The organism is Pseudomonas sp. DC3200b2, from assembly GCF_049895785.1.
In the GTDB taxonomy this organism is placed as follows: Bacteria; Pseudomonadota; Gammaproteobacteria; order Pseudomonadales; family Pseudomonadaceae; genus Aquipseudomonas; species Aquipseudomonas massiliensis.
This window is the reverse complement of sequence record NZ_JAFCTA010000004.1, coordinates 169,497-225,185: the sequence shown is the minus strand read 5'-3', so window position 1 is coordinate 225,185 and position 55,689 is coordinate 169,497. Positions and strand designations below refer to the sequence as shown.

55 protein-coding genes (2 of these 55 running past the window's edge) are annotated in these 55,689 nt (G+C 62.9%); 32 read left to right on the top strand and 23 right to left on the bottom strand.

What is annotated here, in order from left to right; translation table 11 throughout:
* Positions 1 to 266: the start of an NAD(P)/FAD-dependent oxidoreductase gene (locus tag ACP691_RS13695; protein WP_426150747.1), read on the bottom strand. Its footprint begins 1,027 nt before the window's first position; the window shows 266 of its 1,293 coding nt (coding positions 1–266); it begins with the start codon at positions 264 to 266; its stop codon lies beyond the left edge, outside the window.
* A 32-nt stretch (positions 267 to 298) separates the two neighbouring features.
* Positions 299 to 1,789 (bottom strand): aldehyde dehydrogenase family protein, encoded by a 1,491-nt coding sequence (locus ACP691_RS13690; RefSeq protein ID WP_426150749.1) that lies wholly within the window; start codon positions 1,787 to 1,789, stop codon positions 299 to 301.
* 244 nt (positions 1,790 to 2,033) lie between these two features.
* Between ACP691_RS13690 and hglS the strand changes: the two genes are divergently transcribed.
* A complete protein-coding gene (gene hglS, locus ACP691_RS13685) occupies positions 2,034 to 3,425 on the top strand; it encodes a 2-oxoadipate dioxygenase/decarboxylase HglS (RefSeq protein ID WP_426150751.1) in 1,392 nt (463 codons plus the stop codon).
* A gap of 212 nt (positions 3,426 to 3,637) precedes the next feature.
* On the opposite strand, the gene ACP691_RS13680 is transcribed toward hglS, so the two are convergent.
* The gene (locus ACP691_RS13680; RefSeq protein ID WP_426199716.1) at positions 3,638 to 5,623 is read right to left on the bottom strand and encodes a methyl-accepting chemotaxis protein; all 1,986 of its coding nucleotides are present in this window, start codon (positions 5,621 to 5,623) and stop codon (positions 3,638 to 3,640) included.
* Positions 5,624 to 5,778: 155 nt separating this feature from the next.
* Positions 5,779 to 6,699 (bottom strand): LysR substrate-binding domain-containing protein, encoded by a 921-nt coding sequence (locus ACP691_RS13675; RefSeq protein WP_426151121.1) that lies wholly within the window; start codon positions 6,697 to 6,699, stop codon positions 5,779 to 5,781.
* 129 nt (positions 6,700 to 6,828) lie between these two features.
* Here ACP691_RS13675 and ACP691_RS13670 point away from each other — a divergent pair, with 129 nt between their 5' ends.
* Entirely contained in the window at positions 6,829 to 8,211 is a 1,383-nt protein-coding gene (locus ACP691_RS13670; RefSeq protein ID WP_426151123.1) for a NorM family multidrug efflux MATE transporter, read from the top strand.
* Here the strand turns inward: ACP691_RS13670 and ACP691_RS13665 are convergent, their stop codons facing one another.
* Positions 8,212 to 9,888 (bottom strand): putative bifunctional diguanylate cyclase/phosphodiesterase, encoded by a 1,677-nt coding sequence (locus tag ACP691_RS13665; RefSeq protein ID WP_426150753.1) that lies wholly within the window; start codon positions 9,886 to 9,888, stop codon positions 8,212 to 8,214.
* Between the two features lie 243 nt (positions 9,889 to 10,131).
* Between ACP691_RS13665 and rep the strand changes: the two genes are divergently transcribed.
* Positions 10,132 to 12,141: a DNA helicase Rep gene (rep, locus tag ACP691_RS13660; RefSeq protein ID WP_426150755.1), complete on the top strand. Its 2,010-nt coding sequence runs from the start codon at positions 10,132 to 10,134 to the stop codon at positions 12,139 to 12,141.
* A 15-nt stretch (positions 12,142 to 12,156) separates the two neighbouring features.
* Complete coding sequence (locus ACP691_RS13655; protein ID WP_426150757.1) at positions 12,157 to 12,732, top strand: xanthine phosphoribosyltransferase; 576 nt, start codon at positions 12,157 to 12,159, stop codon at positions 12,730 to 12,732.
* Here the strand turns inward: ACP691_RS13655 and ACP691_RS13650 are convergent.
* The 5 genes from ACP691_RS13650 to dadA all read right to left on the bottom strand — a co-directional run bounded on the left by ACP691_RS13650 (position 12,713) and on the right by dadA (position 18,189).
* Positions 12,713 to 14,650 carry an acetyl-CoA hydrolase/transferase C-terminal domain-containing protein gene (locus ACP691_RS13650; protein WP_426150759.1) on the bottom strand — a complete coding sequence of 646 codons (1,938 nt, stop codon included), beginning with the start codon at positions 14,648 to 14,650 and terminating at the stop codon, positions 12,713 to 12,715. The two genes, ACP691_RS13655 and ACP691_RS13650, sit on opposite strands and share 20 nt — an antisense overlap.
* A 103-nt stretch (positions 14,651 to 14,753) precedes the next feature.
* Positions 14,754 to 15,302, bottom strand: a complete 549-nt coding sequence (locus ACP691_RS13645) for a cupin domain-containing protein (RefSeq protein ID WP_040260300.1) — start codon at positions 15,300 to 15,302, stop codon at positions 14,754 to 14,756.
* Between the two features lie 113 nt (positions 15,303 to 15,415).
* On the bottom strand, positions 15,416 to 16,486 hold the full coding sequence (gene alr / locus ACP691_RS13640; protein WP_426150761.1) for an alanine racemase: 1,071 nt from the start codon (positions 16,484 to 16,486) through the stop codon (positions 15,416 to 15,418).
* Between the two features lie 76 nt (positions 16,487 to 16,562).
* Positions 16,563 to 16,916 carry a RidA family protein gene (locus ACP691_RS13635; protein ID WP_040260302.1) on the bottom strand — a complete coding sequence of 118 codons (354 nt, stop codon included), beginning with the start codon at positions 16,914 to 16,916 and terminating at the stop codon, positions 16,563 to 16,565.
* On the bottom strand, positions 16,888 to 18,189 hold the full coding sequence (gene dadA, locus ACP691_RS13630; RefSeq protein WP_426150763.1) for a D-amino acid dehydrogenase: 1,302 nt from the start codon (positions 18,187 to 18,189) through the stop codon (positions 16,888 to 16,890). The genes ACP691_RS13635 and dadA overlap by 29 nt, the downstream gene beginning before the upstream one ends.
* A 154-nt stretch (positions 18,190 to 18,343) precedes the next feature.
* On the opposite strand from dadA, the gene ACP691_RS13625 reads away from it, so the two are divergent.
* Both ACP691_RS13625 and ACP691_RS13620 read left to right on the top strand, forming a co-directional pair.
* Positions 18,344 to 18,832, top strand: a complete 489-nt coding sequence (locus ACP691_RS13625; RefSeq protein ID WP_040260304.1) for an Lrp/AsnC ligand binding domain-containing protein — start codon at positions 18,344 to 18,346, stop codon at positions 18,830 to 18,832.
* A 48-nt stretch (positions 18,833 to 18,880) separates the two neighbouring features.
* Positions 18,881 to 20,188, top strand: coding sequence for an NAD(P)/FAD-dependent oxidoreductase (locus ACP691_RS13620; RefSeq protein ID WP_426150766.1), 1,308 nt, complete (start codon positions 18,881 to 18,883; stop codon positions 20,186 to 20,188).
* A 2-nt stretch (positions 20,189 to 20,190) separates the two neighbouring features.
* Here ACP691_RS13620 and ACP691_RS13615 read toward each other — a convergent pair whose 3' ends face one another.
* Positions 20,191 to 20,418 (bottom strand): DUF1127 domain-containing protein, encoded by a 228-nt coding sequence (locus ACP691_RS13615; RefSeq protein WP_426150768.1) that lies wholly within the window; start codon positions 20,416 to 20,418, stop codon positions 20,191 to 20,193.
* A 173-nt stretch (positions 20,419 to 20,591) separates the two neighbouring features.
* Between ACP691_RS13615 and ACP691_RS13610 the strand changes: the two genes are divergently transcribed.
* A complete protein-coding gene (locus ACP691_RS13610) occupies positions 20,592 to 22,022 on the top strand; it encodes a PLP-dependent aminotransferase family protein (protein WP_426150769.1) in 1,431 nt (476 codons plus the stop codon).
* Positions 22,023 to 22,077: 55 nt separating this feature from the next.
* Positions 22,078 to 23,643: a phospholipase D family protein gene (locus tag ACP691_RS13605; protein WP_426150771.1), complete on the top strand. Its 1,566-nt coding sequence runs from the start codon at positions 22,078 to 22,080 to the stop codon at positions 23,641 to 23,643.
* Here ACP691_RS13605 and ACP691_RS13600 read toward each other — a convergent pair.
* Positions 23,640 to 24,788 (bottom strand): MFS transporter, encoded by a 1,149-nt coding sequence (locus ACP691_RS13600; protein WP_426150773.1) that lies wholly within the window; start codon positions 24,786 to 24,788, stop codon positions 23,640 to 23,642. The two genes, ACP691_RS13605 and ACP691_RS13600, sit on opposite strands and share 4 nt — an antisense overlap.
* Positions 24,789 to 24,848: 60 nt before the next feature.
* Positions 24,849 to 26,342, bottom strand: coding sequence for an aldehyde dehydrogenase (locus tag ACP691_RS13595; RefSeq protein WP_426150775.1), 1,494 nt, complete (start codon positions 26,340 to 26,342; stop codon positions 24,849 to 24,851).
* Positions 26,343 to 26,523: 181 nt separating this feature from the next.
* Here ACP691_RS13595 and ACP691_RS13590 point away from each other — a divergent pair, with 181 nt between their 5' ends.
* Together ACP691_RS13590 and ACP691_RS13585 are read left to right on the top strand one after the other, a co-directional pair.
* Positions 26,524 to 26,886 carry a cupin domain-containing protein gene (locus tag ACP691_RS13590; RefSeq protein ID WP_426150777.1) on the top strand — a complete coding sequence of 121 codons (363 nt, stop codon included), beginning with the start codon at positions 26,524 to 26,526 and terminating at the stop codon, positions 26,884 to 26,886.
* 75 nt (positions 26,887 to 26,961) lie between these two features.
* On the top strand, positions 26,962 to 27,165 hold the full coding sequence (locus ACP691_RS13585; RefSeq protein WP_426150779.1) for an I78 family peptidase inhibitor: 204 nt from the start codon (positions 26,962 to 26,964) through the stop codon (positions 27,163 to 27,165).
* Between the two features lie 98 nt (positions 27,166 to 27,263).
* Here the strand turns inward: ACP691_RS13585 and rpmG are convergent, their stop codons facing one another.
* On the bottom strand, positions 27,264 to 27,419 hold the full coding sequence (gene rpmG / locus ACP691_RS13580; RefSeq protein WP_003457707.1) for a 50S ribosomal protein L33: 156 nt from the start codon (positions 27,417 to 27,419) through the stop codon (positions 27,264 to 27,266).
* A gap of 11 nt (positions 27,420 to 27,430) precedes the next feature.
* The gene (rpmB, locus tag ACP691_RS13575; RefSeq protein WP_040260312.1) at positions 27,431 to 27,667 is read right to left on the bottom strand and encodes a 50S ribosomal protein L28; all 237 of its coding nucleotides are present in this window, start codon (positions 27,665 to 27,667) and stop codon (positions 27,431 to 27,433) included.
* Positions 27,668 to 28,055: 388 nt separating this feature from the next.
* Here rpmB and ACP691_RS13570 point away from each other — a divergent pair, with 388 nt between their 5' ends.
* Positions 28,056 to 29,642 (top strand): ABC transporter substrate-binding protein, encoded by a 1,587-nt coding sequence (locus ACP691_RS13570; protein WP_426150782.1) that lies wholly within the window; start codon positions 28,056 to 28,058, stop codon positions 29,640 to 29,642.
* Positions 29,643 to 29,650: 8 nt separating this feature from the next.
* Here ACP691_RS13570 and radC read toward each other — a convergent pair whose 3' ends face one another.
* Positions 29,651 to 30,325: a RadC family protein gene (gene radC, locus ACP691_RS13565; protein ID WP_040260314.1), complete on the bottom strand. Its 675-nt coding sequence runs from the start codon at positions 30,323 to 30,325 to the stop codon at positions 29,651 to 29,653.
* Positions 30,326 to 30,475: 150 nt separating this feature from the next.
* On the opposite strand from radC, the gene coaBC reads away from it, so the two are divergent.
* From coaBC to argB, 4 genes are all read left to right on the top strand, one after another.
* A complete protein-coding gene (coaBC, locus tag ACP691_RS13560) occupies positions 30,476 to 31,687 on the top strand; it encodes a bifunctional phosphopantothenoylcysteine decarboxylase/phosphopantothenate--cysteine ligase CoaBC (protein WP_426150785.1) in 1,212 nt (403 codons plus the stop codon).
* A gap of 3 nt (positions 31,688 to 31,690) precedes the next feature.
* A complete protein-coding gene (dut, locus tag ACP691_RS13555; protein ID WP_426150787.1) occupies positions 31,691 to 32,146 on the top strand; it encodes a dUTP diphosphatase in 456 nt (151 codons plus the stop codon).
* A 1,234-nt stretch (positions 32,147 to 33,380) separates the two neighbouring features.
* The gene (locus ACP691_RS13550; RefSeq protein WP_426151125.1) at positions 33,381 to 34,778 is read left to right on the top strand and encodes a phosphomannomutase/phosphoglucomutase; all 1,398 of its coding nucleotides are present in this window, start codon (positions 33,381 to 33,383) and stop codon (positions 34,776 to 34,778) included.
* Positions 34,779 to 34,926: 148 nt separating this feature from the next.
* Positions 34,927 to 35,832, top strand: coding sequence for an acetylglutamate kinase (gene argB, locus ACP691_RS13545; RefSeq protein ID WP_426150789.1), 906 nt, complete (start codon positions 34,927 to 34,929; stop codon positions 35,830 to 35,832).
* An 8-nt stretch (positions 35,833 to 35,840) separates the two neighbouring features.
* On the opposite strand, the gene ACP691_RS13540 is transcribed toward argB, so the two are convergent.
* A complete protein-coding gene (locus ACP691_RS13540; protein ID WP_426150791.1) occupies positions 35,841 to 36,434 on the bottom strand; it encodes a DUF4124 domain-containing protein in 594 nt (197 codons plus the stop codon).
* Positions 36,435 to 36,436: 2 nt separating this feature from the next.
* A complete protein-coding gene (gene pyrE, locus ACP691_RS13535) occupies positions 36,437 to 37,078 on the bottom strand; it encodes an orotate phosphoribosyltransferase (protein WP_040260319.1) in 642 nt (213 codons plus the stop codon).
* Positions 37,079 to 37,159: 81 nt separating this feature from the next.
* Between pyrE and ACP691_RS13530 the strand changes: the two genes are divergently transcribed.
* On the top strand, positions 37,160 to 37,939 hold the full coding sequence (locus ACP691_RS13530) for an exodeoxyribonuclease III (RefSeq protein ID WP_040260320.1): 780 nt from the start codon (positions 37,160 to 37,162) through the stop codon (positions 37,937 to 37,939).
* 36 nt (positions 37,940 to 37,975) lie between these two features.
* Here ACP691_RS13530 and ACP691_RS13525 read toward each other — a convergent pair whose 3' ends face one another.
* On the bottom strand, positions 37,976 to 38,341 hold the full coding sequence (locus ACP691_RS13525; RefSeq protein WP_426150794.1) for a DUF4870 domain-containing protein: 366 nt from the start codon (positions 38,339 to 38,341) through the stop codon (positions 37,976 to 37,978).
* 24 nt (positions 38,342 to 38,365) lie between these two features.
* Positions 38,366 to 39,088, bottom strand: coding sequence for a ribonuclease PH (gene rph, locus ACP691_RS13520; protein ID WP_426150796.1), 723 nt, complete (start codon positions 39,086 to 39,088; stop codon positions 38,366 to 38,368).
* Between the two features lie 202 nt (positions 39,089 to 39,290).
* Here rph and ACP691_RS13515 point away from each other — a divergent pair, with 202 nt between their 5' ends.
* From ACP691_RS13515 to ACP691_RS13490, 6 genes are all read left to right on the top strand, one after another.
* Complete coding sequence (locus ACP691_RS13515) at positions 39,291 to 40,154, top strand: YicC/YloC family endoribonuclease (RefSeq protein ID WP_426150798.1); 864 nt, start codon at positions 39,291 to 39,293, stop codon at positions 40,152 to 40,154.
* Positions 40,155 to 40,164: 10 nt separating this feature from the next.
* Positions 40,165 to 40,785: a guanylate kinase gene (gene gmk, locus ACP691_RS13510; RefSeq protein WP_426150800.1), complete on the top strand. Its 621-nt coding sequence runs from the start codon at positions 40,165 to 40,167 to the stop codon at positions 40,783 to 40,785.
* A 147-nt stretch (positions 40,786 to 40,932) separates the two neighbouring features.
* Positions 40,933 to 41,196 carry a DNA-directed RNA polymerase subunit omega gene (rpoZ, locus tag ACP691_RS13505; RefSeq protein WP_040260325.1) on the top strand — a complete coding sequence of 88 codons (264 nt, stop codon included), beginning with the start codon at positions 40,933 to 40,935 and terminating at the stop codon, positions 41,194 to 41,196.
* Between the two features lie 57 nt (positions 41,197 to 41,253).
* Positions 41,254 to 43,362, top strand: coding sequence for a bifunctional GTP diphosphokinase/guanosine-3',5'-bis pyrophosphate 3'-pyrophosphohydrolase (gene spoT / locus ACP691_RS13500; protein WP_040260326.1), 2,109 nt, complete (start codon positions 41,254 to 41,256; stop codon positions 43,360 to 43,362).
* 38 nt (positions 43,363 to 43,400) lie between these two features.
* Positions 43,401 to 43,781 carry a RidA family protein gene (locus ACP691_RS13495; RefSeq protein WP_040260327.1) on the top strand — a complete coding sequence of 127 codons (381 nt, stop codon included), beginning with the start codon at positions 43,401 to 43,403 and terminating at the stop codon, positions 43,779 to 43,781.
* Positions 43,782 to 43,832: 51 nt separating this feature from the next.
* Positions 43,833 to 44,564, top strand: a complete 732-nt coding sequence (locus tag ACP691_RS13490) for a hypothetical protein (protein ID WP_426150803.1) — start codon at positions 43,833 to 43,835, stop codon at positions 44,562 to 44,564.
* 37 nt (positions 44,565 to 44,601) lie between these two features.
* Here ACP691_RS13490 and ACP691_RS13485 read toward each other — a convergent pair whose 3' ends face one another.
* The gene (locus ACP691_RS13485) at positions 44,602 to 45,462 is read right to left on the bottom strand and encodes an SDR family oxidoreductase (RefSeq protein WP_426150805.1); all 861 of its coding nucleotides are present in this window, start codon (positions 45,460 to 45,462) and stop codon (positions 44,602 to 44,604) included.
* 157 nt (positions 45,463 to 45,619) lie between these two features.
* Between ACP691_RS13485 and exbB the strand changes: the two genes are divergently transcribed.
* The 6 genes from exbB (at position 45,620) to ACP691_RS13455 (ending at position 52,303) form a co-directional block, all read left to right on the top strand.
* Entirely contained in the window at positions 45,620 to 46,567 is a 948-nt protein-coding gene (exbB, locus tag ACP691_RS13480) for a tonB-system energizer ExbB (protein WP_426150807.1), read from the top strand.
* A gap of 3 nt (positions 46,568 to 46,570) precedes the next feature.
* Positions 46,571 to 46,996, top strand: a complete 426-nt coding sequence (gene exbD / locus ACP691_RS13475) for a TonB system transport protein ExbD (RefSeq protein ID WP_040260329.1) — start codon at positions 46,571 to 46,573, stop codon at positions 46,994 to 46,996.
* Entirely contained in the window at positions 46,993 to 47,724 is a 732-nt protein-coding gene (locus ACP691_RS13470; protein ID WP_426150810.1) for an energy transducer TonB family protein, read from the top strand. The genes exbD and ACP691_RS13470 overlap by 4 nt, the downstream gene beginning before the upstream one ends.
* Positions 47,725 to 47,814: 90 nt before the next feature.
* A complete protein-coding gene (locus ACP691_RS13465; RefSeq protein WP_426150812.1) occupies positions 47,815 to 48,750 on the top strand; it encodes a LysR substrate-binding domain-containing protein in 936 nt (311 codons plus the stop codon).
* A complete protein-coding gene (gene recG / locus ACP691_RS13460; protein WP_426150814.1) occupies positions 48,747 to 50,822 on the top strand; it encodes an ATP-dependent DNA helicase RecG in 2,076 nt (691 codons plus the stop codon). Before ACP691_RS13465 ends, recG begins: the two co-directional genes overlap by 4 nt.
* Before the next feature lie 77 nt (positions 50,823 to 50,899).
* Positions 50,900 to 52,303, top strand: a complete 1,404-nt coding sequence (locus ACP691_RS13455; RefSeq protein ID WP_426150816.1) for an HDOD domain-containing protein — start codon at positions 50,900 to 50,902, stop codon at positions 52,301 to 52,303.
* 70 nt (positions 52,304 to 52,373) lie between these two features.
* Here the strand turns inward: ACP691_RS13455 and ACP691_RS13450 are convergent, their stop codons facing one another.
* Entirely contained in the window at positions 52,374 to 52,643 is a 270-nt protein-coding gene (locus tag ACP691_RS13450) for an HU family DNA-binding protein (RefSeq protein ID WP_040260335.1), read from the bottom strand.
* Between the two features lie 198 nt (positions 52,644 to 52,841).
* A complete protein-coding gene (locus ACP691_RS13445; RefSeq protein WP_040260336.1) occupies positions 52,842 to 53,009 on the bottom strand; it encodes a rubredoxin in 168 nt (55 codons plus the stop codon).
* A gap of 79 nt (positions 53,010 to 53,088) precedes the next feature.
* Here ACP691_RS13445 and ACP691_RS13440 point away from each other — a divergent pair, with 79 nt between their 5' ends.
* The 4 genes from ACP691_RS13440 to phoR form a co-directional block, all read left to right on the top strand.
* The gene (locus tag ACP691_RS13440) at positions 53,089 to 53,655 is read left to right on the top strand and encodes a chorismate--pyruvate lyase family protein (protein WP_426150819.1); all 567 of its coding nucleotides are present in this window, start codon (positions 53,089 to 53,091) and stop codon (positions 53,653 to 53,655) included.
* On the top strand, positions 53,655 to 54,545 hold the full coding sequence (gene ubiA / locus ACP691_RS13435) for a 4-hydroxybenzoate octaprenyltransferase (RefSeq protein WP_426150821.1): 891 nt from the start codon (positions 53,655 to 53,657) through the stop codon (positions 54,543 to 54,545). The genes ACP691_RS13440 and ubiA overlap by 1 nt, the downstream gene beginning before the upstream one ends.
* A 143-nt stretch (positions 54,546 to 54,688) precedes the next feature.
* Complete coding sequence (gene phoB, locus ACP691_RS13430; RefSeq protein ID WP_040260338.1) at positions 54,689 to 55,378, top strand: phosphate regulon transcriptional regulator PhoB; 690 nt, start codon at positions 54,689 to 54,691, stop codon at positions 55,376 to 55,378.
* A gap of 30 nt (positions 55,379 to 55,408) precedes the next feature.
* A protein-coding gene (phoR, locus tag ACP691_RS13425) for a phosphate regulon sensor histidine kinase PhoR (protein WP_426150823.1) crosses the window boundary here: on the top strand, positions 55,409 to 55,689 show its 5' portion. The gene runs 1,042 nt beyond the window's last position; only the first 281 of its 1,323 coding nucleotides appear in the window; its start codon is at positions 55,409 to 55,411; its stop codon lies off the right edge, out of view.

Sequence of the window (55,689 nt, the reverse complement as noted above, 5' to 3'; positions counted from 1 at the left end):
GCTTCCACATCGTCGGGCTTGATCCAGGTACCGGCGTTGACCAGCCCCACGTTTCGCCCCGAGCCGCCATGGCCCACCTGGTGGGCATCGAGCAACGCCACTTGGTAACCGCGCTCCAGCAAACGAAGGGCGGCGCAAAGACCGGTGATTCCACCGCCGATCACACAGACGTGGGCCCGTACTTCCCGATCCAGGGAGGCGGCGGTCAGCGCGGGCGGTGATACAGCTTCCCACAGACATTCCTGACGCAATTGGCGGGGCGACATCGCAGGTTCTCTATCCCTATACGCAGTGGTTGTCAGTCGAACACAATCCCCTGGGCCAGCGGCAACTCACGGGAATAATTCACCGTATTGGTCTGCCGGCGCATGTAGGCGCGCCATGCGTCCGAACCAGACTCGCGGCCACCACCGGTTTCTTTCTCGCCACCGAAGGCGCCGCCGATCTCTGCGCCGCTGGTGCCAATGTTCACGTTGGCGATGCCGCAATCGCTGCCCGAAGCGCTCTGGAAGCGCTCTGCCTCACGGATATCGGTGGTAAAGATGCAGGAGGACAGGCCTTGTGGCACTTCGTTGTTCATCTCCAGGGCCTGTTCGAAGTCGTCATAGGCAATCACATACAGGATAGGCGCGAAGGTTTCGTGGCGTACCACGGCGCTCTGCGAGGGCATTTCCACCAGCGCCGGTGACACGTAATAGGCGTTGGGGTATTGCGCCTGCAGCTGACGCTCGCCGCCGAACACTTGCCCGCCTTCATCCCGGGCCTGGACCAGGGCATCCTGCATGGCCTGGAAGGATTGCTGGTCGATCAGGGGGCCGACCAGGTTGTTTTCGCGGGGGTCGCCGATGCGTACCTTGCCATAGGCGGCCTTCACCCGGGCCACTACTTCATCCTTGATCGAGCGATGTACGATCAGCCGACGCAGGGTCGTGCAGCGCTGGCCAGCGGTGCCCACCGCGGCGAACAGGATCCCGCGCACGGCCAGATCCAGGTCGGCGCTGGGCGCGAGGATCATGGCGTTGTTACCGCCCAGTTCGAGCAGGCTGCGGCCGAAGCGGGCAGCTACCCGCGGGCCGACTTCGCGCCCCATGCGGGTACTGCCAGTGGCGCTGACAAGCGCGACGCGACGGTCGTCGACCATGGCCTCGCCGGCTTCGCGGTCGCCCAGCAGCAACTGCGCCAGGCCTTGTGGCGCATCGCCGAAGCGGGCCAGGGTGCGGTCCAGCAGGGCCTGGCAAGCCAGGGCAGTGAGCGGAGTTTTCTCGGATGGTTTCCACACCACAGCGTTGCCACACACCAAGGCCAGGGCTGTATTCCAGGCCCAGACGGCAACAGGGAAGTTGAACGCGCTGATAACCCCTACCACGCCCAGCGGATGCCAGGTTTCACGCATGTGGTGACCAGGGCGCTCGGACGCGATCGTCAGGCCGTAGAGTTGTCGCGACAGGCCTACGGCAAAATCGCAGATATCGATCATCTCCTGGACTTCACCCAGGCCCTCCTGGGTAATCTTGCCGGCCTCGACCGAGACCAGCTCGCCCAGGTCGGCCTTGTGCTCGCGCAGGACTTCCGCGAACTGGCGCACCAGCTCGCCACGACGTGGCGCCGGTACGTCGCGCCAACTGAGAAAGGCCTCATGAGCCTGGCTGATACGAGCCTCGACCTCGGCCTTGCCTTGCAGGGCCACCGCGCCGATCCGGCTACCGTCGATGGGGGTGAATACCCCATGGCTACCTTGACGGTAGGCAGTGGCGGGTATTCCGAGGCGTTCCATCAGGCCGTCGATCATGGGCATTCTCCGTGATGAAGATGAGCAGCGTTACGCTGATATTTACCGTGCCCACGGTTCGCCTCAAGCGATCATTTGGCAGCACATCATTCCGTGCTGGAATGAAAACCGGTCAATCCATTGGCCTATGCAGGGTCGAGGCGTTTGGGAAATTAAGGAATGAATGGAAGATTTTTTTTCGCTTGTCCCAAGCCTTGCCCAGCCGTTGAATAGCATGGCCGTCCATGCCCAGGGAGCCATGCCCATGACCACCACCGGTTTCGCCCATCCTGACGAGATCCGCGCTCGCTTCTCCCGCGCCATGTCCGCCATGTACCGGGCGGAGGTACCGCTCTATGGGGAACTGCTGACCTTGGTGGCCGATATCAACCGTCATGCCCTGGACAGCCAACCGGCCCTGGCCGAAGCCATGGACCAGGCAGGCGACCTGCAGCGCCTGGCCGATGAGCGCCATGGCGCTATCAGGGTAGGCACCGCCGAGGAACTGGCAACCCTGGCACGCCTGTTCGCCGTCATGGGCATGCAACCGGTAGGTTACTACGACCTCTCGCCCGCTGGCGTACCGGTCCACTCCACTGCTTTCCGGGCAGTGCACGAAGACAGCCTGCGCATCAGCCCTTTCCGGGTGTTCACCTCTCTGCTGCGCCTGGAGCTGATCGACGACGCGCCCTTGCGCGCCCTGGCCGCGCAGCTATTGGCCAGTCGGCAGATCTTCACCCCGCGCGCGCTGGCGCTGATCGAGCGGCACGAACAGGCCGGCCACCTCACTGACAGCGAGGCTGACGAATTCGTGAAGCAAGCCCTGGAAACCTTCCGCTGGCATCGCCAGGCCAGGGTCAGCCGGGCGCAATACGACCAGCTACATGCCCAGCATCGGCTCATTGCCGACGTAGTGGCCTTTCAAGGTCCCCATATCAACCACCTCACTCCCCGCACCCTGGATATCGACAGCGTGCAGGCCCAGATGCCCGCGCGCGGTATCGCGCCCAAGGCCGTGATCGAAGGCCCGCCCCGGCGGCAGCAACCCATCCTGTTGCGTCAAACCAGCTTCAAGGCATTGGAGGAAGCGGTTGTATTCACCGACCCGGCCGGCACGATATCGGGCTCTCATAGCGCGCGTTTCGGCGAGATCGAGCAGCGGGGCGTGGCGCTGACGCCCAAGGGCCGCGAGCTGTACGACCGCCTTTTGGGGCAGGCCCGGGCCGGCCTGAACGGTGTGCCGGCCGAGCGCGACCCACAGGGCTATGCCCGCCTGCTGGAAGCGGCATTCAGCGATTTTCCGGATGACCTTGCTCAGCTACGCAGCCAGGGCCTGGCCTGGTTCCGCTACCGGCCTACTGCGCAGGGGCTGGCCAAGGGAATCAAAGGCTCTGACCTGGAAGCCCTGGTACGCGACGGAGACATCGCCTTCGAACCGATCATTTATGAAGACTTTCTGCCGGTCAGCGCCGCCGGGATCTTTCAATCCAACCTGGGCGGCGAGCCTCGCATCGACTACGGCAGCAATGCCAACCGCGAGCAGTTCGAGCGGGCGCTTGGACGCAGCGTGATCGATGAAATGGCGCTATATGCCCAGATGCAACAACGTTCGTTGGAAGCCTGCCAGACACAATTGGGCGGGAGCTTCGCTAGCTGACGACTCGTGCTCGATCAGAAAGCCTTTTCGCTAGCTGGCGCTAGCGCCCACCGTGATCACCTCAGAGCCCCATGAATGGGTTCGGCTCATCCGGTGGGAGTCAGCGGCAGCTGAGGGATAACGCCCTCCCCAGGCTTTCGGTTGCGCCGCGCCGAGGCGTCATCCTTGACGCCTGTACGATCCGAGCAAGCACCACCAACGGGCGCCTACAGTCAGTTCCTGACGCGGAAGCGGTCTACCTCGCGGCTCAGCTCGGCCGCCAGGCTTTCCAGGTCACGCGCCGTGATCGCCAGGTTGGATACGACTTCCCGTTGCTCACTGTTGGCGTGGGCGATGCTTTGCAGATTGCTGCTCAGCAGGGTCGCGGTATCGCTCTGCTCCTGGGTCGCGGTGGCGATGGCAGCGAACTGTTGCCCGGCCATGCGGCTCTGCTCGTCGATTCGAGACAGGGCGTCCGCTACCTTGGCATTGCGGGACAAACCTTCTTCCATTAGTTGATTGCCCTGCTCCATGGTCTGGATCGCCTGGCCGGTCTGCTGCTGGATGCTGGCGATCATGGTGGAAATTTCGTCTGTCGCCTGACGGGTACGCGAGGCCAGGCTGCGTACCTCATCGGCGACCACGGCGAAGCCCCTGCCCTGCTCGCCAGCCCGGGCGGCCTCGATGGCGGCATTAAGTGCCAACAGATTGGTCTGCTCGGCGATGGAAGTGATCACGCCCACGATGCCACCGATTTCCTGTGAACGTTGACCCAGGGTATCTATCACCTTGGCGGTATCGTTCAGGGCACCGGCGATCTGCTCCAACGACGAGGAAGCCTGGTCCATGGAGCTGCGCCCGGTACGGGTATGCTCGGCGTTCTGCTGTGCGACACGCTCGGTTTCGCTCATGTTGTCAGCGATATTCAAGGAAGTAGCGCTGAACTCCTCGACCGCACCCGCCATGCTGGTGATTTCGCCGCTCTGTTGTTCCATGCCTTCATAGGCGCCTGCAGACAGGCTGGACAACGCCTTGGCGCGGTCACTCACCTGCTCGGACGCTGCGCGGATGTGCCGCACCATGGTCGACAGGGCATCACCCATATGGTTGAAGCTACGAGCCAACTGCGCGATTTCATCGTTGCCGGCCACGTTCAGGCGGGCCTCCAGGTTACCCGCCCCCAAGGCTTCTGCCTGGCGGACCAGATCGCCCAGGGGCTTGAGGCGGCGACGCAACAGTAGAATGGCCGCGCCGACAGCGAGCAGGGTTGCGAGCAAGCTACCCAGCGCCAGCTTGGTGCCCACATCCCAAGTCACTGCGCGCAACTCCTGTATCGGCATGCTGGCGATCACCCGCCATGGCCCTTGGGCGAAGGGCACGCCGACGGAGTAATACTCGACTTCGCCATCGCTCCAGAAGTGCCCTTTGCCGGACGCGCCGTGTTCGCCGCCCAGCGCCTGGGCCGCCGCCTCTGCGTTCTTGACACCCGCCGGGGCGATCAGCCAACGGTTCTGGGCGTCGAGCAAGGCCAGTGAGCCGCTCTTGCCAATGCGGAAGTGGGTCAGGTTGTCGAACTGCGCCTTCTGAGCGTCGGTGTAATCAAAGCCCACGAACAGGACAGCAATCACCTTGCCAGCACGGTCGCGCACTGGGGTGTACTGAGTCATGTAGGAACGACCGAACAAGGCGGCCGCGCCTACATAGCTCTGCCCGTTCAACAATTTCTGATAGGCCGGGCTGGCATGATCGAGCTGTGTACCGATAGCGCGGCTGCCATCCTGCTTGGTCACGGAGGTGCTGATACGCACGAAGTCATCGCCACTGCGCACGAACACTGTCGCCACGCCAGCAGTCATCTTGCGAAAATCGTCGACTTCGCGCAGGTCATTGTTGAGCACCTCGTCGCCCAGCCACAGCCCGGGCGTAGGGTTGCCCGCTACCGTGACCGGCTGCTCGGGGTGGTGGGTCAGCCCGGCGGCGAAGCGCGACTCGAACAGCCCACTCAACCGCTGGGTGCTGTCGCGCAAGGTGTTATAGAAGGTGTCCAGCTGATCGGAAAGCAGCCTGGCCTCGCTCCCCATGTGTTCCTGGCGCGTCACCAGGTTCGCCTGATCCAGGGAACGCAGCGCAAAGGCAGTACTGCCTCCAATGACGACGATGAGGACGATGGCCAATGCGATGCCGAGCTGCCTGGCGATGAAAGCACGCGGTTGAGTCATTCTAGCTCCTGTTGGAAGTGCCGGTTGTGCCGGTCTCTAGGCTTCCAAGGGTGTACACGATAAAGATGTTGGATCCTGCACACCGGACCCTGTCATGAAGTCGGCGGCAGGGGGGATTACTTGAGCGTCACGCCTGGGTATTTCAGCGGCACTGTCTAGCGTAGCAAGGTGACTGTCGGCAGCGTCATGCCCGCCGCCTCGGCGCGCAGGAAGTCGCTGAGCCGGTGTACCCGTTCGTTGCCCGGGCGCGTTCGCGGCCATACCAGGTAGTAGCTTTCGCCGCTGGCCACGGCGGTGGGCCAGGGCAGGCTCAGCCGCCCCGCCGCCACATCCTCGGCTACCATCAGCAAGTCGCCAATGGAGACGCCATAGCCCCGGGCGGCGGCGATCATACCCAGTTCCAACGTGTCGAACACCTGCCCTCCACGCAGGGATACCTGGTTTTCCAGGCCCATTCGCCGCAGCCAGTGCCGCCAGTCGCGGCGATCCGGCGTGGGGTGCAGCAACTCGGCCTGAGCCAGACGCTGGGCGGTCCAGGGTCCCTGCCCCGCCAGTTCCGGACCACCGACCGGAATCAGCAGCTCGTCGAACAGCCAGGTGGCCTCCCAGTCTGCCGGAAAGCTGCCGTTGCCCAGCAACACCGCACAATCGAATGGTTCCAGATGGAAGTCCACGTTGTCCTGGTCCATCCAGGCGCTGGTAAGTTGCACTTCATTGCCGCTTTGCAGATGCCGGAACCGGCTCAGGCGTGCCAGCAACCAGCGCATGGTCAACGTGGACGGCGCTTTCATTCGCAGGATGCCGTCTTCGCTTAGCAGGGTCCCGCATGCACGCTCAAGGGAAGAAAAGCCTTCCCGCACGCCTGGCAATAGCAAGCGGCCCGCCTCGCTGAGCTGCAGGTTGCGTCCGGCGCGCTGGAACAGGCGGCAGGCGAAGAAATCCTCCAGGGTACGCACGTGCCGGCTCACCGCGCTCTGGGTAATGGAAAGCTCTTCGGCGGCGCGGGTGAAGGAACTGTGCCGGGCAGCAGCTTCGAACGCGCGCAGGGCATAGAGAGGAGGAAGGCGACGGGTCATCGGCAGGCCATTTGACAAGGGCATCCATGCATGAGTCAGACTCATGCCAGCGATCGCTATTATCCTTTTGTCGAAGCACTGGAGCAAAGCGCAGAATCGTTTCTTTTCGATCAATCCATTGTCTGCCCCATGCCATTGACCGCCCGCTCTGAACTCGCTGCCCTGATGCGCCTTGCCGGCCCGCTGATCGCGTCCCAACTGGCGCATATGCTGATGATCCTGACCGACACCGTGATGATGGCCCGCATCGGTCCCCAGGCGCTGGCCGGGGGCAGCCTCGGTGCCGCCAGCTATTCCTTCGTGTCGATTTTCTGCATTGGCGTCATCGCCGCGGTAGGCACATTGGTGTCCATCCGGCATGGCGCCGCGGACCCAACCGGGGTTACCCGTCTTACCCAGGCGGGCCTTTGGCTGGCCTGGGGCCTGGCACTGGTGGGCGCCGTGCTGTTGTGGAACCTGCCACCGCTACTGCTGGTACTCGGGCAGGCACCGGAAAACGTGAACGCGGCTAGCACCTTCCTGCGCGTGCTTGCCTTTGCCCTGCCTGGCTCCCTGAGCTTCATGGCCCTGCGCGGCTTCACCAGCGGTGTAGGCAAGGCCACGCCGGTGATGGTCATCAGCGTGGCCGCCACCGCGCTCAACCTGGTGCTCAACCTCGCCCTGCTCGACGGTTGGTTCGGCCTGCCGCCCCTGGGCCTGGCGGGCATCGGGCTGGTCACGGCCACGGTGGCCACGCTGATGGGCCTGAGCATGGCCTTCTATATCCACCGCCATGCCGGCTACCGGGCCTACCCTGTGTTGCACGGATTGGCCCGGCCTTGTGCCGAATCGCTCAAAAGCCTCTGGCGGCTGGGTCTGCCGATTGGCGGCACCTATGCGGTGGAAGTCGGCCTGTTCGCCTTTGCCGCCCTGTGCATGGGCAACATGGGCCAGACAGCGCTCGGCGCCCACCAGATCGCTTTGCAGATCGTATCCGTGGCCTTCATGGTACCCGCCGGGCTGTCCTATGCCGTCACGCTGCGCATCGGCCAGCATTATGGCGCCGGCCAGCCCGGCCACGTGCATCAGGCCGGCCGCATTGGCATAGGTTTCGGCGCGTTGATCATGCTCAGCTTTTCCATGGTTTTGCTGGTGGCGCCCGAGCGCCTGGTGGACCTGTTCATCGATGCCTCCGACCCTGAGTTCGCGGCCATCTATGCCCTGGCGTTACGGCTGCTGGCGGTGGCCGCCTGGTTCGAGCTGTTCGACGGCGTGCAAACCATTGCCATGGGCGCCATCCGTGGGCTGAAGGATGCCCGCCTGACGTTCCTGGTAGGGCTGTGCTGCTATTGGCTGCTGGGCGCCCCGGCCGCCTGGCTGCTGGGCTTCCACTTTGGCCAGGGTGCAGTGGGCGTCTGGTGGGGCCTGGCGTTGGGCCTGGCCTGCGCCGCGGTCAGCCTGACGGCCGCCTTTGAATGGAAGATGAAACGCCTGCGGCCGGCCCTGCCCAGCTCAAGCGAAGCAGCGGCCTAGTCAACCGCCAACCTTGCCCTGCCGAGCGCTTGCCTGGCCCAGGTAGGCCAACAGCGCCTCCAGGCCCATGGGTCGGCTGATCAGGAAACCCTGTACCTGATCGCAGCCGTAGCTGCGCAGCTCGTCCAGCTGACGTTGGGTTTCGACCCCCTCCGCCACTACCTGAAGGTCCAGATGCTGGGCGAGCTTGACCATGGCCCGGACCAGCTGCCGACTCTCGGCTCGCTCCTCCATGCCAGCGACGAAGCTGCGGTCGATCTTGAGCAAGGCGATGGGCAGGCTGCTGAGATGGACGAATGAAGAAAAACCGGTGCCGAAGTCATCCAGAGAGAAACGCACCCCCAACTGACCCAGGGCATCCATGGTGTGACGCACCTGCTCGTTACGGCGCATCACCGCGGTTTCGGTAAGCTCGAACTCCAGCCAGCTGGCATCTATGCCCTGGTCCTTGATCAGGCGACTCAAGGTGCCCAACAGCTGGCTGTCCTGGAATTGCCGGAAGGACAGGTTTACAGCCATATGCAACTGAGCGATGCCAGCCTGTTGCAACACGCGCATGTCATGCAGCGCCCTGGCCAGCACCCAGTAGCCCAGGGGCACGATCAGCCCGCTTTGTTCTGCCAGGGGTACGAATTCGCTGGGCGCCAGCAAGCCGCGTTCGGCGTGGCGCCAGCGTACCAAGGCCTCGAGACCGACGATGCGGCCGGAACCCAGGTCGAGGCGAGGCTGGTAATGCATCTCCAGTTCGTCCCGGCGCAAGGCGCGGCGCAGTTCGCCTTCCAGGTCCGCGGCGCTGCGCGCATGGCGATTCACTTGTTCATTGAACACATGGAAGGTACAACCCTGCACGGTCTTGGCCTGCTGCATGGCAATGTGCGCATGCCACATCAGTGGATCCGGATCGGTACGCAAGCGCCCATGGGCAATACCCAGGCTACAGCCGACCAGCAGGCTTTCTCCGTCGACCCAATACGGCTCGCCCAGGCTTTCCACTATCTGCTCGGCGAGGCGGTCGGCCCGTTGGGAATCGCGCCGGGTATCGATCAGCAAGGCAAATTCGTCTCCTCCCAGGCGGGCGAGATGATCGCCAGGCGCCAACTGCGCCTTGAGCCGCGCTACCACCTGCAGGATGATCCGGTCGCCGGCCTGGTAGCCCAGGCTATCGTTGGCGTGGCGGAAATTGTCCAGGTCCAGGTGTCCAAGCGCCAGGCCACGACCGTCTCCCCCTGCCAAGCGCGTGGCCAGCATGGTAAGGAAGCCTTGTCGGTTGGCGATGCCAGTCAGCGCGTCTTCATCGGCCAAGCGTTGCAACGTACCTTGTAACAGGCTGCGCTCCTGTACATGACGAAGGCAGCGGCGCAGCACCCCAGCGGACAATTCGGAAGCCACCAGCCAGTCACTGGCGCCTACTGGCGCCTCGGGCGGCTCATGCTCGAGCAGCAGCACCTGCGGCCAGGCGCAATGACCCGCCGGGGGCTGGGAATCCGGCGTGGCCAGTACTACCAGGGCTTCGCCACCCGGCTCCGAAGCCAATGCATCCCAGGGCGCGCCCCAGGCTTTGGCGGTGTCGAACACGCAAGGGTTGCCCAGATCGCTCAGGCAGTTGCGCAACGCAGGCTCCCAGCCGTCCTGTTGCGTGATCAACAGCAGCCGCATGGGTTCGGTGAGCGTGGACAAGCGAGCTCCTTAAAGGCGTAACGGAACGTCAAGCCATACGCGCGCGCACGCCTTGAGCGCCAATGATAACGATTTGCATCGACAGAGACGACCGGCTCAAGGTCACGCTTTTACAACGCTGGGGTACGTATAACAAAAGTAACAAATTTATTAAAAAAACATAGGGGGTAGAGGGACGGTCGCGGCAGAAGACGCCTGGCCTGTTAAAATGCGCGACCTTTTTTTCAGCATCCCCTGGAACCCATGTCTCGGCTCAACCCAAGGCAACAAGAAGCCGTGAACTACGTCGGTGGCCCCCTGCTGGTGCTGGCCGGCGCAGGCTCTGGCAAAACCAGCGTCATCACTCGCAAGATCGCCTACCTCGTACAACAGTGCGGGATACGGGCCCAATACATCGTGGCCGTTACCTTTACCAACAAGGCGGCGCGAGAAATGAAGGAGCGCGTCGCTGGGCTGTTGCGCGGCGCCGAAGGCCGTGGGCTCACGGTCTCCACCTTCCACAATCTCGGCCTGAACATCATTCGCAAGGAATACGCCCGCCTGGGCTACAAGCCGGGCTTTTCCATTTTCGATGAGGGCGACATCAAGGCGCTGCTGACCGACATCATGCAGAAGGAATACGCTGGCGATGATGGCGTGGATGAAATCAAGCAGCTGATCGGCGGCTGGAAAAACGACCTGATCCTTCCACCGCAAGCTCTGGCCGAGGCCCGCAACCCCCGGGAGCAGACCGCCGCGGTGGTGTATGCGGCCTACCAGCGTACCCTCAAGGCCTACAACGCGCTGGATTTCGATGACCTCATCCTGCTCCCGGTCAAGCTGTTCCAGGACCATCCGGACATTCTGGAAAAATGGCAGAACCGGGTCCGCTACCTGCTGGTGGACGAGTACCAGGACACCAATGCCAGCCAGTACCTGCTGGTCAAGCAACTGATCGGCACCCGGCACCAATTCACCGTGGTCGGTGACGATGATCAATCCATCTATGCCTGGCGCGGCGCGCGCCCGGAGAACCTGATGCTGCTCAAGGAAGACTATCCTTCCTTGAAAGTGGTGATGCTGGAGCAGAACTACCGCTCTACCAGTCGCATCCTGCGCTGTGCCAACACGCTGATCGCGAACAATCCCCATGCGTTCGAGAAGCAGCTGTGGAGCGAAATGGGTCACGGCGACGAGATTCGTGTGATTCGCTGCAAGAACGAAGATGCCGAGGCCGAGCGGGTAGCGATGGAAATCCTCACCCTCCACCTGCGCACCGACAGGCCCTACCGGGACTTTGCCATTCTTTATCGGGGGAACTACCAGGCCAAGCTGATCGAGCTCAAGCTGCAGCATCACCAGGTGCCCTATCGCCTTTCCGGTGGTACCAGCTTCTTCGCGCGTCAGGAAGTGAAGGACCTGATGTCCTACTTCCGGCTGCTGGTCAATCCGGACGACGATAATGCCTACCTGCGGGTCATCAATGTCCCGCGGCGGGAAATCGGCTCTGCGACCCTCGAAAAACTTGGCAACTATGCGACCCAGCGCGGCATTTCCATGTATGCGGCCAGCGAGGAGCTGGGCCTGGCCGAGCATTTGGACGGCCGCTTCGTCGACCGGCTGCAGCGTTTCAAGCGCTGGATGGATGGCGTGCGCCAGCAAGTGGCCCAGGATGACCCCATAGGCGCCTTGCGGGCAATGGTGGCCGACATCGACTACGACAACTGGATTCGTCAGAACAGCTCCAGCGACAAGGCGGCGGACTACCGCATCGGCAACGTGAACTTCTTGATCGAGGCGCTCAAGAATACCCTCGAAAAGGATGAAGACGGCGACATGACCATCGAGGACGCCATCGGCAAGCTGGTGTTGCGGGACATGCTCGAGCGCCAGCAGGAGGAAGAGGAAGGCGCCGATGGCGTGCAGATGATGACCCTGCACGCTTCCAAGGGCCTGGAGTTTCCCTATGTGTTCATCATGGGCATGGAGGAAGAAATCCTCCCGCACCGCTCCAGCATCGAGGCCGATACCATCGAGGAAGAACGGCGCCTGGCCTACGTGGGCATCACCCGGGCACGGCAGACCCTGGCGTTCACCTACGCGGCCAAGCGCAAGCAGTACGGGGAAATCATCGACTGCGCGCCGAGCCGTTTCCTTGACGAGCTGCCCGCCGACGACCTGGCCTGGGAAGGCTTGCAAGATACACCCGTGGAGGTCAAGGCCGCCCGGGGCAACCATGCACTGGCCGACATACGCGCCATGCTCAAGCGGTGAATGAAGGAGCTCCTATTGGACGCGTTGCATAACAAGATTCGAAGCGAAGGCATTGTGCTGTCGGATCAGGTGTTGAAGGTGGATGCCTTCCTCAACCATCAGATCGACCCTGCCCTCATGAAGGCCATCGGCGAGGAATTCGCCCGTCGCTTCGCGGACGCGGGGATCACCAAGATCGTGACCATCGAAGCGTCAGGCATCGCCCCTGCGGTGATGACCGGCCTTTACCTGGGCGTGCCGGTCATTTTCGCGCGCAAGCATGCGTCGCTGACCCTGACCGAAAACCTGCTCACCGCTTCGGTTTACTCCTTCACCAAGCAGACGGAAAACACCGTGGCGGTATCCCCGCGCCATCTGAGCAAGGGCGACCGGGTCTTGATCATCGATGACTTCCTGGCTAACGGGCGGGCGGCCCAGGCCCTGATTTCAATCATCCAGCAGGCCGAGGCCGAAGTGGCCGGCCTGGGGATCGTCATTGAAAAGTCCTTCCAGACCGGCCGTGCTCAACTGGACGAGCAAGGCTACCGTGTAGAGTCTCTGGCGCGAGTGGCGTCCCTGGAAGGTGGTAAGGTCAGTTTCCTGCCAAGTTGACGCCTTCTCCGGCAGGCGCGCTCGCTGGGCGCGTGGCGTGCAGCCCGGTGAGCAATAGCCGCTGCTCCAGCTGTTCGCGCAGCCCGCCGGGGTGGTCCAGGTTCATGCGCGCCAGGTGTTCGGTGTAGGCGTCTGGCGAAGGCGCGTCCAGGGCCGCGCGGCCCAGATCCAGCAGCTCGCTGAGGTGGAATTTGCTCTTGAGCCAGTTCAGTGCTCGCAACAGGTCCTTTTCAGCGGCAGTGAAGTCACTTCCAAGAGGATATTCCGGGAACAGCTGAGGGTGGCGAGCGCGGATCGCCTCCAGCCGCTGCGGAGTGTTGTCGGTGAAGCGGGGCGCAATCCGGAAATCCCTGGGTAACTTGCCGGCCAGTTGGGCGGCATCCAGCAGGCTTGGCTGGAAGCGAGAGTCGGCAATGTTGAGCAAGGCCTCGATCACTTGAGCGTCGTTCTTGCCGCGCAGGTCGGCGATACCGTATTCGGTCACCACCATGTCTCTTAGATGTCGAGGAATGGTGCAGGCGGTCTGCTCCCAAAGAATGTTGGAGCTGACTACGCCGGCGCTTTCTCGCCAGCTGCGCAGCAGCAGGATGGAACGTGCCCCTTCCAGTTCGTGACCCTGGACCACGAAATCGAACTGCCCGCCCACGCCGCTGAGCACCTGACCGTCGGCCAGCTGGTCGGACGTCGCCGCGCCCAACAGCGAGACGTTCAATACCGTATTGATGAATCGGGCATGCCGGCGCTGGGTTCGCTTGAGCGCCTCGTCTCCATACAGCCGGTTCACATAACTGATGGCAGTCATGGCGAAGCGGGCTCTGCTCGCCAAGGGCAGTTCCCGCAGGCGTGCATAGAAGGCCGCGGGCCCAAGGAAGAAGCCTCCATGCAGGACCGCACCCTCGGCGTCCAGCTCGCCTCCAGGCCCAGAGGGTCCGCCGCTGACCCGACGGCGCAATATGCCAGCGTCGGCGAGCACCAGCAGACCATTGACGAACATTTCACTGCAGCCATAGAGGCCTTCGGCAAAAGGCGCCAACCCGCCTTCGGTTTCGATCAGGTTGTCCCACTCTTGCAACTGGGCTTCCTGCAGCAGCGCCCGATAACCCGAGTTGTCTGCCTGCCGCGCCAGCAACGCCGCGCTGATGGCGTCGCCCAAGGCCCCTATGCCGATCTGAAGCGTGCCGCCATCTCGCACCAGGCTACTGGCATGCAAGCCAATGAAATGCTCGCGCACGCCAACCGGCTGGTTGGGGGTTGAAAACAAAGGGCTTTGTTCCGGAGTATCGATCAGCAGGTCGAAGCGCGCCCGCGGCAGCTCGGCCGCGCCCGGCATATAGGGAAGTTCAGCATGTACCTGGCCGAGCACCAGAATGGTTTCACCAGCGACACGGCGCTTCTGCAACAGCGGTAGCAGGTCAAGGGTGATGTCCGGGTTGCAGCTCAGGCTGAGCAGGCCGGGCCGCTCTGGATGTTCGGCTACCAGCTGGGCAATCAGGTTCAGACCTGCCGCGTCGATGTCCCGGGCTGCATGGCTGTAGTTGCTGCTGACATAGTTTTGCTGCGCCTGGGTACTCGAACCGCTGCCGGGTTGCATGAAAAACTGCTGTACCCGTATGTTCGATGGCAAGGCGTCGGCGGTCAGATCCGCTACGAAGTCCAGGTCCGGGTAGTCCTGGTACAACTGAGCCACGAAGGGTTCGAGGAAGCGCCGTTGCAACCCGTCGCCCAGGGGGGGCCGGTTCAGGCAAAGGGCGGTGTAGATCGTCAGTTGCCGCTCGGGCAACCCTTTGAGCCTGGCATAGAGCGCATTGACGAAACGATTGGGCTTGCCCACTCCCAGGGGCAGCCCCAACCGGATATGTGTCGGCAAACGCTCGAGCACCACCTCTACCGCCTGCTCCAGGCTCAGCACATCGGTCATCGCCACCTCCATTTCGGATGCTGTGGTGACTATGACCGCATGGCCGCCCAATGGTTGGCGCTGTGGGCCTGCGAAAGGCCGCGCCCCTGGAAAGCCAAAGGCCTCAGAAGTTGGCTGGCGTGGCCGCGCTGATCAATCGCGCCGGCACGTCATAGGGATTGCGGAAACGGTGCGGGCGCGTGCTTTCGAAGTAATAACTGTCGCCGGCCTCCAGTACGAAGGTTTCCAGGCCGACCACCAGCTCGAGGCGCCCTTCGATCAGGATGCCGGTTTCCTCGCCGTCGTGGGTGAGCATTTCTTCCCCCGTGTCAGCACCAGGAGGGTAGATCTCGCTGAGAAACGCAATGGCACGGCTGGCGTGACCACGCCCGACCAGCTTCATCGTGACCTCCCCGTCGGAGATATCGATCAGCTCGCTGGCCTTGTAGACCACCTGCGCGGAGCTTTCAGGCGCCAGCTCTTCGGAAAAGAATTCCATCATGGACATGGGGATGCCGCTGAGCACCTTGCGCAAGGAGCTGATAGACGGGCTCACACTGTTTTTCTCGATCATCGAGATGGTGCTGTTGGTCACCCCCGCGCGTTTGGCCAGCTCGCGCTGAGACAGGCCTTTGAGCTTGCGGATGGCTTGCAAGCGTTCACCGACGTCCAATGGTGTTTCCCTCCCCGGGGTAGCGGCTGTAAAACTGAACGGTATCATGGCAACAGCGTTCAGTATTTACAACACCCGTACCCGGCGCAGGGTTATGCAGCGGAGCCCTCTGGTCAGTCTCGGTAGATCCTGGGTACTCGCTTGAGATTGCAGAACAGCTCATAGGGGATGGTTTCAGCGGCCGCCGCCACCTCGGTTGCCAATACATGGCGCCCCCACAATTCCACCTCGCTGCCCAGGCTCGCTTCAGGTACGTCGGTCAGATCGATGCACAGCATGTCCATGGATACGCGACCCAGCAGGCGACTGCGCTTGCCGGCCACCCTTACCGGCGTACCGGTGGGCGCATGACGGGGGTAGCCATCGGCGTACCCCATGGCCACCACGCCGATGCGCATGGAGCGGTCGGTGGTGAAGGTCTGGCCATAGCCTACGGGCTCGCCGGCAGGCAATTCGCGTACGCTGATGACCCTGGACGCCAGGGTCATTACCGGTTGCAGCCGGTCGGCTTGCGGTTGCGGATGCTCGAATGGGCTGGCCCCGTAAAGCATGATGCCTGGGCGTACCCAATCGCCTGGCACCTTCGGCCAGCCCAGCAATGCTGGAGAGTTCCGCAGGCTCACCTCGGCTGCCAGTCCTTCGCTGGCGCCGAGGAACTGGGTGACCTGCTCTTGGCTGCGAGGATTGTCCAGCCCATCGGCACTGGAAAAATGGCTCATGAGCACCACCTTGGCGACCTTGCCACTGGCCAGGAGGCGCTGGTAGGCCTGGGCGTAGTCCGCCGGGTGCAAGCCAACGCGGTGCATGCCTGAATCAAGCTTCAACCATACGGTCAAGGGCGCGCCGAGCGAAGCCTGCTCGATGGCTTCGACCTGCCACAGGGCATGCGCCACGCACCAGAGCCTATGCTCGACGATCAGCGCCAGCTCGGCCGCCTCGAAAAAGCCCTCGAGCAGCAGGATCGGTGCCTGGATACCCGCCGCGCGCAGTTCCAGAGCTTCCTCTATACATGCCACAGCGAACCCATCGGCTTCTTCGGCCAGTGCCGTGGCACAGCGAACCGCGCCATGGCCGTAGGCGTCGGCCTTGATCACCGCCAGGGCCCGCGCGCCACTGAGTTCACGGGCGAGACGATAGTTGTCACGGAAGGCTTGCAGATCGACGAGGGCACGAGCGGGGCGCATGTGGGGCTCTGATAATCCGGGTAGAAAAAACCCGGCGACCCTGGGGCACGCCGGGCGAGGAATGGTATGGCTTGGATCAGCTCAACGCGGCGGTCACCGACAGCTCGACCAGGATCTCAGGCTCGCAGAGCTTGGCCTCAACCGTGGCCCGCGCGGGCGCGACGCCCTGGGGCAGCCATTGGTCCCAGACAGCGTTCATGCCTTCGAAATGAGCATCGATGTCTTTCAGATAGATAGTCACGGACAACAAGCGGGTTTTATCGGTACCGGCCTGCTCGAGCAGGTGCTCGATATTGGCCAGGGTTTCCCGGGTCTGTTGTTCGATGCCGGCTGACAGGTCGTCCCCGACCTGCCCGGCCAGATACACCACCCCGTTATGGGTGACGATCTGGCTCATGCGTTCATTGGTGAGCTGGCGCTGGATGGCCATGGCTGGAATTCTCCTGAGAATTACCGTAACGGGAAATGTCGAGGCCTTGGGCACTGATCTGCGGCTTCTTGCGCGCCATCAGGTCCGCGAGCAAGCGACCGGAGCCACACGCCATGGTCCAGCCAAGGGTACCGTGGCCGGTATTGAGGAACAGGTTGCGCATGGCGGTGGCACCTACGATAGGCGTGCCATCCGGCGTGGTCGGACGCAAGCCGGTCCAGAAACTGGCCTTGCCCAGGTCGCCGCCGCGAGGATAAAGATCATTGACGATCATCTCCAGGGTTTCGCGCCGCCGCGGGTTCAGTGAAAGGTCGAAACCGGCGATCTCGGCCATGCCGCCTACACGAATGCGGTCATCGAAGCGGGTAATAGCCACCTTGTAGGTTTCATCCAGGATGGTCGACACCGGGGCCATGGCCGCGTCGGTGATCGGCACCGTCAACGAATACCCTTTGAGCGGGTAAACCGGCGCCTTGATGCCCAAAGGCTTGAGCAAGGCAGGTGTGTAGCTGCCCAAGGCGAGCACGTAGCGGTCGGCAGTTTCCAGCTTGCCGTCGATGTACACGCCATTGATGCGGTCACCGGCGAAATCCAGGCGCTCGATCCGCTGCCCGAAGCGGAATTCCACACCAAGGGCGCGCGCCATGTCCGCCAGGCGCGTAGTGAACATCTGGCAGTCGCCGGTCTGGTCGTTCGGCAGGCGCAAGGCACCGACCAGCAGGTCGCCCGTGGCCGCCAGGGCAGGCTCGACCCGCGCGATGCCGGCGCGGTCCAGCACTTCGTAGGGTACGCCGGACTGCTTCAGTACCGCGATGTCCTTGGCAGCGTTGTCCAACTGCTCCTGGGTACGGAACAGCTGGGTGGTGCCCAGAGTACGGCCTTCGTAGCTGATGCCGGTCTCGGCTCGCAGCTCGTCAAGGCAATCGCGGCTGTACTCGGACAGCCGCACCATGCGCTCCTTGTTCACGGCATAACGGCTGGCCGTGCAGTTGCGCAGCATTTGCGCCATCCACAGGTACTGGTCCAGGCTGGCGGTGGCCTTGATGGCGAGCGGCGCATGACGTTGGGCCAGCCACTTGAGCGCCTTGAGCGGCACGCCAGGCGCTGCCCAGGGCGATGCATAGCCGGGCGATACCTGGCCGGCGTTGGCGAAACTGGTTTCCATGGCCACGGCCGGCTGGCGGTCGACCACCACCACTTCGAAGCCCTGCCGGGCCAGGTAATAAGCGCTGGTGGTACCGATTACCCCGCCGCCAAGCACCAGAACTCGCATGTCCAACCCCTTGACGCGGTACGCCCGCGGTTCAACCGTATACATTGAAGTTGGCGGCAGTATAGGGACTGCAAACCAGTGCTTTTCACTGTATATAGCGCTATATTCAGCGACAAATCTCGGCCAAATCGGCTTTTCAGGAGGGGCATCGCCTATGCGTACCCAACATCAAAGCAAGCGCGAGCTTGACAGGATTGACCGCAACATTCTGCGACTGTTGCAAGCCGACGGGCGTTTGTCTTTCACCGAGCTTGGGGAGAAGGTGGGGCTTTCGACCACGCCCTGTACCGAGCGGGTGCGCCGGCTCGAGCGCGAGGGGATCATCATGGGCTATTACGCCCGCCTCAACCCTCAGCACTTGAAAGGTAGCCTGCTGGTGTTCGTGGAGATCAGCCTGGACTACAAGTCAGGCGATACCTTCGAGGAGTTCCGCCGCGCGGTGTTGAAACTGCCCCATGTGCTGGAATGCCATCTCGTCTCGGGTGACTTCGACTACCTGGTCAAGGCGCGGATTTCCGAGATGGCTTCCTACCGCAAACTGCTCGGCGACATCCTGCTCAAGCTACCTCATGTGCGGGAATCGAAAAGCTACATCGTGATGGAAGAGGTAAAAGAAAGCCTCACGCTCCCGGTGCCGGACTGAACAACGCCCCTACAATGTTAAATTTACCTAACACCCAGATGGTTCGCCATGCCAAATCCAGCAACATTTCCTTCGGACCTCCATCCGGCGTCCTACTATGCCGCCACTCGCTTGCCTCATCCGCATTATCGGGCATTGCAGGGGCATCTGGAGGTGGACGTTTGCATCGTGGGCGCCGGATTCAGTGGGCTCAACACGGCGATCGAACTGGCTGAGCGCGGCCTGAGCGTGGCTGTGCTCGAAGCCCGAAGCATCGGTTGGGGCGCGTCCGGGCGCAACGGCGGGCAGCTGATTCGAGGCGTCGGCCATGAAGTCGAGCGGTTCGAGCCCTTGCTCGGGCATGAGGGAGTGCGTCAACTGAAAAAGATGGGCCTTGAAGCGGTGGATATCGTACGCCAGCGCATCGAGACACACCGACTGGACTGCGACCTCACCTGGGGCTATTGCGACCTGGCGAATACGCCACGGCAGTTCGAGGCCTTCGCTGATGAGATCACCGAGCTGCGCGGGTTGGGCTACCGCCATGCACTAGAGCTGGTTACCCCTGCACAACTTCCCCAGGTCGTCGGTTCGAGCCGCTACGCAGGCGGGTTGGTGGACATGGGGTCGGGGCACCTCCACCCTTTGAACCTGGCCTTGGGCGAGGCTGCGCTTGCCAGCCGACTCGGCGTGGCGCTGTTCGAGAGTTCGCCAGTCACCGGCATCGACCATGGGCCCAAGGTCAAGGTGCGGACCGCTCAAGGCAGCGTTGGGGCGGGCACCCTGGTACTGGCCTGCAACGCCTACCTCAATGACCTCAACCCTGAATTGAGCGGCAAGATACTGCCCGCAGGCAGCTATATCATCGCTACCGAGCCCCTTGACGAATCCTTGGCCCGGCAACTTTCTCCGCGCAACCTAGCCATGTGCGACCAACGCGTGACCGTCGACTATTTCCGGCTGACGGCGGACCGGCGCCTGCTGTTCGGGGGTGCTTGCCATTATTCCGGGCGGGACCCGAAGGACATCGCCCGCTACATGCGGCCCAAGATGCTCAAGGTGTTCCCCCAGCTGGAGCGGGCGCGCATTGACTACCAATGGGCCGGGATGATCGGCATCGGCGCCAATCGCCTGCCACAGATCGGCCGCCTGGCCGAACATCCCAATGTGTTCTATGCCCAGGCCTACGCCGGCCACGGCTTGAATGCGACTCACCTGGCCGGCAGGCTGCTGGGCCAGGCCATTACCGGCCAGGTCGGCGGCGGCTTCGAACTCTTCGCACGTGTGCCTCATATTACCTTCCCCGGCGGCAAGCACCTGCGTTCCCCATTGCTGGCGTTGGGAATGCTGTGGCATCGCGTGAAGGAACTGATTTGACGTCATTCCCGCCAGAATGGCTTCGTGCCTTCTTCCCACTGCTGGCCACGACTCAAGCCTACGTCCGCCAACTCGGCATCGGTCAATTCCAGAAGTAGCCGCCGTGTTTCCCAGCGGTGTCGCCAAAGCGCCCAGCCGCGCAAAGCCAGGGAGGCGGGCCGAACCTTGCCGGCAGCGGCCGTCAACCGGTCATCCTTGAGCCATATACGCACATCGGTGAAGCCATTCACGGGGCACCTCCTTCTCCTGCATCCGTGCCACCAGCATGAGCTGCACCAGCGAATCATTACAGATTCAAAATCCAACTATCTTTTCCATACAGATTCGCTAGATTGGGTTCTGAATGCTGGAAAAATTCGAAATCTGTACTGGCTGACCAAGCAAGGCCCGCCCGGAGTATGCCATGACGCTTTACATGAACCTGGCCCGCCTGCTGGAAGATCGCATTGAACAAGGGCTCTATCGGCCTGGCGACCGGCTGCCTTCCGTCCGCACCTTGAGCACCGAGCACGGGGTGAGCCTGAGTACCGTCCAACAGGCGTATCGCCTGCTTGAAGACAATGGGCTGGCCGCGCCCAGGCCCAAGTCAGGCTACTTCGTGTCCAGCAGGACGCTGCCGGCTTTGCCAGTGGTTGCCCGTCCCGCGCAGCGCCCCGTAGAGATTTCCCAGTGGGACCAGGTGGTGGAACTGGTGCGCAGCACACCGCGCAAAGATATCGTGCAATTGGGCCGCGGCATGCCGGATGTCACCGCCGCCACCCTCAAACCTTTGTTGCGCGGCCTGGCGCAACTGAGTCGGCGCCAGGATATGCCAGGGCTCTACTACGATACGGTCTACGGGACCGAAGCCCTGCGCGAGCAGATTGCCCGCGTGATGGTGGATTCCGGATGCCGCCTGGGCGCGGCAGACCTGGTAGTGACCACGGGTTGCCACGAGGCATTGTCCAGCAGCGTGCGCGCCATCTGCGAGCCCGGAGACATCGTGGCGGTGGACTCACCCAGCTTCTTCGGCGCCATGCAAACGCTCAAGGGCCTCGGCATGAAGGCCTTGGAGATCCCTACGGACCCGCTCACGGGCATCAGCCTGGAGGCGTTGGAACTGGCGCTGGAACAGTGGCCGATCAAGGCCATTCAGTTGACCCCAAATTGCAACAACCCTTTCGGCTACATCATGCCGGAGGGGCGTAAGCGCCAGCTGTTGACCCTGGCTCAGCGCTTCGACGTGGCCATCATCGAAGACGATGTCTATGGCGACCTGGCCTATACCTACCCTCGCCCGCGCACGATCAAATCCTTTGACACGGACGGTCGGGTCCTGTTGTGCAGCTCTTTTTCCAAGACCCTCGCACCCGGCTTGCGGGTGGGCTGGGTAGCGCCCGGTCGTTACCTTGAACGAGTACTGCACATGAAATACATTGGCACCGGCAGTACCGCCACCCAACCCCAATTGGCGATCGCGGACTTCATCGAGGGTGGGCATTACGAGCCGCACCTACGCCGGATGCGCGCTCAATATCAGCGTAGCCGCGACCAGATGACCGACTGGGTGCGTCGCTATTTCCCGGCCAGCACCCGGGCGAGCCGCCCCCAGGGTGGCTTCATGCTCTGGCTTGAAATGCCGGAAGGCTTCGACACCCAGCAGTTGAACCAGGTGCTGCTCGGCAAGGGAGTCCAGATTGCCGTAGGAAGTATCTTTTCCGCCTCCGGGAAATTCCGGAATTGCCTGAGGATGAACTTCGCGTCCCGGCCTACCCCGGCGCTCGAAGCCGCGGTTCGCCTGGTTGGTGAGACAGCCGCCGAGTTACTGGCAGGGCTACCGCCCAGCAGTGAGTAACTTTTTCAGCGCAACGGCGGTCATAAGGCCACCAAGTACGCCGCAAGAGCACACCATGGTCGTCACTGCCCGTCTCCTGGCTGCGTTCTGGCTCAGCCTCATGCTCGCAGGATGCGCGGGCCAGGCGTCCGCGCCGGTATCAAGCGAAAGGATCCCGGCTGAGCAATCGCCCTTTGGCCGATCAGTACTGCAACAGGCCAGCGCCCATCCGGGGATGTCCGGGTTCCGCCTGTTGCCGGACAGTGGCGAAGCCTTTCGCGCCCGCGCCGAGCTGATTCGTAATGCCCGCACCAGCCTGGACCTGCAGTATTACATTGTGCACGACGGGCTCAGCACCCGAACGCTGATGCGTGAGGTACTAGACGCCGCTGACCGTGGCGTGCGGGTGCGCATCCTGCTCGACGATACGACCAGCGACGACCTGGAAGACCTGCTCGGCACGGTCGCCAGCCATCCCAACATCAAGGTGCGGTTGTTCAACCCTACCCACCTGGGTCGCGGCACTGGCGTCACTCGGCAGCTTGGCCGCCTGCTGCGCTTGAATGAACAGCACCGGCGCATGCATAACAAGGTCTGGATCGCCGATGACAGTGCGGCAATTGTCGGCGGGCGCAACTTGGGCGATGAGTATTTCGATGCCAAGCCGAACCTGAACTTTACCGATATGGACCTGCTGGGCTTCGGCCCCATCGCCCGCGAACTGGGCTATAGCTTCGATCAGTACTGGAATCACCGCCTGAGCCGCCCGCTGCACGAGCTCCATGACATACCCTCGGCGAGCAAAGCCTTGCCCGCGTTTCGCCAGCGCCTGGGCACCTCACTGCTCAAGGCCAGCGTCAAGCAGAAAGCGCTTTACGATCGTCTGACAAGCTACCGCAGTCAGCCCAAGCTGCACGAGTGGCGGCAGTCGTTGATCTGGGCGCCAAGCCAGGCCCTGTGGGACGCGCCAGCGAAGATCCTTTCAACAGGCAAGCCAGACGGCAAGCCCGACCCGCACCTGCTGCTCACTACCCAGTTGGCGCCTCACCTGTTGCAGGTGCGCCATGAGCTGCTACTGATCTCCGCCTATTTCGTGCCAAGGGAACCAGGCCTGCTTTATCTGACCGGCCGCGCCGACGCAGGCGTGGCGGTATCCTTGCTTACCAACTCACTGGAAGCCACCGACGTGCCCGCGGTCCATGGCGGTTATGCGCCGTATCGCAAGGCGTTGCTTGAACATGGCGTCAAGCTCTATGAGCTGCGACGCCAACCTGGGGATGACGCAGGTTTTTCCTATCACTTGCATGGCAGTTCAGCGTCCAGCCTGCACACCAAGGCCATGGTCCTGGACCAGCGCAAGGTGTTCATCGGCTCGTTCAACTTCGACCCGCGTTCGGTGCTATGGAACACTGAGGTCGGGGTATTGGTGGACAGTCCCGAACTGGCTGGCTACACCCGTGAACTGGCGCTGCAAGGCATGTCACCGGCGTTGAGCTACCAAGTCGAGCTGCACGGAGATCGACTGCAATGGGTGACCGAAGACAACCACCGCCTGCACCGGTTGCAACATGAGCCTGGCGACTGGTGGCGACATTTCAACGCCTGGGTGAGCGACCGTATCGGCCTGGAAAAAATGCTTTAGCCTGGCGAGCCGGCCTCGACATTCAATACAGGGCGCCGGCACGCCAGCAGGACCAACCCCGCAGCACCGGCGGCCATCATCAGCGGCAAGGCATGGCCGGTCAGCCATTGGTTGCCGGCGCCAGCGATCAGCGGCCCGACCAGGCAGCCGACGCCCCAGAGCTGGGCGACATGGGCGTTGGCACGAACCAGTTCGTCGTCGCGGAAGCGCTCTCCTATCATTACCAGGGACAGGGTGAACAAGCCGCCCGCGCTGGCGCCGAATAGCACCCATAGTGGCCAGACAGCCCAATGATGCATGGCCAGGGGGACGCAGGCACCGGTCACGGCCAGCAGGGCCGCACAGCCCAGGAACAAGCCGCGCCGTGGCAGATGGTCGGCCAGTACCCCTACCGGAAGTTGCAAAACCGCATCGCCCAGCACAACAGCGCTGACCATGTACAGGGCGATGCGGGGTTCATACCCCTGCTGCAGGCAATACACTGGCAACAGGGACAGGATCAAGGCTTCGAAGCCAGCGAACAGCGCGATCGCGTAGGCGATGACCGGCAAACGCCGGCAGAACGCCCCGAGATCGGCCAGGGTGACCGTCACCGCCTCGGTGCTCGGCGCGCCGCCACGGCCGAGCAACAACAACGGCGACACCAGCAAGAGGCCGGTCGCCAGCCAGAAACCCTGATCCTGCTCAGTGCCTATCCCCCCAAGCAACAAGGGGCCGGCCAACTGACTCAGGGCATAGCAACATCCATAAAGCGCCACCAGGCGACCGCGCCAGCGCTCGACTACCAGCTGGTTGATCCAGCTCTCGCCAAGCACGAAGACAATGGTCAATACGCTGCCGATGAGCAGGCGCAGCGCCAGCCAGAGCGCATAGCTGGGCCACAAGGCGAGCAGCCCGACGGAAACGGCGCCTGCGGCCAGGCACAGCTGCATGGCTCGGCCTGTGCCGAAACGCGCAGCAAGACGACTGGAAACCCGAGCGCCTAGCAGCACACCGATGGCCGGCATCGCCGACATCACGCCAATGGCGAAGCTGCCATACCCCCAGCTTTCCAGCCGCAGGGAAACCAGTGGCATGCTCAGGCCCAGCGCCAGGCCAACGCTGAGCACCGATGCCAATACCGCGAAATAGGTCCCCCACCGCATCGGGCGCTCCTGCGACATCGAGGCTGACCCCCGCGCGTTCCGGGCGGGGGCGGACAAGCTTTAGAGCTTGATCCAGGTCGCCTTCAGCTCAGTGTACTTGTCGAACGCATGGAGCGACTTGTCGCGGCCGTTTCCGGACTGCTTGAAGCCACCAAAGGGCGCCGTCATGTCGCCACCGTCATACTGGTTCACCCAGACGCTACCGGCACGCAGGGCACGAGCGGTCTTGTGCGCCTTGGAGATGTCGGCAGTCCACACGCCCGCGGCCAGGCCATAGGGCGTATCGTTGGCGATCGCCACGGCTTCTTCGGCGGTATCGAAGGTGATGACCGACAGCACCGGGCCGAAGATTTCTTCCTGTGCGATACGCATGGCATTGCTCACGCCATCGAAGATGGTGGGTTCCACGTAGGTACCGCCGCTCTCTTCAAGAATGCGCTTGCCACCGGTAAGCAAGGTGGCGCCGTCGCTGTGGCCTGCCTCGATATACGAAAGCACGGTGTTCATCTGTTGGGTGTCCACCAGCGCGCCAACGGTAGTGGCGGGGTCGAGCGGGTTGCCCGGCTTCCAGGCCTTCAGCGCCTCGACCACCATGGGCAGGAAGCGATCCTTGATCGAGCGTTCGACCAGCAGGCGCGAGCCGGCGGTGCACACTTCGCCCTGGTTGAAGGCGATGGCGCTGGCGGCAGCCTCGGCGGCGGCCTGCAAGTCAGGAGCGTCGGCGAAGACGATGTTCGGGCTCTTGCCACCGGCCTCCAGCCAGATCCGCTTCATGTTGGACTCACCGGCATACACCATCAGCTGCTTGGCAATGCGGGTCGAGCCGGTGAAGACCACGGTGTCGACGTCCATGTGCAGGGCCAGGGCCTTGCCCACGGTATGGCCATAGCCTGGCAGCACGTTCAACACGCCTGCCGGGATGCCGGCTTCAATGGCCAGTTGCGCGATGCGGATCGCTGTCAGCGGTGATTTTTCAGATGGCTTGAGCACGACCGAGTTACCGGTGGCCAGGGCCGGGCCCAGCTTCCAGCACGCCATCATCAAGGGGAAATTCCAGGGAACGATGGCACCGACCACACCCACCGCTTCGCGCGTGACCAGGCCGAGCTGGTCTTCGGGGGTAGCTGCCACTTCGTCGTAGATCTTGTCGATGGCTTCGCCGCTCCAGCTCAGCGCATTGGCTGCGCCTGGAACGTCGATGTACAGGGAGTCGGAAATGGGCTTGCCCATGTCCAGGGTTTCCAGCAAGGCCAGCTCTTCAGCGTTGGCCTTGAGCAAAGAGGCGAAGCGGATCAGCGTCGACTTGCGCTTGGCCGGGGCCAGGCGGGACCAGACGCCGGACTCGAAGACTTCCCGTGCATTGGCCACGGCGCGGTTGGCATCGGCTTCGTCACAACTGGCAACCAGGCCCAGCAGGCGGCCGTCTACCGGGCTTACACATTCGAAGGTCGCGCCTGATGCGGCATCCGTGTATTGGCCACCGATGAAGGCACGGCCTTCGATCTTCAGGCCTTCGGCACGCTGCTGCCAGTCTGCCAGGGTCAAGGTAGGCATAACGAAACTCCTCTTATAGATTTAGTGCGTCATGGGAAGCTCGTGTCGCAACAGGCACCGGACCCAAGCTCGGCCAAAGGCGTTCACCCTAAACCACTGCCGCGCAGCTTTCAATATATTTGACACCATGAAGCATTCGGCAGTCTCATGTGCGTTTTATTGAACAAACCAGGAGACCGTGATGAGTGTCGAGCAGATTCTAGACTTTGCCGTAGCCACGCCAGACCCGGTGCGCTACCAGCCCGCTCCGGAAAAGATCATCGCGGGCCAGCCCGACCAGGCGGTTTTCAACCATTACAGCAGCCCTTGCCAGCAGTTCTCCGCTGGCGTCTGGGAAGGGGCCATAGGCCACTGGACGGTCAACTACAGCGAACACGAATACTGCGAAATCCTCCAGGGCGTTTCGGTGATTCGTGACGAAGCCGGTGGCGCTAGAACCGTACGCGCTGGGGACCGCTTCGTCATTCCCGCCGGGTTCAAGGGGACCTGGGAAGTGCTCGAGCCCTGCCGAAAGGTCTACGTGGTCTTCGAAGCAAATAAGTAACGCAATGGGCAAGGCTGCGCCGTGGAAGATGAGCCCGGCCCGAATACCCGGGCTCATTCATCGAGGAGCAGGACCATGACCAATGAAGAAATCACCCAGCGCTACAGCTATCTGATCGGTACGCCCTACGACGAAAGCATGAAGACGACCATCAGTAAGGAAACCGGCCGTGATCGAGTATTGGGGCCGAATGAAATCAGCACAATGGAGTTCGACCCTCAGCGAGTTCACATCAGGGTTGACGGGAATGGCAATGTCCAAGGCTTCGCCTTCAACTGAGCCTGCGTCGAGGAGCTTGCCTTGAGCTGACTTCAGCGCATGGAAGGCAAAAAAAAACCCGCATCTGACGATGCGGGTTTTTTCGCGCCTGGGACCAATTACTTGATCTTGGCTTCCTTGTAGATCACGTGCTTGCGAACCACAGGATCGAATTTCTTGATTTCGATCTTGTCGGGGGTGGTGCGCTTGTTCTTATCGGTGGTGTAGAAGTGGCCAGTACCGGCGCTCGACACCAAACGGATCAATTCACGCATGATTCTCTCCCTTAGACCTTGATGCCATCGCGGCGAATGTCAGCCAGAACGGCGTCGATGCCACGCTTGTCGATGATACGCATGCCCTTGGCGGATACGCGCAGGCGCACGAAGCGCTTCTCGGACTCGACCCAGAAGCGATGGTGCTGCAGGTTCGGCAGGAAACGACGACGGGTTTTGTTGTTTGCGTGGGAAATGTTGTTCCCGGTTACCGGACCCTTACCGGTAACTTGACAGACTCTCGACATGCCTCAGCCCTCTAAACCACATGCCCAACCCGGCATGGGTTGGCCGCTTTATCTCTCAGTCAAAATGGCGCGAAGGCGCAAAGCCGTTCAAACACCGTGTTTCGCAGGGGCTGACAGGTCGGCCAGACAGGCTCGCCCGCTGAGCGAAACGCCCTACCCCTAGAAAAGAGCGCTGCTTTATACCAGAAACCCCAACCGGCGACAACAGGCCAAGGCGCCGTCCAGCGGTGTTGGCCAACCCAGTGCCTGCTCTGACAGGGTTGCGCGGATTCGCCGCTGGTCGAGGCACACGGAAAATTTGAATGGCAGAAACGGATGAAGATCTCTAGGTTAAGTATTTTCCAGACTGCGCCGGCAGATGGCCCTTACTCTCGCCAAGGAATCGACCATGCGTCTTGCGTCAACCTCGCTATTGTTCGCCGCGCTCGGCTTTTGCGCCCTCGCCCAGGCAAAACCTCTGGCCGTCTGTACCGAAGCCAGCCCGGAAGGCTTCGACGTGGTGCAGTACAACTCGCTGACCACTACCAATGCATCGGCCGACGTGTTGATGGACCGCCTCGTCGACTATGACGCCCAGGCCGGGAAGGTAGTACCTGACCTGGCCGAGCGCTGGTCAGTCAGCCCCGATGGCCTGACCTACACATTCAACCTGCGCAAAGGCGTGCGCTTCCATAGCACGGACGCGTTCAAGCCCAGCCGCGAGCTGACGGCCGAAGACGTTGTGTTCAGTTTCAACCGCATGCTGGACACGGCCAACCCCTGGCATAAGGTCGCCCAGAGCGGCTTCCCGCATGCGCAGTCCATGCAGTTGCCCGCCCTGGTCAGGCAAGTGGATGCGCCCGACCCCGCTACGGTGCGTTTCGTGCTCAATCGCCCGGACGCGACCTTTCTCGCTACCCTGAGCATGGGCTTCGCCTCTATTTATTCGGCCGAGTATGCCGCGCAATTGATGAAGGCCGGCACGCCGGAAAAACTCAACAGCCAACCGGTGGGTACCGGCCCGTTCATTTTCGTGCGCTATCAGAAAGATGCCCAGGTGCGCTTCAAGGCGAACCCGGACTACTTCGGCGGCAAACCCGCGGTAGACCCGCTCATCTATGCCATCAGTCCGGACCCGAACACGCGCATGCAGCGCCTGCGTGCCGGTGAGTGCCAGCTCGCGCTCTCGCCCAAACCCCAGGACATCGCCGCCGCGCAAGGAGATGAAAAACTGCAGCGGCTTGAAACACCAGCCTTCATGACCGCATTCGTGGCCATCAACACCCAGCATCCCCCGCTGGACAAACCCCAGGTACGCCAGGCGATCAACCTGGCCTTCGATAAACAGAGCTATCTGAAAGCGGTGTTCGAAGGTACCGCTCAAGCGGCCAACGGTATCTATCCGCCTACGACCTGGGGCTACGCGGGCGATGCCCAACCCTATGCGCACGACCCGGCCAAGGCTCGCCAACTGCTGGCGGATGCCGGCCTGAAGGAGGGATTCAGCACTACCCTGTGGACGCGCCCCAGCGGGAGCCTGCTAAACCCTAACCCCACCGCTGGCGCCCAGATGCTTCAGGCGGACCTTGCAGCAATCGGTATCAAGGCCCAGATTCGCACCCTGGAATGGGGTGAGCTTATCCGGCGCGCCAAGGCCGGCGAGCATGACCTGCTATTCATGGGCTGGGCGGGAGACAACGGAGACCCGGACAACTTCCTCACACCTCAGTTTTCCTGCGCGGCTGTGCAGTCGGGCACCAACTTCGCGCGCTTCTGTGATCCGACGCTCGACGGGCTGATCTCCAAAGGCAAGGCGACCACCGCGCAAGCCGAGCGCGGTGAGCTGTACCGCCAGGCTCAAGCGGTTATCCAGAAGCAGGCGCTGTGGCTCCCGCTGGCGCACCCGCAGGTCACGGTACTGGCGGCCAGGAATGTCAAAGGCTACCAACCCAATCCATTCGGGCGGCAGAACTTCACCCGCGTGAGCGTGGACTGACAGGCCGCCTACATCAGCCCGAGCTCGGCCATGGACAGCGGCTCACCTTCGCCGATGATGAAATGGTCGAGCACCCGCACATCGATATAGGCCAAGGCCTCCTTGATTCGCTGGGTGAGTTGACGGTCTGCCTGGCTGGGCTCGGCCACGCCTGAGGGGTGGTTGTGACACAGGATGAGCGCCGCGGCATTATGGGCCAAGGCGCGCTTGACCACCTGGCGAGGGTAGACGCTGGCGCTGTCGATGGACCCGTGGAAAAGCGCCTCGAAGCCCAGCACCCGATGGCGTGAATCCAGGTAAAGGCAGCCGAAGACCTCGTGGGGCTCATGACGCAGCATGGCCTTGAGGTAGGCCCTGACAGCGGTGGAGTTTTCCAGGGCCGAATCACGCTTGAGCTGCTCGGCCAGATGCCGGCGAGCGATTTCCAGTACTGCCTGCAGCTGCGCATACTTGGCCTCGCCCAGGCCAGGCTGACCACTGAAGCGCGCCAGATCGGCCTGCAACAGGCCTCGCAATCCCCCTAGCTCATCCAGAAGGCGACGGGCCAGCTCCACCGCGTTGCAACCTTTGACACCGGTACGCAGGAAAATGGCCAGTAGCTCGGCATCGCTGAGCACCTGGGCGCCTCGGCTGAGTAGTTTTTCCCGTGGGCGCTCGGCCTCGGGCCAGTCTCGTATGGCCATGGTTCCTCCTTGTGGGCCTGGGGCGCCGCTGTTCCGTAGCAGACGCTGTGCTATCTTAGCCCAACTTTTTTGGCGTCGGCCCCGGGCTTCACCGGGCCGGGTCCAGGGATCGTTTCAGATCGTAACCACAAGCGGACAAAGGCAGGCCCAATGCAGCGGCTGTATCGAAAACGCATCGTTCTCGGGGTCGGCGGCGGCATAGCCGCCTACAAGAGCGCCGAGCTGGTGCGCCGGCTTCTCGAGCAAGGCGCCGAGGTGCGCGTGGTCATGACTCGTGGCGGCAGCGAGTTCATCACGCCCTTGACCATGCAGGCGCTCTCTGGCCACCCCGTGCACCTGGACCTGCTCGATCCGGCGGCCGAAGCGGCCATGGGCCATATCGAACTGGCCCGCTGGGCCGACCTGGTGCTCATCGCGCCGGCTACCGCCGACCTTATCGCGCGCCTGGCCCAGGGCCTTGCCAATGACCTGCTGACCACCCTGGTACTGGCAACGGATGCCATCGTGGCCCTGGCTCCGGCCATGAACCAGGCCATGTGGCGAGATCCAGCCACCCAGGCCAACCTGGAAACCGTGCAGGCTCGCGGATTGAAAGTCTTCGGGCCGGCCGCCGGAAGCCAGGCCTGCGGTGACATCGGCCTGGGACGCATGCTCGAGCCTGCCGACCTGGCCCACCTGGCCGCCGATTGCTTCCAGCGCCAGGCCCTGACCGGCAAGCACGTGCTGATCACCGCCGGCCCTACCCAGGAAAACATTGACCCGGTGCGCTACATCACCAATCACAGCTCGGGGAAAATGGGTTTCGCCCTGGCCGAGGCCGCGGTCGAGGCCGGCGCGCGGGTGACCTTGGTCAGCGGCCCGGTGCACCTGGCCACGCCGGACCGGGTCAACCGGATCGACGTGGTCAGCGCGCGCGACATGCTCGCGGCGTGCGAGGCAGCGATGCCTTGCGACCTGCTGATCGCATCGGCGGCCGTGGCTGATTATCGCCCGGAGGTCATCGCCCCGCAGAAGCTCAAGAAAGACCCTTCCACCGCGGATGGCCTGATGCTGCGCATGGTCCGCAACCCGGATATCCTCGCCACCCTTTCCGGGCGGCCGGATCGGCCGTTCAGCGTAGGCTTCGCCGCTGAAACCGAACATCTTCTGGACTACGCCGCGCGCAAGCTGCGCGACAAGAACCTTGACCTGATCGTGGCCAACGATGTCGCCAACCCCAGTATCGGCTTCAATAGCGAAGAAAACGCCTGCAGCGTCATCGACCGCCAGCTCAATGAAACGCTGCTTCCACAAACCAGCAAGGGCAAGATCGCCCGCCAGCTGATCGCACTTATCGCGACCCGTCTTCAACAGGTTCAGTAACCCATGCACGCTTTGCAAGCCCGTATCCTCGACCCCCGCCTGGGCAATGATTTCCCTCTGCCGGACTACGCCACGCCGGGCTCCGCCGGCCTTGACCTGCGAGCCATGCTGTCGGCGAACGTTACCCTCGAACCCGGCCAGACCATCCTCATTCCAACAGGGTTGTCGATTTTCATCGCCGACCCAGGTCTGGCGGCGCTGGTGCTGCCCCGCTCGGGCCTTGGCCACAAGCACGGCATCGTATTGGGCAACCTGGTAGGCCTGATAGATTCGGATTATCAAGGTGAGTTGATGGTGTCCTGCTGGAACCGTGGTCAGAGCGCTTTTGAAATTGCCGTGGGCGAGCGGATTGCGCAGTTGGTGCTGGTTCCGGTGGTGCAGGCACGATTCGAGGTAGTCGAGGCGTTCGATCAGAGCCAGAGGGGCGCGGGCGGCTTCGGACATTCCGGGAGCCACTGAGCGACTTAGCGGGGCCCTTCAAGGACAGACACAAGGAGCGGTTGTGAAAGGCATCATGGAACAAGCCCCCACGGCGCCCGGGCATGACGGCGCTTCCGAACTGCAGCTACTGCGTCCGGGCCTCGTGGTAGCCGCCATCGGCCTGCTGGTGGCGGCCCTGCTGGTCTGGATCGCCCTGCCAGGCCCCTCGCAACAGGCCTGGCGCTGGCAGCTGGCACAATCGGCCGCGTCAGCCCAGGCCGCTACCTTGCGCCAAGGGTTTGCCCAGATAGTGGCCGATACCCAGGCGGCAGCCAACGACCCTGCCCTGGCGGCGGCGCTGCAGAGCGGTGATAGCGCGCGGCTGCGCAACGCCGAGGCCGGCCTGCGTTACCGAGACGGCGTCGTCGACGCCGTGCTCACGCCCCTGGGCCAGGGTGAGCCTGACAATCAGCGCGCCGCGCCCTTCACTTTTGCCGCCCTCGATCTGCTCCGCCGCGCCGAAGCCGGCCAGCCGCCGCCACTGGAGGCGCAACGTGCCGGTCAAGGCTGGCTTATCTACAGCGTGGCCGCCGTGCGCGCATCCGGCAGCCAGAAGGTACTGGGCACCGTACTGCTGGCTGTCGATGCACAGCGGATACTGCGCGGGTTGCCCACCCTCCCCGAGCAGGCGGGCGAGCTGCTGTTCCAGCAACGGTTTGGCGATGGCCCGGTGCAGGTGGTGTACCAGGCTGGCAGGCCAGGCAATGCCCGCCCCTATGCCCTTGATCTTGGCAACCCTAACTGGACCCTGCGCTTCACCCCGGGCGCCGCTTATGACGCGCCCACGCCATGGATCTCCCTCGTGCTCGGCCTGGCAGCCTTGCTGATCGCCGCCGGCGCGTTCTGGGTAGCGGTGGTACTGGTAGTGCGCAACCTCCGCGCCCGGCTGCGTGAAGACGCTCGTCAATTGAATCAACTGGTGGACGAACTCTCCGGCGGAAAAAACGTCAAAGCGTTCAGTTTGAGCCTTGCAGAGCTGAACGGGGTGGCCCAGGCCATCGCCAGGCTCACGCCGAGCGAGGCTCGAATCAACCCCGGCGCCCCCATGGGAGCCAACCCAAACGGCATTACGACTCGCAGTGCCCCGGTTGCAGACCCTCGAGACTCAGCCGAGTCGCGAAGCGCGCGGCCACTTTTTCAAGAGACTGACGTACTCGGTGTCGCAACCCTCGATGCCGACCAGGACTTCCTGCGAATGGAGCATTCCCCCGCTATGAACAGCATTGCACAAGTCGCCCCCCAGGTTCCCGCGAGCATTTTCCGCGCCTATGACATCCGCGGCATCGTGGGTGACACCCTCACTGCCGATACTGCCTACTGGATCGGCCGCGCCATTGGCACCCAGAGCCTGGCCCAGGGCGAGCCGCATGTGAGCGTAGGTCGCGATGGCCGTTTGTCCGGGCCTGAACTGGTCCAGCAACTGATTCAGGGCGTGGCCGACAGTGGCTGCCATGTCAGCGACGTGGGCATGGTACCTACCGGCGCGCTCTATTTCGCCGCCAACGTGCTCAAGGGCAAGTCTGGGGTGATGCTGACCGGCAGCCACAACCCTGCCAACTACAACGGCTTCAAGATCATCATCGCTGGCGACACCCTGGCCAACGAACAGATCCAGAAGCTGTACGAACGCATCCGCGACAACGACCTGGCCCAGGGCCAAGGCAGCATCGAAAAAGTCGACATCCTTTCCCAGTACGATGCCTACATTCAGAAAGACATTGCCGTACCACGCAAGTTGAAGGTGGTCGTGGACTGCGGTAACGGTGTCGGCGGAGTCATCGCGCCACAGCTGATCGAGAAGCTGAACTGCGAGGTCATCCCGCTGTTCTGCGAGGTTGACGGCAACTTCCCCAACCACCACCCGGACCCGGGCAAGCTGGAAAACCTTGAAGACCTGATCGCCAAGGTCAAGGAAACCGGCGCGGACCTGGGCCTGGCGTTCGATGGCGACGCTGACCGTGTAGGCGTGGTCACCAACGAAGGTACCGTGGTCTATCCTGACCGCCTGCTGATGCTGTTCGCCCAGGACGTGCTCTCGCGCAATCCGGGCGCGGACATCATCTATGACGTTAAATGCAGCCGCCGTCTGAAAGCGCTGGTAGAGGGTTATCAAGGCCGTCCGGTCATGTACAAGACCGGCCACTCGCTGATCAAGAAAAAAATGAAGGAAACCGGCGCCTTGCTGGCCGGTGAAATGAGCGGTCACGTATTCTTCAAGGAACGCTGGTTCGGCTTCGACGACGGCATCTACAGCGCCGCGCGCCTGCTGGAAATCCTCAGCCAGAAGAGCGAAACCGCCGAAGCCGTCTTCGCCAAGTTCCCGAACGACGTTTCCACGCCGGAAATCAACATCAAGGTCACCGAGGAAAGCAAGTTCAGCATCATCGAGGCGCTGATCCAGGACGCCCAGTGGGGCGATGCCAGCCTCAACAAGATCGACGGCGTTCGTGTCGACTATGCCAAGGGGTGGGGCCTGGTGCGCGCCTCCAACACTACCCCCGTGCTGGTACTGCGGTTCGAGGCCGAGGATGATGCCGAACTCGAGCGCATCAAGGGTGTGTTCCGTGAGCAACTGCTGCGCGTAGCTCCTGACCTCAAGGTGCCTTTCTAACGGCAGCCGTGCTGGCTGCAGCCTTGCGATAGACGTTTAAAAACAGGCTCGGAATGCGCGTTTACAGGGAGTAGACTGCGCATCCCCTGCCTGTGCCGATTGCTCCAGGCAGCCTCCCGTACGCGCTTCCCCACTTCAGGAGCCCTGCATGATCCTCGATCGTGATGCCGCTACCAATGTCGCCAAGGTACTCTCCGAGGCCTTGCCGTACATCCGACGCTTCGTCGGCAAGACATTGGTCATCAAGTACGGCGGCAACGCCATGGAAAGCGAGGAACTCAAGACCGGGTTCGCTCGTGACGTCGTACTCATGAAGGCCGTGGGTATCAACCCGGTGGTCGTACACGGTGGCGGCCCGCAGATCGGCGACCTGCTCAAGCGCCTGGACATCGAAAGCCATTTCATCGACGGCATGCGCGTCACCGACGCCCAGACCATGGACGTGGTCGAAATGGTTCTGGGTGGCCAGGTGAACAAGAGCATCGTCAACCTGATCAACCGGCACGGTGGCAGCGCCATCGGCCTTACCGGCAAGGACGCGGAACTGATCCGCGCGCGCAAGCTGACGGTTACCCGGCAAACCCCTGGCATGGACAAGCCTGAAATCATCGATATCGGCCTGGTCGGCGAAGTCAGCGGCGTCAATACCGAGCTGCTGAACATGCTGGTCAAGGGCGACTTCATTCCCGTGATCGCGCCTATCGGCGTCGGTGCCGATGGCGAATCGTACAACATCAACGCCGACCTGGTGGCGGGCAAGGTGGCCGAGGCCCTGAAGGCCGAGAAGCTGATGCTCCTGACCAACATCGCCGGCTTGATGGACAAGAACGGCCAGGTGCTTACCGGCCTTACCACCGAGCAGGTGGACGAGCTGATCGCCGATGGCACTATCTATGGCGGCATGCTGCCGAAGATCCGCTGCGCACTGGAAGCGGTGCAAGGCGGCGTGAACAGCTCTCACATCATCGATGGGCGAGTACCCAACGCGGTACTGCTGGAAATCTTCACCGACGTTGGCGTCGGGACCTTGATCAGCAACGCCAAGCGGCAATGAAACCGCGATCAGGGCGCCAATAGCTGCTGCAGGCGCGCACGATCCGCATCGAAGGTGCGGTTCGTGTCGTCGCGCATCCTTTGGTACCTGAGAGACTGGGCATCCAGCTCGGCCTGGCGCTGGCGGACCGCCTCGAGCTGATCCAGTACGCCCTGCGATACAGGCTGCCCGTTACGCTCCTGGTTGGCCGCGTCGCCCTGAAGCGATGCCTGCTGGGCTTGGAGCCTTTGCCTGTCGCCCTGGGTGGCGGTCAACAAGCCATCGATCTCGCCCAACTGGCGCTGCCGGGCACGCTCCAGATCCTCGATACTGCTGTAGCGCCCCCGCAGCTTGGCATCCGCCTCGGCCTGGGCGCGCCGCGCGGCGGCAGCCTGAACCTCTTCGGCGGTAGGCGCCGGGGGTACCGTTTGCAGCACGCGGCCCTGGGCGTTGAGGATCTGATACCCCTTGGAGATGAACTCAGGAGGCACCCCCTGGCGGTCCAGCACGATCACGCCGCGATCGTCGGTATACCGATAGAGCTGTACGGGCGGAGCCGGCTGAGTGGCCAGGGCGGCCAATGGGAGCAGCAGCCCCAGCGACCAGCCCAGGCCGCGGCCCATGGTCAGATCCCGTACTCGGCGCGATAGGCTTGCACGGCGGGAAGGTGCTGCTTGAGCTGGGCATCCTCGGCAAGGTATTCCAGGACCTGGTCCAGGGACACGATGCTCACCACCGGGATACCGTAGTCGCGCTCGACTTCCTGGATGGCCGACAACTCGCCCTTGCCCCGCTCCTGGCGGTTCAAGGCGATCAGCACGGCGGCGGCCCTGGCCTGCTCCGCCTGGATGATGGTCATCACCTCACGAATGGCAGTGCCCGCGGTGATCACATCGTCAATGATCAGGACGTCGCCCCGCAGCGGCGCACCCACCAGGCTTCCGCCCTCGCCGTGGTCTTTGGCTTCCTTGCGGTTGAAGCACCAGGGCACGTCACGGCCATGCTTGTCGGCCAGGGCCACCGCCGTCGCCGACGCCAGCGGGATACCCTTGTACGCGGGGCCGAAGAGCACATCGAAGCTCAGGCCGCTGTCGACGATCGCCGATGCGTAGCATTGCCCCAGACGGGCCAGGGCCGAGCCCGTATTGAACAGGCCGGCGTTGAAGAAGTAAGGACTGGCGCGCCCGGACTTCAGGGTAAACTCGCCGAAACGCAGCACGCCGCGCTCGATGGCAAAACGAATGAAGTCACGCTGGTAGGCTTGCATGTAAAAGTCCTGAATACCACGGATTTAGCTAAATAACTTGACCTCGGGTATCATACACGCACGAGATTTTTGGGGCCATTTATGCGGATCATCAGTGTGAACGTCAATGGGATTCAGGCAGCGGTCGAGCGTGGCTTGCTCAGCTGGCTGCAAGCCCAGAACGCCGACGTGATCTGCCTGCAGGATACCCGTGCCTCGGCGTTCGAACTGGACGATTCCGCTTATCAGCTCGATGGCTATTTCCTGTATGCGGCCGACGCGGAAGTGTCGTCCCAGGGGGGCGTCGCGCTCTATTCGCGGTTGCAGCCCAAGGCGATCATCAGTGGCCTGGGGTTCGAAACGTCCGATCGTTTCGGCCGTTACCTGCAAGCGGATTTCGACAAAGTCAGTATCGCTACACTGCTGTTCCCCTCCGGGCGCGGCGGCGACGAAGAGCTCAATCAGAAATTCAAGCTGATGGACGACTTCGCCCGCTACCTGGACAAGCAGCGGCGCAAGCGGCGTGAATACATCTATTGCGGCTCGCTCTACGTGGCCCAACAGAAGCTGGACATCAAGAACTGGCGCGACAGCCAGCAATCGCCAGGCTTCCTTGCGCCGGAGCGGGCATGGATGGACGAAATCGTCGGCAACATGGGTTACGTGGACGCTCTGCGCGAGGTCAGTCGCGAAGGCGACCAGTACAGCTGGTGGCCTGATAGCGAGCAGGCGGAAATGCTCAACCTGGGCTGGCGCTTCGATTACCAGCTGCTTACCCCTGGCCTACGGCGCTTCGTGCGCAGCGCGCGGCTGCCGCGTCAGCCACGCTTTTCGCAGCACGCGCCCTTCATCGTCGATTACGACTGGACCCTGACCATCTGACGAGGCGGCCGCCATGCCGCCCCGCCAGGCAGCGGATCAGCGGATCAGCCTCAGGGTGAGCGGGTAGCGGTAGTTCACACCCTCGTTGGCCTTGATGGCGGCGATGATGGTGAAAACGATCGCCAGGATGGCCACCAGCCCGAGCAACGGCAGGCCGATCAGGATAAAGAACAGCAGGAAGCACACCAGCGAAGCCAGGGTCACGGTGATCTGGAAGTTCACCGACTCCTTGCCTTGGGCATCGATGAAGGCGCTACGGTCTTTCTTGAGTTGCCAGACCACCAAGGGGCCGATCAGATTGCCGAACGGGAATACGAATCCCAAAAACGCCGCCAGGTGGCAGAACATGCCCCACTGGCGGGCTTCAGAGGTAGGGCCGGCAGGTGGAAGTCGCTCATCCATGTCACTTCTCCTCGAGCCCGGGCCTTATTGCGCCAGGGCAGCTTTTTGTATTTCGAATAGGTCGACCATGCCCTTCTGGGCCAGCGCCAGCATAGCAGTGAGCTCCTCGGGCTGGAACGGCGCGCCTTCGGCGGTACCCTGTACCTCGATGAAGCCACCGGCGCTGGTCATCACCACGTTCAGGTCCGTCTCGGCGGCCGAGTCTTCGAGGTAGTCCAGGTCAAGTACCGGCTCACCCTGATACATGCCTACCGACACCGCGGCGATCATCTGCTTGAGCGGGTCGCCAGCCTTGAGGCCGCCGCGCTTCTTGACCATTTTCAACGCATCGACCAGGGCGACCATTGCCCCGGTGATCGAGGCAGTGCGCGTACCGCCGTCAGCCTGGATCACGTCGCAGTCCACGTACAGCGTAATGTCGCCCAGCTTGCTCATGTCCAGCGCGGCACGCAGGGAGCGGCCGATCAGTCGCTGGATTTCCAGAGTCCGCCCACCCTGCTTGCCTCGGCTGGCTTCGCGCTGGTTCCGCTCGCCGGTAGCCCGCGGAAGCATGCCGTATTCGGCGGTCAGCCAGCCCTGGCCCTGACCCTTGAGGAAGCGAGGCACTCCGTTTTCAACGCTGACAGTGCAAATAACCCGGGTATCACCGAACTCGACGAGCACCGAGCCTTCCGCATGCCGGGTGTAGTTGCGAGTGATGCGGATCTGACGGAGCTGGTCGGCGGCGCGACCACTTGGACGTTTCATCTGGCTACCTGTACGCAATGAAAAACTGGCGAACAGTATAAAGGCCGGATGGCGTCCCAGGTATTTAAAAAGGCTACATACGACACCCGGCCGGGCGCTTTCACGGTTTGGGGCCCTGCCCCTGGTTGGGGTACACTCTTGCGCCTCGATTCTTCTCCCGCGCCGCTGCCTTCATGCGCGGTCATCATGAGGTCTCCTCGCCATGGTCCATAGCATGACCGCCTTCGCCCGGGCCGAGCGCGCCGAGGCCCAGGGCACGCTGTCCTGGGAACTACGCTCGGTCAACCATCGCTACCTGGAGCCCCACCTGCGCCTGCCCGATGCCTTCCGCGAACTCGAAGGCGCGGTGCGCGATGCCCTGCGCGTCGGCCTGTCACGTGGCAAGGTGGAATGCACCCTGCGGCTGAACGAGGACGCGGCCAGCCAGGCACCTCGCCTGGACCTGGCGCGTGCCCGGGAGCTGATCGCCTCGGCCGAGGCCGTGGCTGCGCTGACAGCAAGCTGCGCGCCCATCGACCCATTGCAGGTGATGGCCTGGCCGGGCGTGATGGTCACCCAGGCGATGGATGCCCAGGCGCTGCAAGCGAGCGTCCTCGGGCTGTTCAACGATGCACTGGAGGAACTCAAGGTCGGCCGCGCCCGCGAAGGTGCCGAACTGGCCCGATTGATCAACGAGCGACTCGATGCCATGACCGTGGAAATCGACACATTGCGCGAGCAGGTACCCCAGATGCTCGCCACCCAGCGGCAGAAAATACTGGACCGGTTCGCCGAGGTCCGGGCCGAGCTGGACCCGGCGCGCCTGGAACAGGAGCTGGTATTGCTGGCCCAGAAAAGCGACGTGGCCGAGGAACTCGACCGGCTGACCACCCATGTGCGCGAAGTACGCCGGGTGCTCTCCAGCGCCGGCGCGGCCGGCCGGCGGCTGGACTTCCTGATGCAGGAACTGAATCGCGAAGCCAATACCCTCGGCTCCAAGGCCTTCGACCCACGCAGCACCCAGGCCGCGGTCAACCTCAAGGTATTGATCGAACAAATGCGCGAGCAAGTGCAGAACATTGAGTAAGGCGACTTCCATGAAACCGACCCCCGGCACCCTTTACATCGTTTCCGCGCCCTCCGGCGCTGGCAAGACCAGCCTGGTCACCGCGCTGACCGGCGCCGACCCCAGTATCCGGGTGTCGGTGTCCCACACTACCCGGGCCATGCGCCCGGGCGAGGTGAACGGCGTCAACTACCATTTCGTCGATCGCGAGACTTTCCTGGGCATGGTCGAGCATGGAGACTTCCTGGAGCGAGCCGAGGTGTTCGGCAACCTCTACGGCACCTCTCGCAGCAGCCTGCAGCGCACCCTCGACGCTGGCCTGGATCTGATCCTGGAGATCGACTGGCAAGGTGGTCAGCAGGTACGTCAGCTCATCCCTGGCACCCGCTCCGTCTTCATCCTGCCACCGTCCCAGCAAGCGCTGCGCCAGCGCCTGACCAACCGGGGCCAGGATAGCGAAGCGATCATCGAAGGGCGCATGCGCGAGGCGGTCAACGAAATGCGCCATTACGTCGAGTACGACTACCTGGTGATCAACGATGACTTCGATACCGCGCTGGCGGACCTCAAGGCCATCTTCCGGGCCAACCGTCTGAACCAGCCTCTGCAGCATGCCCGGCACGAAACGCTGCTCCAGGGGCTGCTGGCCTGAGCCTGGGCCGCGCCTCGCTGACCAACGGGCGTAGAAATACCGCTTCGCCCAGCGGTGGCCCTTCCATTCGGGCTGGTGATTTTTTAAACTGTCCAGTCCGCTGACCCGCCGTAGGTGGGCGCTCACTGTATTTGTACGAGGAAGACCATGGCCCGCGTGACCGTTGAAGACTGCCTGGAACATGTCGATAACCGCTTCGAGCTGGTCATGCTCGCCACCAAGCGCTCCCGCCAGCTGGCCACCGGCGGCAAGGAGCCCAAGGTGGGTTGGGAAAACGACAAGCCTACCGTGGTAGCCCTGCGCGAGATCGCCGCGGGCCTGGTCGATTACGATGTAATCGCCGAGGCTGAGATCGTCGATGAAGAACCGCTGTTCACTGCGTTCGAGGACGAGGCCAACGAGGCCGTCTAAGCGTATGCCCTGTCGACCCATCGCCGCGAAGCCGCCAACCGGCCAGGAGGGCTCTCCTTGCCAGGCATAGACGTTCTCGCCGAGCGCTTGTCGACCTATCTCGGTCAGGACCAGGTCAACCTGGTCCGCCGGGCCTACTATTACGCCGAACAGGCCCATGACGGCCAACGCCGCCGCAGCGGCGAACCCTATGTGACCCACCCCTTGGCGGTGGCGAACATCCTCGCCGACATGCACATGGACCATCAGAGCCTGATGGCGGCCATGCTGCATGACGTCATCGAAGATACCGGCATCGCCAAGGAAGCGCTCTGCGCCCAGTTCGGCGAAACCGTGGCCGAACTGGTCGATGGTGTCAGCAAGCTGACCCAGATGAACTTCGAGACCAAGGCCGAAGCCCAGGCGGAAAACTTCCAGAAAATGGCCATGGCCATGGCTCGCGACATTCGCGTGATCCTGGTCAAGCTGGCCGACCGGCTGCACAACATGCGCACCCTGGAAGTGCTCTCCGGTGAAAAACGGCGCCGCATCGCCAAGGAAACCCTTGAAATCTACGCGCCCATCGCCAACCGCCTTGGCATGCACAACGTGCGCGTGGAATTCGAAGACCTGGGTTTCAAGGCCATGCACCCCATGCGCTCCGAGCGCATCCACCAGGCCGTCAAGCGCGCCCGCGGAAATCGCAAGGAGCTGGTGGCCAAGATCGAACACTCACTGGCCAACTGCCTGGCCGTGGACGGTATCGAAGGAGACGTGAGCGGCCGTCAGAAGCACCTTTACGGCATCTACAAGAAGATGCGCGGCAAGCGCCGGGCCTTCAACGAGATCATGGATGTCTATGCCTTCCGCATCGTAGTGGACAAGGTGGACACCTGCTACCGCGTGCTAGGCGCCGTTCATAACCTGTACAAGCCCCTGCCGGGACGCTTCAAGGATTACATCGCCATTCCCAAGGCCAATGGCTACCAATCCCTGCATACGACGCTGTTCGGCATGCACGGCGTGCCGATCGAGATCCAGATCCGCACCCGGGAAATGGAAGAAATGGCCAACAACGGCATCGCCGCCCATTGGCTGTACAAGTCCAATAACGATGAGCTGCCCAAGGGCACCCATGCGCGCGCACGCCAATGGGTCAAGGGCGTGCTGGAGCTCCAGCAGCGGGCCGGCAACTCGCTGGAGTTCATCGAAAGCGTCAAGATCGACCTCTTCCCGGACGAGGTCTACGTATTCACGCCCAAGGGCAAGATCATGGAGCTGCCCAAGGGGTCGACGGCGGTGGACTTCGCCTATGCCGTACATACCGACGTGGGCAACAGCTGCATCGCCTGCCGCATCAACCGGCGCCTGGCCCCACTGTCCGAGCCTCTGCAAAGCGGCTCCACGGTAGAAATCGTCAGCGCGCCAGGGGCTCGCCCCAATCCGGCCTGGCTGAACTTCGTGGTGACGGGCAAGGCTCGCACTCACATTCGTCACGCGCTCAAGCTGCAACGCCGTTCGGAATCGGTGAGCCTGGGCGAGCGTCTGTTGAACAAGGTGCTCAACAGCTTCGATGCCTCCCTGGACCTGATTCCCGCGGAACGTATCCAGCACTTGCTGGCCGAATATCGTCTGGAAGTCATCGAAGACCTGCTCGAAGACATCGGTCTCGGCAACCGCATGGCCTACGTGGTCGCCCGGCGGATGCTGGCTTCCGAAGGCGAGGCTTCGCCCAGCCATGAAAGCCCCTTGGCGATTCGTGGCACAGAGGGCCTGGTCCTCAGCTACGCCAAGTGCTGCACCCCTATTCCCGGCGATCCGATCGTGGGCCATCTCTCGGCGGGCAAGGGCATGGTGGTGCATCTGGAAAGCTGCCGAAACATCAGCGAAGTACGCCATAACCCCGAGAAATGCATCCAGCTGGCCTGGGCCAAGGATGTAAGCGGCGAATTCAACGTGGAGCTGCGCATCGAGCTGGAACATCAGCGTGGCCTGATCGCCCTGCTGGCGAGCAGCGTCAATGCCGCCGATGGCAACATCGAGAAGATCAGCATGGACGAGCGGGACGGCCGGACCAGCGTGGTGCACCTGGTGGTGAGCGTACACGACCGCATCCATCTGGCTCGCGTCATCCGCAAGCTGCGTGCTCTGAACGGAGTCATACGAATCACGCGCATGCGGGCCTAGGTTCGCGGCGCACCGGCCACTACAACAAGGAATTTGCAATGACCAAGAGCGTTATCCACAGCGACAAGGCACCCGCCGCCATCGGCACCTACTCCCAGGCCATCAAGGCGGGCAACACCGTCTACATGTCGGGGCAGATTCCGCTCGATCCAGCCACCATGGAACTGGTCGAAGGCTTCGAGGCCCAGACCATCCAGGTGTTCGAGAACCTGAAATCGGTAGCCGAAGCCGCTGGCGGCTCCTTCAAAGACATCGTCAAGCTCAACATCTTCCTGACCGACCTGAGCAACTTCGCCACGGTCAACGAGATCATGGGCCGCTACTTCCAGCAGCCGTACCCAGCTCGCGCCGCCATTGGCGTGGCAGCCCTGCCCAAGGGTTCGCAGGTGGAAATGGACGCTATCCTGGTCCTGGAATGAACCCAACGGCGGGCCTTCGCTGGCTTGCCGCCTTTCGTGCAAGGACACCTCATGCGCACCCTGTTCATGGCGATCCCTTTGCTGGCTGCGGTCATTTCGGGTTGCGCCAGTCATCCGGCCGATGCTGGCGGCGTCTGGGTCAATGAAAGCGCCATCGAGGCTGCGGTCAAGGGCGGCAACCTGCGCCAGGCTCTCCTGGGCATGGGCCCCACCCTCGAATGGCAGATCGACGCGCAAGCCAACACAGCCACCGCCAGCAACGGCTTCGAAGTCGCCGAGGGTAGCCTGAGCGCTACCGGCAAGAATGCCTGGCAGGTAAGTTTCTACGGCAATGGCTCCGAAAGCCTGACCCTGGACGGGAAAACCCTGGTGCAAGCGGCCAGCGAGGCGGCCGCCGAACAGCATTTCGAACGCAGCGATGCGAGCCTCCCCACCCTGCCACCCGGAGGGCGCTTCGAACAACGCCTGTACGAAGCCTACATGGGCGGTGACTGGAAGATCATCGAGGGCGACGACGCTGGAGCCGAAGTGCGGTTCCTGCCCGACGGCCGGGTAGAGGGCCTGCGCGGCATGGATCGCTACGCCCTTTGCCTGGGGGGTGACTGCGCGGCCATGAGCGGCGCCTTCGACAGTATATGGCTGCAAAGCGGCGCCCAGGGTAACGCCTATATCCTGCAGCATGGTGACGACCAGCTGGACATCTTCCAGGCGGTCAACCAGGCAGCTGTCGACGAAATGCCCAGCCTGCGCCCCGGGCCAGTGGTGTGGCGCTTGCAGCGCTAAAGGTTGGCCCGCCCGGCACCCGGGCCATGGCAATGGATCATGTAGCGTCCGCGCCCAGCAGTGCGGCATAGCCCTCCCGGTAGGTTGGAAAACGTGGCGCCCAGCCGGTGGCTCTGGCGGCCGCGTTGCTGCAACGCTTACTACCTGTGCGACGCAGCGGCGCCTCCAGGTAGGGCGCGGTTACGCCCATGCGCTGCCGAAGCCAATCCAGCACTTCATGCAATGGAGCCGGTTCGTCGTCCACCCCAAGGTAACAGCCCCCCAGGACTGCGCCGGCCCAGTCCCGCTCAAGCAAGTGAGCCATCAGCCCGGCGGCATCGTCGGCGTGTATACGATTACCGTACTGCGGCACTTGCGCCGAGGCGCGATAGCCCTGCCGGGCCTGGTTGAGCAAGCGCTCCCGACCCGGCCCATAGATACCGGTCAAGCGCACCACCGTGGCGGGAATCGAGGTCGAAGCCGCCAGCTTTTCAGCTTCAAGCATCACTTGGCCGGCATAGCCTGTCGGCACAGTGGGCGAGGTTTCGTCGACCCATTCCCCTTCGGTCTGCCCATAGACGCTGCTACTGGAAATGAACAGCAAGCGTCGGGGCACTTGCTGGCGCTCGCCGAGCCAACCCAGTACGTGCCCCAGCCCCTGGACATAGGCGCGACGGTAACCGACCTCATCGTGCTGGTCTGCCGCTACCGCATATACCAGGTAGTCCACAGGCTCACTGGGCCATTGGGAAGGGCATGCGGCCTCATTGAAATCCGCCTGCAGCCCCGGCAGCCCCTGGGGTAGCCGCGCCGGGTCACGACGCACCCCCGTGACGTCCCAGCTCAACGCCTTCAACCGCACCGCCAGGCGCGTACCGATGTCTCCGCAACCCGCGATCATTACCTTGGGTACTGCCATAAAGCCCTCTACCGCGACGCTGAGCGCGCTTGCCCTGTGAAATTTCCGACGCAATTGCTTCTGCTATTAAGAATTACTTGCAATAATGAGGCACCCTTTGTCCCGGCGTCCATCAGCCTGCATGGACCGCCACCTTCCTAAATCAGGTTCGGCCAGCATGAATGTCATCTCGCTTCCCGTTTCGCTTCGCACACTTCGCTTTGCGCCACGCGCCTGGTGCGCTCTTGCCGCACTGCTGTTGAGCCTGGCGGCACCGGCCAGCTTCGCCGATAACGTGGCCGCCACGCAAACCCCGGCCACCGCCGCCTCCGTACCGGCCAACGGCCCTGCGGACTCCACCGTGCCCCCTCCGGTGGTGGCTGAAGACGCTCCGGCCATTGAAGACCCTGCCCTGAACCTCGGCCATGACCTGTCCCCGTGGGGCATGTACCAGAACGCCGATGTGGTGGTGAAAGCGGTCATGATCGGCCTGGCGATCGCGTCCATCCTCACCTGGACCCTGTGGATCGCCAAGGGGCTGGAAGTGCTTGGCGCCAAGCGCCGTCTGCGTCGGGAAATCCAGATCCTCAAGCAGGCCACCACCCTGCGCGCGGCTGGCGAGGCGACCGACCAGCCCGGCACCCTGGCTCACTTGCTGGTGCAGGACGCCATGGAAGAACTGCGGCTATCGGCCAATGCACGCGACAAGGACGGTATCAAGGAACGTGTCAGTTTCCGCCTCGAGCGCCTGGTAGCAGCCTGCGGCCGCAAAATGAGCGCCGGCACAGGCGTGCTCGCGACCATCGGCTCCACCGCCCCCTTCGTAGGTCTGTTCGGTACGGTATGGGGCATCATGAACAGCTTCATCGGCATCGCCAAGACCCAGACCACCAACCTGGCGGTCGTGGCCCCCGGCATCGCCGAAGCCTTGCTGGCTACCGCTCTGGGCCTGGTAGCGGCAATTCCCGCCGTGGTCATCTATAACGTGTTCGCACGCTCCATTACCGGCTATAAGGCCCAGGTCGCCGATGCCAGCGCCGAAGTGTTGCTGCTGGTCAGCCGTGACCTGGATCACCAGCCAGCCGAGCGTGGCAACCAGCCTCACCCCATGGTCAAAGTAGGTTGAGCCATGGGCCTGCATCTTAAGGAAGGCGCTGACGAGCTCGCCGAAAACCACGAAATCAACGTGACGCCGTTCATTGACGTCATGCTGGTTCTGCTCATCATCTTCATGGTGGCTGCTCCTCTGGCAACGGTGGACATAAAAGTGGACCTGCCCGCCTCCACGGCCAAGCCGGCACCGCGACCGGAGAAGCCGGTGTTTCTCAGCGTCAAGGCGGACAAAGGCCTGTACCTGGGCGATGACGCCGTGGATCGCGCGTCCCTGGGCCAGGCCCTGGACGCGCGTACCCATGGCAAGAAAGACACCACTATCTTCTTCCAGGCTGACAAGGGCGTGGATTACGGCGACCTGATGGAAGTGATGGATGCCCTGCGCGGCGCTGGCTATCTCAAGGTCGGCCTGGTAGGTCTCGAGACGGCAGGCAAGCAATGATCGCAGCCAGCCGTCCCCTGCCGAGCTTCGCGCGCTATGGCGGCAGCCTCGCTTTCGTGCTTGCGCTCCACGCCATCGCCATTGTGCTGGCACTGAATTGGTCGTCCGCCTCTTCACCGCCCCCGGCGCCGCCACCCGCCATGATGATGGAGCTGGCTCCCCTGCCCGAGCCCGAGCCTGTTCCACCGCCACCGGTGGTGCAACCGCCGCGCCCAGTGGAAGAGCCGCCGATGCCCAAGGTGGTCGAGGCGCCAAAACCTGTGATAGAGGTGCCCAAGCCTAAGCCCAAGCCAAAACCGCAACCCAAGCCGCAGCCCAAGCCAGAGCCCGCGAAAGAGATTCCGGTGGAGCAGCCCGCGCCAGCCCCCGCGGCCGCGCCGGCCAAGGCTCCACCCGCGCCACCGCAGCCGCCTGCCCCGCCGGTGAGCCAGGCGCCCAAATGGGAAAGCGAGGTCATGGGCCGTCTGGGCCGCTTCAAGGAGTATCCACCCCAGGCCCGTAGCCGAGGAACCGAGGGTCAGGTAGTGGTAGCGTTTACGCTCGATAGCCAAGGACGTGTGCTCGATGCCAGCGTGGTAAGCAGTTCGGGCAGCAGCCTGCTGGATCGCGCGGCCCTGCGCGCCGTCAACCGGGCGCAACCCTTGCCTGCTCCGCCCGCCGAAAGGCTGGTCAACGGAACGGTGAATCTGCGCGCGCCTTTCACGTTCAACCTGACGCGGGATCGTTAAGCAGGTTTTGATACAACGGAAAGAGTTCGATAACGTGCGTCTATCGACGGCAGCCGCTATGCTGGGGCCGCAATTTCATGGACGCCCGTTATGACTCTTACAGAACTTCGCTATATCGTCACGCTTGCGCAAGAGCAGCATTTCGGCCATGCCGCCGAACGCTGCCACGTCAGCCAGCCCACGCTGTCGGTCGGCGTGAAGAAGCTGGAAGACGAACTCGGCGTACTCATCTTCGAGCGTAGCAAGAGCGCGGTGCGCCTGACCCCGGTGGGCGAAAGCATCGTGGCCCAGGCGCAGAAGGTACTGGAACAGGCCCAGGGTATCCGTGAACTGGCCCAGGCTGGCAAGAATCAGCTCACCGCGCCGCTCAAGGTCGGCGCCATCTACACGGTGGGCCCTTACCTCTTCCCGCACCTGATTCCGCAGCTGCACCGGGTAGCCCCGCAGATGCCGCTGTATATCGAAGAGAATTTCACCCATCTGCTGCGCGACAAACTGCGCAACGGTGAACTGGACGCCGTCATCGTCGCCCTGCCTTTCAACGAAGCGGACGTCCTTACCCTGCCGCTCTACGACGAGCCGTTCCAGGTGCTGATGCCCAGCGACCATCCCTGGACGCGCAAGGAAACCATCGATCCGGCGCTGCTTAACGACAAGAGCCTGTTGCTGCTGGGCGAAGGGCATTGCTTCCGCGATCAGGTACTCGAGGCCTGCCCGACGCTGGGCAAGGGCGCCGAGGCATCGCGGCATACCACGGTGGAGTCCAGCTCCCTTGAAACCATTCGCCACATGGTCGCTTCCGGCCTGGGCGTGTCGGTGCTGCCGCTCTCGGCGGTACATAGTCATCACTATGCGCCCGGGGTCATCGAGGTTCGCCCGATGACCGCGCCAGCGCCTTTCCGCACGGTTGCCATCGCCTGGCGCGCCAGCTTTCCCCGGCCGAAGGCCATCGAGATACTCGCCGACTCCATTCGGCTATGCTCCGTGGCCAAGGCGCCGGCAGCGACGGCCAAAGCAGCCGTATGACCGAACTGGCAGCCCTACCGGTCACCGCGCTCAAGGGCGTTGGCGAGGCAATGGCCGAAAAGCTGGCGCGGGTAGGGCTCGAGACCGTACAGGATGTGCTGTTTCACTTGCCCCTGCGTTACCAGGATCGCACCCGGGTAGTGCCCATCGGCAGCCTCCGCCCAGGCCAGGACGCAGTCATCGAAGGCGTGGTCAGCGGGGCGGACATCGTCATGGGCAAGCGCCGCAGCCTGCTGGTGCGCCTTGGAGACGGCAGCGGCGTGCTCAGCCTGCGCTTCTACCATTTCAGCAACGCCCAGAAGGAGGCGCTCAAGCGCGGCACTCACCTGCGCTGCTATGGCGAAGCCCGCCCCGGCGCTTCCGGGCTGGAAATCTACCACCCCGAATATCGTGCCCTGACCGGCGACGAGCCGGCGCCAGTGGAACAGACCCTGACCCCTATCTATCCGCTTACCGAAGGGCTGACCCAGCAGCGCCTGCGCCAGCTGTGCCTGCAAAGCCTTTCCCTGCTCGGGCCACGCAGCCTGCCGGACTGGCTACCCGAACCACTGGCGCAGGAGCATCGGCTCGGCCCGCTGGACCAGGCCATCCGCTACCTGCACCAGCCTCCAGCCGATGCCGACGTCGAAGAGCTTGCCGAAGGTCATCATTGGGCACAGCGAAGGCTCATCTTCGAAGAGCTGCTCACTCACCAGCTTTCTCAACAGCGCCTGCGTGAAAGCCTACGCGCCCAGCAGGCGCCGCCGCTGCCCCCAGCCCGAACGCTTCCGGCTCGATACCTGGCCAACCTGGGTTTCAGTCCAACCGGGGCGCAGCAGCGGGTAGGCGCGGAAATCAGCTACGACCTGAGCCAGAGTGCGCCCATGCTGCGTCTGGTCCAGGGTGACGTCGGCGCGGGCAAGACGGTAGTGGCCGCCCTGGCGGCCTTGCAGGCCATCGAGGCAGGCTACCAGGTGGCGCTGATGGCACCCACGGAGATCCTGGCCGAGCAGCATTACCTTAACTTCCAGCGCTGGTTCGAGGCTCTTGGCATCGAAGTCGCCTGGCTGGCGGGCAAGCTCAAGGGCAAGGTCCGCCAGGCCGCGCTGGAGCGAATCGAAGCGGGTGCGCCCATGGTGGTCGGGACCCATGCGCTTTTCCAGCCGGAAGTACGCTTCGCGCGCCTGGCCCTGGCCATCATCGACGAGCAACACCGCTTTGGTGTGCAGCAGCGCCTGGCCTTGCGCCAGAAAGGCGTGGATGGCCGACTCTGCCCGCATCAGCTGATCATGACGGCCACACCCATTCCCCGAACCCTGGCGATGAGCGCCTACGCCGACCTGGATACCTCGGTCCTGGATGAGCTTCCGCCCGGACGTACCCCGGTCAATACCGTGCTGGTGGCCGACAGCAGGCGAATCGAGGTGATCGAGCGTGTTCGCGCGGCCTGCGCCGAAGGCCGCCAGGCCTATTGGGTGTGCACCCTGATCGAAGAATCCGAGGAGCTGACCTGCCAGGCGGCGCAGACCACCTTCGAGGAGCTGACGCTTGCCCTGGGCGAGCTTCGTGTAGGCCTTGTGCACGGACGCATGAAGCCTGCCGAAAAGGCCGAGGTCATGGCCAGGTTCAAGCAGGGCGAGTTGCAACTGCTGGTGGCCACCACCGTTATCGAAGTAGGCGTCGATGTGCCCAATGCCAGCCTGATGATCATCGAGAACCCCGAGCGCCTGGGCCTGGCGCAGCTGCACCAGCTACGCGGGCGCGTTGGTCGCGGTAGTACCGCCAGTCACTGCGTGCTGTTGTACCATCCTCCGTTATCGTTCATCGGCCGCGAGCGCCTGGGCATCATGCGGGAAACCAACGACGGCTTCGTGATCGCCGAAAAGGACCTGGAGCTGCGCGGCCCCGGAGAAATGCTCGGTACACGGCAGACCGGCCTGCTACAGTTCAAGGTGGCGGATTTGATGCGCGACGCCCACTTGTTGCCCGCCGTGCGTGAAGCGGCCCAGCGCTTGCTGGCCGAGTGGCCGGACCACGTCACGCCCCTGCTGGAGCGCTGGCTTCGCCATGGACAGCAATTCGGCCAAGTGTAAAGGCCTTTTCCTTCAACCTGCCCGCGTAATTCCCTGAGATGGGTATACTGGCGCTTTGTAAACGTTCGGATACAGCCATGACTGAAGTTGCCCTGGAAGTAGCGACACCGCACGCCCCTCAAGCCATCGAGCAACTGCTGCGAACCCACGGAATCGCTTACCGTGAGGTGATCGAGACACCTCTGCTCAATCCGGCCCGTCAAGTACAGGCGGTATTGCTGGGGGACGCTGTCGGGCTGCTTCTGGTGCTGCTGCGCAAGGACCAACTGCTGGACCTGACCCGATTGGCAGAAGTCTGTGGGCGGACCCTGACCGCGGTTCCTCTGGAAAAGCTCAAGCGCCTGCTCGATCCACTGAGCCTCGGCGAGCTTCCGGGCATTCCCCTGGCGGTCAGCGCGGCCTGCATGTACGACGAACGCCTGCTCGACATGGAGTACGTACTGGTCGCTTCCGGCCAGCCTGGCGTACTGCTGGAAATCGCAACGGACCAGAACCAGTTCCGCAAGGCATTGGCCAATGCCAGCTCCGCGCGCTTCGGTGAACCCGTGGCCAAGCAGCTCGCCCAGGGCGACCTCACCGGGTCCCTGGCGACCATTTCCAAGGGCGTCCAGGCGTTCACCGCGCGTCGGATCCAGCAGCGTCTCGAAGACACCATCGAGATTCCGCCACTGGCGACCACGGCGCAGAAAATCATCAAGCTGCGGGTCGACCCGGATGCCAGCACCGATGACGTGACCGGCGTGGTTGAAACCGACCCGGCCCTGGCGGCGCAGGTAGTCAGCTGGGCGGCGTCGCCCTACTACGGATCGGTGGGCAAGATCCGCTCGGTTGAAGATGCCATCGTGCGTGTGCTGGGCTTCGACCTCGTGATCAATCTGGCCCTGGGATTGGCGCTGGGCAAGACCCTGACACTCCCCAAGGACAAGCCACAACAGGCGACGCCCTACTGGCAGCAATCCTTGTACACCGCCGCGGTGGTGGAAGGCCTGACCCGGGCCATCCCTCGTGCCCAGCGACCGGAAGCGGGCCTGGCATACCTCGGCGGTCTGTTGCACAACTTCGGCTACCTGCTGCTGGCCCACGTGTTTCCCCCGCACTTCTCACTGGTTTGCCGCCATCTGGAAGTCAACCCCCACTTGCCCCATGCCTTCGTGGAGCAGCACCTGCTGGGCATCAGCCGGGAACAGGTAGGCGCCTGGCTCATGAAACACTGGGACATGCCCGAAGAACTGGTCACCGCCCTGCAATACCAGAACGATGCCAGCTATGACGGCGAGCATGCGGTGTACGCCAACCTGGTGTGTCTGGCGGTACGCCTGCTGCGTGCCCACGGCAAGGGCTTCGAGGTCGAGGAAGACATCCCCGATGCGCTGCTCGAGCGCCTGGACATCACCCGGGAAAAGGCCAACGAAGTGGTGACCAAGGTGCTGGATGCCGAGCAGTTGCTGCGCGAGCTCGCCCAGCAGTTCGGCCAGGGTTGAAGGCACCTCGCCCGGCGCCTGCGTCGGCGGAGAGGCATCGGCCCTTCCGCCTGGCGCCGGAGCAGTACGCTTAGCCGATGCTCTCGCGCAGGTTCTTCCCGGGCTTGAAGGCCACGGTATTGCTCGCTCGAATCTTCACCGGCTCACCGGTTTGCGGGTTCTTGCCCGTACGCGCGCCTCGGTGGCGCTTTTCGAACGTGCCAAAGCCCACCAGCGTGACGTTTTCTTTGTTAACGGCCTGGGTGATCTTGTCCAGCATGATCTCTAGAACGCGATTGGCCTGATCCTTGGTGAGATCAGCTTTCTCGGCGATAGCCTGGGTAAGCTCAGGTTTGCGCATGAATGATGCCTCTTTACGGTTTTTGTTGTTATGTCCGGCCAGGTAACCCCATGCCGCTGCGCACGCGGACCCCTATCCACGGCTGACCCAGCGAGAATGGCACGCCCTGCGCACCCGCGCCAGTGGCGCGGCGCGCTTTATACCGGTAATTCCGAGCCGATTCCGACGGACTGGACGGTGAATTGGCCGATGCCCGCCTCAGATGACTTCGACCATTTCAAAGTCATTCTTGCCTACACCGCAATCCGGGCATAGCCAGTCCTCCGGAACGTCATCCCATGAGGTGCCCGGTGCCAGCCCCTCTTCCGGACAGCCAGCTGCTTCGTCGTAGATGAAACCACATACCACGCATTGCCATTTTTTCATTGCATCGCCTCATTGACCCGCTATAGCCGCAACCGACCTGGCGGCCGTTCCATGCTAAGCTCAGGGCCTGCCAACCGCCATGCCTTATACCGTGCCGCAATCCACCGACGCTTTCCATCCGCCTGCCTGGTCTGATCACCTGGAAACGGCGGATTCCCAATGCCAGGACTGGCTTTTCGACACCGGCTCCCTTACCCGTCGGCTGAGAAGACTATCCGCGGACAGCCTCCAGATCGTCACACACAGCGAAGGCTGGGCCTCGCTGCGCGCGGAGGAATGCCTGGCTCTGGATTTGCCCCTCGACACCCTCGGCTGGGTACGCGAGGTCTGTCTGGTCGGGTGCGGCAAGCCCTGGGTATTCGCCCGCAGCGTGGCCGGACAACTGGCGCTCAAGGAAGACGGTTTTCCCCTTGTAGCCCTGGGCTCACGCTCCCTTGGCGAGCTGCTGTTCGTCAACGGCGGCTTCAGCCGGGGCCCTATCGAGATCGCGCGTTACCCCCTGGCGTGGCTTCCCGCGGGGCTGGCCGCCCATGCTCCCTGGGCGCGCCGGTCGCGATTCCAGCGTGGTGCCTTGGGCCTGCTGGTCAGCGAAGTGTTCCTGGCGGATTTCTGGGCCGCCTTGCCTGGCTCCACGGAGGCTCCCTGATGTACCTGGCATGGCTTCGCGCCCTGAACCGGCTGCACCCGCGCGCCTGGGACTTCATCCAGCTCAGCCGGATGGACAAGCCCATCGGCATCTATTTGTTGCTATGGCCCACGTTGTGGGCATTATGGATCGCCGGCGAGGGTCAGCCATCCCTGGCCAACATCGTGATCTTCGTGCTGGGCGTGGTGCTGATGCGGGCGGCGGGATGCGTGATCAATGATTTCGCGGACCGCAAGGTAGACGGCCATGTACGGCGGACTGAACAGCGTCCCCTGGTCAGCGGCAAGGTGCGCGGCCGCGAGGCCCTGGTATTCTTCGCTGTGCTAGTGACCTTGAGTTTCCTGCTCGTGCTCTGTACCAACCTGGTCACGCTGGAGCTATCCGTCGGCGGGTTGATACTGGCAGCCAGTTACCCCTTCATGAAGCGCTACACCTATTACCCACAGGTGGTGCTAGGAGCTGCCTTTTCCTGGGGCATGCCCATGGCGTTCACCGCCCAGACCGGCCATTTGCCCGGCGCGGCCTGGTTGCTCTATCTGGCAAACCTGCTCTGGACCGTGGCCTACGACACCTATTACGCCATGACGGATCGAGACGATGATCTGCGCATAGGTGTCAAATCCACTGCCATTCTGTTCGGTAACTCCGACAGGCTCATCATTGGCATGCTGCAAGGGCTGGCGCTGGCTTGCCTGCTGCTGGCCGGGGCGCGCTTCGGCCTGGGCTGGCCCTTCCATTGCGGCCTGGCCGTGGCAGCTGGCTGCTTCGCCTGGGAGGCCTGGCATACCCGGCATAGGGAACGCATGGCCTGCTTCGAGGCTTTTCTGCATAACCACTGGGCCGGCCTGGCCATCTTCGCGGGCATCGTGCTCGACTACGCCCTGCGCTGATAAAGACTCGGCGGGCCAAGCGCGCCCCCTCGGGCTTCAGCCAGAGGTAGATTGCTTGCTACCCTTAGCCATGCTGTCATGTGACTGCAATATTTCCGTTATCTAATGCAGCGCATCATCCAGGACAGGTTCGAGGGTAAACCATGATGGGGAAAAGCATTCTGATCGTCGACGACGAAGCACCCATTCGCGAGATGATCGCCGTCGCCCTGGAAATGGCCGGCTACGAATGCCTGGAAGCGGAAAACAGCCAGCAAGCCCACGCCATCATCATTGACCGCAAGCCCGACCTGATCCTGCTGGACTGGATGCTTCCTGGCACGTCCGGCATCGAACTGGCGCGTCGTCTCAAGCGCGACGAGCTTACCGCCGGCACCCCGATCATCATGCTCACCGCCAAGGGCGAAGAGGACAACAAGATCCAGGGGCTGGAAGTGGGTGCCGATGACTACATCACCAAGCCCTTCTCACCCCGCGAGCTGGTTGCCCGGCTCAAGGCCGTGCTCCGTCGCGCCGGGGCAACGGACAACGAAACACCTATCGAGGTCGGTGGCCTGCTGCTGGACCCGATCAGTCATCGGGTAACCATCGATGGCCGTCCGGCCGACATGGGCCCCACCGAGTATCGCCTGTTGCAGTTCTTCATGACTCATCAGGAACGGGCCTATACCCGCGGACAACTGCTGGATCAGGTCTGGGGCGGCAACGTCTATGTGGAAGAACGCACGGTGGACGTGCATATCCGACGCCTGCGCAAGGCCCTGGGCGATGCCTACGAGAATCTGGTACAGACTGTCCGTGGCACAGGGTATCGCTTCTCCACCAAGGCCTGACCCTCGCCGCGCGAAAGGATTGATCGCCAATTGAACCGAAACTGGCATGCCGTACTGGTCCGCCATCTACTGCTGCTGATAGGTGCATGCCTGCTGCTGGGGCTGTTGACGAGCCATTACGGTCTCTGCCTGGCCATCGGCCTGGGTGCCTACCTGGCCAACACCCTGCGGCAGCTGCTGCGCCTTCAACACTGGCTCAGCCATCAACAGGGCGACGAGCCGCCACCTGAAGCCCATGGCCTCTGGGGTGACGTCTTCGACAGCATCTATAACCTCCAGCGACGTGACAGCCGGGTACGTGCCCGCCTGCA

Excerpts from the sequence above, each read along its gene's own strand:
- ACP691_RS13540 (WP_426150791.1), bottom strand. The coding sequence starts at position 36,434 with ATGGGCCGCGGCCTGGGCTGGTCGCTGGGGCTGCTGCTCCCATTGGCC.
- ACP691_RS13600 (WP_426150773.1), bottom strand. The coding sequence starts at position 24,788 with ATGCGGTGGGGGACCTATTTCGCGGTATTGGCATCGGTGCTCAGCGTT.
- exbB (WP_426150807.1), top strand. The coding sequence starts at position 45,620 with ATGAATGTCATCTCGCTTCCCGTTTCGCTTCGCACACTTCGCTTTGCG.
- ACP691_RS13465 (WP_426150812.1), top strand. The coding sequence starts at position 47,815 with ATGACTCTTACAGAACTTCGCTATATCGTCACGCTTGCGCAAGAGCAG.
- coaBC (WP_426150785.1), top strand. The coding sequence starts at position 30,476 with ATGCAGCGGCTGTATCGAAAACGCATCGTTCTCGGGGTCGGCGGCGGC.
- ubiA (WP_426150821.1), top strand. The coding sequence starts at position 53,655 with ATGTACCTGGCATGGCTTCGCGCCCTGAACCGGCTGCACCCGCGCGCC.
- radC (WP_040260314.1), bottom strand. The coding sequence starts at position 30,325 with ATGGCCATACGAGACTGGCCCGAGGCCGAGCGCCCACGGGAAAAACTA.
- ACP691_RS13525 (WP_426150794.1), bottom strand. The coding sequence starts at position 38,341 with ATGGATGAGCGACTTCCACCTGCCGGCCCTACCTCTGAAGCCCGCCAG.
- dut (WP_426150787.1), top strand. The coding sequence starts at position 31,691 with ATGCACGCTTTGCAAGCCCGTATCCTCGACCCCCGCCTGGGCAATGAT.
- recG (WP_426150814.1), top strand. The coding sequence starts at position 48,747 with ATGACCGAACTGGCAGCCCTACCGGTCACCGCGCTCAAGGGCGTTGGC.
- ACP691_RS13445 (WP_040260336.1), bottom strand. The coding sequence starts at position 53,009 with ATGAAAAAATGGCAATGCGTGGTATGTGGTTTCATCTACGACGAAGCA.
- alr (WP_426150761.1), bottom strand. The coding sequence starts at position 16,486 with ATGCGCCCCGCTCGTGCCCTCGTCGATCTGCAAGCCTTCCGTGACAAC.
- ACP691_RS13450 (WP_040260335.1), bottom strand. The coding sequence starts at position 52,643 with ATGCGCAAACCTGAGCTTACCCAGGCTATCGCCGAGAAAGCTGATCTC.
- ACP691_RS13455 (WP_426150816.1), top strand. The coding sequence starts at position 50,900 with ATGACTGAAGTTGCCCTGGAAGTAGCGACACCGCACGCCCCTCAAGCC.
- ACP691_RS13605 (WP_426150771.1), top strand. The coding sequence starts at position 22,078 with ATGGTCGTCACTGCCCGTCTCCTGGCTGCGTTCTGGCTCAGCCTCATG.
- ACP691_RS13690 (WP_426150749.1), bottom strand. The coding sequence starts at position 1,789 with ATGATCGACGGCCTGATGGAACGCCTCGGAATACCCGCCACTGCCTAC.
- rpmB (WP_040260312.1), bottom strand. The coding sequence starts at position 27,667 with ATGTCGAGAGTCTGTCAAGTTACCGGTAAGGGTCCGGTAACCGGGAAC.
- gmk (WP_426150800.1), top strand. The coding sequence starts at position 40,165 with ATGAAACCGACCCCCGGCACCCTTTACATCGTTTCCGCGCCCTCCGGC.
- ACP691_RS13485 (WP_426150805.1), bottom strand. The coding sequence starts at position 45,462 with ATGGCAGTACCCAAGGTAATGATCGCGGGTTGCGGAGACATCGGTACG.
- ACP691_RS13675 (WP_426151121.1), bottom strand. The coding sequence starts at position 6,699 with ATGACCCGTCGCCTTCCTCCTCTCTATGCCCTGCGCGCGTTCGAAGCT.
- ACP691_RS13585 (WP_426150779.1), top strand. The coding sequence starts at position 26,962 with ATGACCAATGAAGAAATCACCCAGCGCTACAGCTATCTGATCGGTACG.
- hglS (WP_426150751.1), top strand. The coding sequence starts at position 2,034 with ATGACCACCACCGGTTTCGCCCATCCTGACGAGATCCGCGCTCGCTTC.
- ACP691_RS13635 (WP_040260302.1), bottom strand. The coding sequence starts at position 16,916 with ATGGCCATCCAGCGCCAGCTCACCAATGAACGCATGAGCCAGATCGTC.
- ACP691_RS13610 (WP_426150769.1), top strand. The coding sequence starts at position 20,592 with ATGACGCTTTACATGAACCTGGCCCGCCTGCTGGAAGATCGCATTGAA.
- ACP691_RS13680 (WP_426199716.1), bottom strand. The coding sequence starts at position 5,623 with ATGACTCAACCGCGTGCTTTCATCGCCAGGCAGCTCGGCATCGCATTG.
- ACP691_RS13625 (WP_040260304.1), top strand. The coding sequence starts at position 18,344 with ATGCGTACCCAACATCAAAGCAAGCGCGAGCTTGACAGGATTGACCGC.
- ACP691_RS13440 (WP_426150819.1), top strand. The coding sequence starts at position 53,089 with ATGCCTTATACCGTGCCGCAATCCACCGACGCTTTCCATCCGCCTGCC.
- phoB (WP_040260338.1), top strand. The coding sequence starts at position 54,689 with ATGATGGGGAAAAGCATTCTGATCGTCGACGACGAAGCACCCATTCGC.
- rpmG (WP_003457707.1), bottom strand. The coding sequence starts at position 27,419 with ATGCGTGAATTGATCCGTTTGGTGTCGAGCGCCGGTACTGGCCACTTC.
- ACP691_RS13595 (WP_426150775.1), bottom strand. The coding sequence starts at position 26,342 with ATGCCTACCTTGACCCTGGCAGACTGGCAGCAGCGTGCCGAAGGCCTG.
- ACP691_RS13470 (WP_426150810.1), top strand. The coding sequence starts at position 46,993 with ATGATCGCAGCCAGCCGTCCCCTGCCGAGCTTCGCGCGCTATGGCGGC.
- ACP691_RS13515 (WP_426150798.1), top strand. The coding sequence starts at position 39,291 with ATGGTCCATAGCATGACCGCCTTCGCCCGGGCCGAGCGCGCCGAGGCC.
- ACP691_RS13620 (WP_426150766.1), top strand. The coding sequence starts at position 18,881 with ATGCCAAATCCAGCAACATTTCCTTCGGACCTCCATCCGGCGTCCTAC.
- pyrE (WP_040260319.1), bottom strand. The coding sequence starts at position 37,078 with ATGCAAGCCTACCAGCGTGACTTCATTCGTTTTGCCATCGAGCGCGGC.
- ACP691_RS13530 (WP_040260320.1), top strand. The coding sequence starts at position 37,160 with ATGCGGATCATCAGTGTGAACGTCAATGGGATTCAGGCAGCGGTCGAG.
- ACP691_RS13590 (WP_426150777.1), top strand. The coding sequence starts at position 26,524 with ATGAGTGTCGAGCAGATTCTAGACTTTGCCGTAGCCACGCCAGACCCG.
- dadA (WP_426150763.1), bottom strand. The coding sequence starts at position 18,189 with ATGCGAGTTCTGGTGCTTGGCGGCGGGGTAATCGGTACCACCAGCGCT.
- rpoZ (WP_040260325.1), top strand. The coding sequence starts at position 40,933 with ATGGCCCGCGTGACCGTTGAAGACTGCCTGGAACATGTCGATAACCGC.
- ACP691_RS13670 (WP_426151123.1), top strand. The coding sequence starts at position 6,829 with ATGCCATTGACCGCCCGCTCTGAACTCGCTGCCCTGATGCGCCTTGCC.
- argB (WP_426150789.1), top strand. The coding sequence starts at position 34,927 with ATGATCCTCGATCGTGATGCCGCTACCAATGTCGCCAAGGTACTCTCC.
- ACP691_RS13495 (WP_040260327.1), top strand. The coding sequence starts at position 43,401 with ATGACCAAGAGCGTTATCCACAGCGACAAGGCACCCGCCGCCATCGGC.
- ACP691_RS13650 (WP_426150759.1), bottom strand. The coding sequence starts at position 14,650 with ATGACCGATGTGCTGAGCCTGGAGCAGGCGGTAGAGGTGGTGCTCGAG.
- ACP691_RS13490 (WP_426150803.1), top strand. The coding sequence starts at position 43,833 with ATGCGCACCCTGTTCATGGCGATCCCTTTGCTGGCTGCGGTCATTTCG.
- rep (WP_426150755.1), top strand. The coding sequence starts at position 10,132 with ATGTCTCGGCTCAACCCAAGGCAACAAGAAGCCGTGAACTACGTCGGT.
- rph (WP_426150796.1), bottom strand. The coding sequence starts at position 39,088 with ATGAAACGTCCAAGTGGTCGCGCCGCCGACCAGCTCCGTCAGATCCGC.
- ACP691_RS13570 (WP_426150782.1), top strand. The coding sequence starts at position 28,056 with ATGCGTCTTGCGTCAACCTCGCTATTGTTCGCCGCGCTCGGCTTTTGC.
- exbD (WP_040260329.1), top strand. The coding sequence starts at position 46,571 with ATGGGCCTGCATCTTAAGGAAGGCGCTGACGAGCTCGCCGAAAACCAC.
- ACP691_RS13550 (WP_426151125.1), top strand. The coding sequence starts at position 33,381 with ATGAACAGCATTGCACAAGTCGCCCCCCAGGTTCCCGCGAGCATTTTC.